A 57,671-nucleotide genomic window follows, 5' to 3' on the forward strand; every position below is an offset into this window, starting at 1 on the left:
CGATCTGGGTGCGCTCGCCGTACTGGCGGACGACCATGACACGCTCGACGGCCTCGCGGCGGGCCAGGAACTCCGCCTCGGTGATGATCGGCACGCGGCGGCGGCCCTGCTCGCGGCCCTCGCGGCGGCGCTGCTTCTTGGCCTCCATCCGGGTCGAGCCCTTGATGGACTGCACCTCGTCGAAGCCGGTGCCGGGCTCGCGCTCGGCGTCCTTCTTGCGGGGCTCGCGGACCTTGACGACCGTGCGCTCCGGGTCGTCGGAGCCGGACTCGGCCTCGGGCGCGGCGTCCCCGCTGCGACGGCGCCGGCGACGGCGGCGACGGCTGCTGCTGGAGCCCGAGGCACCGGACTCGTGGTCGTCCTGCTCCTCGTCGCCCTCGTCCTCGGACTCCTGGGCCCGCGCGGACTCGTCCTCGGCGTGGTCGGCGTCCTCCGGGTGCTGCTCGGCGGAGTCGTCCTCGGCGGACTCGCCACGACGGCGGCGGCGGCCCCCACGGCGGCGGCGGCGCGAGGGACGGTCGCCGTACTCGTCGGCGTCCTCCGCGTCCTGCTCGGTCTCGGCCTCGGCCTCGTGCTCCGGCTCCTGCTCGTCCTCGGCGTGCTCCTCGACGGGCGCGGCGGCCTGCTCCTCGGCGGGGGCGGCCTCGCCACGGCGGCGACGGCGACGGCGCGAGCCGCTCTGCGCGGCGGGCTCGGCCTCCACGGCCGGCTGCTCCTCCGCCGTGATCTCGTCCTCGGGCTCCTCGTCGTACGCGGCGGCCGCAGCGGCGGCGGCAGCGGTCTCCGGCGTCTGGAACATCGGCTCGGCGAAGACGGGCGCCTGGAACACGGCGACGGCGGGGCGCGTCGCCCGGCGGCCGCGGCGCGCGGGCTCCTCGGCCTTCGCGGTGAACTCGGGCCGGCCGGCGGGCGAGGTGGCCCGGCGGCGCTGACGGCCGCGCGGGGCGGCTTCCTCGATCTCGGCGCTCTCGGCGGCCAGCTCCTCGACGGCCTCCTCGGGCAGGCTCTCGCCCGGCTGCTCCGCGGCGGCCTCGACGACCTCGGCGGTCTGCGGCGCACCGGCGGGCGCGGTGGCCTTACGGGTGGCACGACGGCGGCGCGGCGCCTCGGCCGGAGCGGACTCGACCGGAGCGACGGCCTCGGCAGGCTCCGGCTCCTCCGCGACGACGGTCTCCTCGACGGCCTCGACCGCCTGCGGCGCACCGGCGGGCGCGGAGGCCCGGCGGCGGGTGCGGGTACGCGGCGCCTCGGCGGCGGGTGCCTCGACGGGCGCGGCCTGCTCGGCGACGACGGTCTCCTCGACCGCCTCGGCGGCCTGCGGCGCACCGGCGGGCGCGGTGGCCTTGCGCGTGGCGCGGCGGCGGCGCGGCGCCTCGGCCGGAGCGGACTCGACCGGAGCGACGGCCTCGGCGGGCTCCGCCTGTTCCGCGACGACGGTCTCCTCGACCGCCTCGGCGGCCTGCGGCGCACCGGCGGGCGCGGTGGCCTTGCGGGTGGCGCGGCGGCGGCGCGGGGCCTCGGCCGGGGCGGCGGGCTCCTCCTCGGTCGCCGGGGCGGACGCGGCCGGCGCGGCGGGCTCGACGACCTCGACGGTCTCGGCCGCCTGCGGCGGGCCGGCGGGGGACGTCGCCTTGCGGGTGGCGCGGCGGCGGGTGCGCGCGGGCGGCGCGGCCTCGGCCTCCGCGGTGTTCTCGGTGCTGTTCTCCGACACTCCGGCGTCAACGGCCGGTATGGCCGGAGCCTCGGCTGCCGGTGCGCCCGTGGTGGGCGGGCCCGCCGGGCGGGAGGCCGCGCGGCGCCTGCGGCGCGGCGGCAGCTTGTCGCCGGGGGTGTTGTTCTCTTCTGCGTTCCCGGTCGTGCCGGGTTCGGTCGGCTGGGGCATGCGGGCGTTTCTCCCGTCGCGCTCCCGGGCGCCGCGTCTGATTCCGGTCCGGCACGGTCCGCGTGTCCACGCGGCTCTGCCGTCCGGGGCGCGGGCGCCGCACGGGGGCTGAATGTCTGGCTCGCCGGTTCCGTACGCGTGGTGCGCACGGCCTGGCGAAAGTCTTATGGGTCAGCGCGCGGCCCGACTCAGGTGGCTCCCGAGTCCGAGGGCTGCGCTACAACGACCGCCTTACGCGGAACCTGCACCTTCCGGCGCCGTCGCGACGGCGGTCCCGGCGGCCGGGGCTGCCTCGCGGTCGGGCGCGAGCGGGTCGGTCACCGTGCCGGACTCCTCGTCGAAGAGCCCCTGCGCCAGCCTGGTCACCGCTGCGGGGACCGGCGGCGCCAGGTCGGCCACTACGCGGAGACCGGACAGGACGTCGTCAGGCCGAACGGCAGGTGTCACGTGCCGAACAACCAGCCGCAGTATCGCACAGGCCTTGTCCCCGGGCCTATCAGGCTGATGATCAAGGGCCCGCAGGTCGACGACGGCGGCGCGTGCGTCGAAGCTCCGCATGCCGTTCTTGGTACGGCGCTCGACCTCGACGCTCTCGGCGGCGTTGAACGCGGCCACGGCCTTCTCGGCCTCGGCCGGCTCGACGCCGTCCAGCCGCAGTTCCCAGACGGAGGCGGTCAGCCGGTCGGCGAGACCCGAGGTGCGGGCCTCGACGGCGTCGGTGATGTCCAGACCGTCCGGCAGCGAGTCGTTGAGCAGCTCGCGCAGGGTATCCGGATCGCGGGCCTCGGTGAGGGCGATCTCCAGGAACTCGGCCTCGCTGCCGGTGCCGGTGGGTGCGGCGTTGGCGTACGAGACCTTGGGGTGCGGGGTGAAGCCCGCCGAGTAGGCCATGGGCACCTCGGAGCGGCGCAGCGCCCGCTCGAAGGCACGCTGGAAGTCTCGATGACTGGTGAACCGGAGGCGGCCCCGCTTGGTGTAGCGCAGTCGGATGCGCTGCACCGCCGGTGCGGGCGGCGGGCCTTCGGGCTGTCGCTTGCCCAGTGGTTCTTCTCCTCGGTGCGGAGCGGACGCGGTGGCACGCCGCCCTCGAAATGCGGGTGGCCCGGGGTGTCCGGTCCGGCTCACCCCCGCGGGTCGGTTTTCGCTTTCCGCAGGGAGATCTCTGGTTCGGGCGCCGCGCTGGGCACAGTCGTTGTACTACCCAGAGTACGCGCAAGGACGCCCGCCGGTTCCCGGGGCTCGGGTTCGCGGGGCCCTCCGACCAGCGCCCGCCAGGCGTCCTGCCGGGCGCGGCGCACGGTCTCGCGGGCCGTGCGCAGGGTTTCCCGGGCGGTCCGGCCGATGGCGCGCGCCATCCGTCCGGCGGGGGCCAGCACCGCGTCGCGCAGGACGTGCCCGACCGGCGTGAGCACCGTGCGGTAGACCCAGCGCACGGGCGCGCCGACCAGGTGCCACGCGAGCCAGGCCAAAGCCCGCCCGACGGCCCGCGAGATCATCCCGGCGATCCGCCAGGCCACCGCGAACGCGGCGACGACCTCGCGCCCGACCGGGGCCAGGACCGCGCGCCACAGCCACCGCAGCGGAGTGACGAGGCCCACCACGACCAGCCACCGCAGAGCGGTCCACACCCCCCGGCAGCAGGCCGCGACGCCGCGGGCCAGCAGATCGAGGAGCGAGGCGATGCCCCGGCCCAGCGGGGTGAGCACGTTCCGGTACGTCCACACCAGCGGCAGCACGAGCAGGTGCTCGGCCAGCCAGGCGGCGGCCCGGCCGAGCGGCACCAGGACGTGGCGCCACAGGGCCACGGCGGGAACGACGAGCAGGGCGACGAGCAGCCACCGAGCCGCCGTGGCCGTCCACCGCCCGGCCGGGTCGAGCAGCGAGCGGTACACCCAGTGAAGCCCGTGGCCCAGTGGGGTGAGGACGTGCGCGTACAGCAGGCGCAGCGGGGCGACGATCCCGTACCACGCGCCGGGCACCAGCACGTACCGCCAGAGCGCGACCCACGGCCACACCAGCACGGCGGCGGCGAGCCACAGCAGTCCCCGGCCGAGCGGGATCAGGACCGCACGCCACAGCCATCGGGCCGGGGAGGCGACCAGGTTCTCCCAGAGCCGTGCCAGGGCGCGGCCGGCCGGGCGCAGCACCGCCCGGTCGGCGGCGCGGGCCGTCACGACCAGGGCGTCCCACACCATCCGCACCGGCAGGACGAGGACCAGGACGACGATCCGTACCGGGATCCTGACGAGCGTGGTCAGACAGCCGTCGCCGCCCTCGTAGTGCGCGGGTGCCTGGTGCGCGCCGTGACCGGTCCGTTCGGGGGCCCGGTGCTTTCCCTGTTCCATGCCCCTCATGACGCGAAGGCCCGGCCGGGGGTTTCCCCGGCCGGGCCTTCGTCACCGGGCTGTCACCCGGTCATGGTGTGCACACGGCTACTTCACGACCGTCAGCGGCAGGAGCTTCTTGCCGGTGGGGCCGATCTGGATGCTGGTGTCCATCTGCGGGCAGACCCCGCAGTCGAAGCACGGCGTCCAGCGGCAGTCCTCGACCTCGGTCTCGTCGAGCGAGTCCTGCCAGTCCTCCCAGAGCCAGTCCTTGTCGAGGCCGGAGTCGAGGTGGTCCCAGGGCAGGACCTCCTCGTAGGTGCGCTCGCGGGTGGTGTACCAGTCGACGTCCACGCCGTACTCCGGCAGCGTGGCCCCGGCGCTCTTCATCCACAGGTCGTAGCTGAAGTACTCGCGCCAGCCGTCGAAGCGGCCGCCGGCCTCGTAGACGGCGCGGATCACGGAGCCGACGCGGCGGTCGCCGCGGGAGAGCAGGCCCTCGACGATGCCGGGCTTGCCGTCGTGGTAGCGGAAGCCGATCGAGCGGCCGTACTTCTTGTCGCCGCGGATCTTGTCCCGGAGCTTGGCCAGACGGGCGTCGGTCTCCTCGGCGCTCAGCTGCGGCGCCCACTGGAACGGGGTGTGCGGCTTGGGCACGAACCCGCCGATGGAGACGGTGCAGCGGATGTCGTTCTGCCCGGAGACCTCGCGGCCCTTGGCGATGACGTTGACCGCCATGTCGCCGATCTGGAGGACGTCCTCGTCGGTCTCGGTGGGCAGGCCGCACATGAAGTACAGCTTCACCTGGCGCCAGCCGTTGCCGTAGGCGGTGGCGACGGTCCGGATCAGGTCCTCCTCCGAGACCATCTTGTTGATGACCTTGCGCATGCGCTCGGAGCCGCCCTCGGGGGCGAAGGTGAGACCGGAGCGGCGTCCGTTGCGGGTCAGCTCGTTGGCCAGGTCCACGTTGAACGCGTCGACGCGGGTGGAGGGCAGCGAGAGGCCGATCTTGTCCTCGGTGTAGCGGTCGGCCAGGCCCTTGGCGATCTCGCCGATCTCGGTGTGGTCGGCCGAGGAGAGGGAGAGCAGGCCGACCTCCTCGAAGCCGGTGGCCTTGAGGCCCTTGTCCACCATCTCGCCGATGCCGGTGATGCTTCGCTCCCGCACGGGGCGCGTGATCATGCCGGCCTGGCAGAAACGGCAGCCGCGGGTGCAGCCGCGGAAGATCTCGACGGACATCCGCTCGTGGACGGTCTCGGCGAGGGGGACGAGGGGCTGCTTGGGGTAAGGCCACTCGTCGAGGTCCATGACGGTGTGCTTGGACACCCGCCACGGGACGCCGGACCTGTTCGGTACGACACGGCCGATGCGGCCGTCCGGGAGGTACTCCACGTCGTAGAAGCCCGGGACGTACACCCCGCCGGTCCTCGCGAGGCGGAACAGCACCTCCTCGCGGCCGCCGGGGCGGCCCTCGGCCTTCCAGGCGCGGATGATCTCGGTGATCTCCAGGACGGCCTGCTCGCCGTCGCCGATGACCGCGCAGTCGATGAACTCCGCGATCGGCTCGGGGTTGAACGCGGCGTGGCCGCCGGCGAGCACGATCGGGTCGTCCGGGCCCCGGTCCTTCGCGGCCAGCGGGATGCCGGCCAGGTCCAGGGCGGTGAGCATGTTGGTGTAGCCCAGCTCGGTGGAGAAGCTGAGCCCGAAGACGTCGAACGCCTTGACGGGGCGGTGGCTGTCCACGGTGAACTGCGGCACCTCGTGCTCGCGCATCAGCGCTTCCAGGTCCGGCCAGACGCTGTAGGTGCGCTCGGCCAGGACACCCTGGCGCTCGTTCAGCACCTCGTAGAGGATCATGACGCCCTGGTTGGGCAGCCCGACCTCGTAGGCGTCCGGGTACATCAGCGCCCAGCGGACGTCGCATTCGTCCCACGGCTTGACGGTGGAGTTGAGCTCACCGCCGACGTACTGGATGGGCTTCTGCACATGCGGGAGCAGAGCTTCGAGCTGTGGGAAGACCGAATCGACAGACATCGCGAACTTTCGAGAGCCGGCAGGGGTGACCATCCAGCGTACCGCGACGCTCAGCGTCCGGACGCCGCGCGGAGATCGTCCCGGGCGGCCCGCGCCCACACCGCGGGCAGCTCCCGCTCGCGCGCCGCGGCCTCCGCCTGCTCCTGCCCGTAGAGCACTCCCCAGGTGAACGACGGCTCGCCGGCCGCGTGGGCCTGGATGGCGAGCGTGCGCAGTGCCTCGCGGGCGACGACGCCGTCCTGGTGGTCGCCGAGGAGCGTCTGTACGGCCTTGAGGCGCTCGGCGGCCTTCTTCGCGGGCTTCCCCAGGGCGGGGCGGGCGGTCTCGGCGGCGTACCGGGCACGTTTGGCGGCCTTGCGGGCGTCGTGCAGGGCGCGGTCGCGGCCGGGGCCCGGGGGGAGGTCCAGGGCCCGGTCGACGCGGTGGGCGAGGCGCCGGCGGTCGCGGCGCACGGCGCGGGCCAGCTCGGGTCCGGGCGGTCCGGCGGCGGCCGGGAGCAGGGGCGGATCGGTGACGAGCGCGTCCAGGGCGTCCAGCAGGGCGAGGTGGCGGGCGCTGTCGAGGACGGCGAGCGTGCGCCGGCGCGTACCGGCGCGGCGGGCGGTGGACCACAGGCGCAGCCGGGCGCGGACCGGGCCGAGGACGAGGGTGCGGGGCAGGGTGTCGAGCCGGGCGCGCAGCCGGGCGTCGAGGACCTCCTGGTCGCGGTCGACGCCCAGTTCCGCGGCGAGCCGGCGCAGTTCTCCGGCGACGGGGTCGGTGACGGTGCGGTCCAGCACGGTCCGGTGGCTGCGCAGGGCGCTGCGCAGCCGTCGGGTGGCCACGCGCATCCGGTGCACGGAGTCCGGCAGGTCCCGTCGCACGGCCGGATCGAGGGCGACGATCTCGGCGGCCTGTTCGCGTACGTAGGCGAGGACGTGGTCGCCCGCGGTGCGCGGCGGGTCCGGGCGGGGGCCGGGGGGCGTGTCCGGGGCGGTCTCGGCGAGGGCGCGGGCGACCTTGGACTCGGAGGCGGAGGGGCGGATCCCGGCCTCCGTCAGCCGCTCCTCGACGGCGTCGAGGAAGGCCGGATCGGCGTCGTCGGCGAGTTCGGCCTCGATCTCCGTCCAGGCGGTGGAGCGGCCGGGGCCGTGCAGCCGCTCGGCGCGGACCGCGTCCACGCTCAGCTCGGCGAGGGGCGCTCCGTCCGGTCCGCGCAGCAGATGGACGTCGCGGGCGGAGCGGAGGCGGACGACGGGGACGAGGTCGGCGCCCCGGACCCGGGAGCGGACGAGGCCGGCCAGGTCCGGGGGCAGGGCGTCGGAGAGGGGGGCGCGCAGTTCGTCCCGGATACCTGAGGAGACGGGGAACTTGAGGTGCCAGCCGGCGTCGGACCCGCCGGTGCGGCGGCGCAGGGTGAGGCGGTCGGCGGCGAGCCGGAAGTCCTCGGTGTCGTAGTAGACGGCGTCGAGGACGGTGATGCCGAGGTGGTCCACGGCCGCGACGCCGGCCACCCGGGTCAGATCGGGCAGCCGGGTGGCGTCGGTGGCTTCGTACTTCCGCTCGATCTCGCGCTTCGCGTCCGCCATGTCTCGAATCTAGACGGACCGCCCCCGCTTGGGCAGGGGCCCGGTGACGGCTCAGGCCGTTATCGGCCGCTGCACGCGGATGGACTGGAGCAGCCCGATGGCGACCCAGACGGCGAACATCGAGGAGCCTCCGTAGGAGACGAAGGGCAGCGGCAGTCCGGCGACCGGCATGATGCCGAGCGTCATGCCGATGTTCTCGAAGGACTGGAAGGCGAACCAGGCGATGATCCCGGCGGCGACGATCGTGCCGTACAGCTCGGTGGTCTCGCGGGCGATGCGGCAGGCGCGCCAGAGCACGATGCCGAGGAGGACCAGGATCAGTCCGGCGCCGAGGAAGCCGAGTTCCTCGCCGGCGACGGTGAAGACGAAGTCGGTCTGCTGCTCGGGGACGAACTGGCCGGTGGTCTGGGTGCCGTGGAAGAGGCCGGTGCCGGAGAGTCCGCCGGAGCCGATGGCGATGCGGGCCTGGTTGGTGTTGTAGCCGACGCCGGCCGGGTCGAGCGCCGGGTTGGCGAAGGCGGCGAAGCGGGCGATCTGGTAGTCGTCGAGCAGTCCGAGCTGCCAGATGGCGACACCGCCGGCGACGCCCGCGCCGAGGAGGCCGAAGACCCAGCGGTTGGAGGCGCCGGAGGCCAGCAGGACGCCGAGCACGATGACGACCATGACCATGACCGAGCCGAGGTCGGGCATCCCCATGACGATCACCATGGGGACGGCGGCCAGGCCGAGGGCCTTGGCGACGGTCCGGTGGTCGGGGTGGACCTGGTCGCCGGCGTCGACCCGGGCGGCGAGCAGCATCGCCATCCCGAGAATGATCGTGATCTTGGTGAACTCGGAGGGCTGGAGGGAGAAACCGCCCGGCAGCAGGATCCAGGCGTGCGCGCCGTTGACGGTGGCGCCCAGCGGGGTGAGCACCGTCATGACGAGCAGCACGGAGACCACGTAGAGGATCGGGACGGCCCCGCGCAGGGTGCGGTGGCCGAGCCAGATCGTGCCGACCATCAGCGCGATGCCGATGCCGGTGTTGAGGGCGTGGCGGAAGAGGAAGTAGTACGGATCGCCGTGGGTGAGCGAGTCGCGTCCCCGGGTCGCCGACCAGACGAGCAGCGAGCCGATGAAGGAGAGCGCGATCGCCGAGCCGAGGAGCGGCCAGTCCAGCCGGCGCACGACGGAGTCGCGTGCCATGAGCCGGCCCCAGCCGGAGCGCTCCGGGCCGTAGCGCGGGACGGAGAACCCGGCCATCAGTCACGCCTCCCCAGGACCGCGGCGAGCGTCTGCTCGCCCGCCGGCTTCTGCGAGTCGGGGTTGTACGGCTTGATCGTCGGGGCGTCGATGGTGCCGTCGGCCTGGATCTTCGGCAGCGACTTCTGGGGCGTCGGCAGGAGGGCCTTCTTGAGGTCCTGCTTGCCCGAGGCGTCGAGGCCGTAGAGCGCGTTGTAGATGTTGCGGACGGCGGGGCCGGACGCGCCGGAACCCGTACCACCCTGGGAGATCGTCATGACGATCGAGTAGTCCTTGGTGTACGTGGCGAACCACGAGGTCGTCTGCTTGCCGTAGACCTCGGCGGTACCCGTCTTGGCGTGCATCGGGATCTTGTCCTGCGGCCAGCCGCCGAACCGCCAGGCGGCCGAACCGCGGGTCGCGACACCCGCGAGGGCTTCGTCTATCTCGTCGCGCGTCTTCTTGGTGAAGGGCAGCTTGCCGTGCGCCTTGGGCTCGATCTCCTGGACGGTCTTGCCGTCGCCGCTGACGATCGCCTTGCCGACGGTGGGGTCGTAGAGGGTGCCGCCGTTGGAGATGGCCGCGTAGATGGTGGCCATCTGGATCGGGGTGACGAGGGTGTCGCCCTGGCCGATCGAGTAGTTGACCGAGTCACCGGCGCGCATCTTGTCGCCTTCGAGACAGTTCTCGTACGCGATCTTCTCGACGTACGTGCCGTCCTTCTTGCCCTGCTTGCACCAGGCGTCGTGGTTGGCGGCGGCGAACTTCTTCTTCCACTCGCGGTCCGGGACGCGACCGCTGACCTCGTTGGGGAGGTCGATGCCGGTCTCCTTGCCGAGGCCGAACTGGTGGGCGGTCTTGTAGAACCAGTCCTTCGGGTTCTTCTTCGGGCTGTTCCCGCCGTCCTTCTGCCATTCCTGGTGCGCGAGGCCGTAGTAGACGGTGTCGCAGGAGACCTCCAGGGCGCGGCCGATGGTGATGTCGCCGTAGCCCTGGGACTCGAAGTTCTTGAAGGTCTGGCCGCCGATGGAGTACGAGCTGGGGCAGGGGTAGTGCCCGTCGAAGGGGTATCCGGCGTTGACCGCGGCGGTCGAGGAGATGACCTTGAAGATGGAGCCGGGGGCGGCCTGGCCCTGGATGGCGCGGTTGAGCAGCGGGAAGTTGGAGTTCTTCCCGGTCAGCTTGGCGTAGTCCTTGGCGGAGATGCCGCCGACCCAGGCGTTGGGGTCGTAGTTGGGCAGCGAGGCCATGGAGACGACCCGGCCGGTCTTGGCCTCCATGACGACGACGGCACCGGAGTCGGCCTTGTAGTTCTCGCCGGTGTTGTTGTCGAACTCGGTACGGGCGATCTTCATCGCCTGGTTCAGCTCGTACTCGGCGACGGCCTGGACCCGGGCGTCGATCGAGGTGACGACGCTGGAGCCGGCCTCCGCCTCGTCGTTCTTGGCGTGGCCGATGACCCGGCCGAGGTTGTCGACCTCGTAGCGGGTGACGCCCGCCTTGCCGCGCAGTTCCTTGTCGTAGGTGCGCTCCAGGCCGGAGCGGCCGACCATGTCGGAGCGCAGATACGGCGAGTCGGTGTCCTGGGCCTTGGTGATCTCCTCGTCGGTGACGGGCGAGAGGTAGCCGAGGACCTGGGCGGTGTTGGCCTTGCCGGGCGCGGCGTAGCGCCGGACGGCGGTGGGTTCGGCGGTGATGCCGGGGAAGTCCTCGGCCCGTTCGCGGATCGTCAGGGCCTGCTGGGTGGTGGCCTCGTCCGTGACCGGGATCGGCTGGTAGGGCGAGCCGTTCCAGCAGGGCTGCGGGGTCTTCGCGTCGCAGAGGCGGACCTTGTCGAGGACCTCCTTGGGCTTCATGCCGAGGACGCCGGCCAGCCGGGTCAGGACGCTCTTGCCGTCGTCGTCCATCTTCAGCAGCTCGGTGCGGCTGGCGGAGACCACGAGCCGGGTCTCGTTGTCGGCGAGCGGTACCCCCCGCGCGTCGAGGATGGAGCCGCGGGCGGCGGGCTGGACGACCTGCTGGACGTGGTTGTTCTTGGCCTCGTCGGAGTACTCCTGGCCGTTGCGGATCTGGAGGTACCAGAGCCGGCCGCCCAGGGTGAGCAGCAGCGAGAAGACGAGGACCTGGATGACGACGAGGCGGATCTGGACGCGCTGGGTCCGGCCCGTCTCGGGGATGTTGGTCACGGGGCGCCCCCGGTGGTGGTCGGGCTGGTCGGGGCCGCGGTGCGGGCGGCCCCGGGCTGGTGCGGCCTCACAGTCGCTTGACTCCCTTGATGCGTCCGGCGCGGGCGGCCCGGTTGCGGGCGGCCTTCACGCGCAGTCCGCCGCGCTGGCTGCCGATCCGCAGACCGGAACCGGCGGCGAGCCAGCCCGCGGCGGCGTCCCCGCGGCCGGAGGAGGACTCGGTCAGCGGATCGTGCACCGTGCGTCTGGCCATCGCCATGATCAGCGGGACGGTGAACGGGGCGAGCAGCAGGTCGTACACGGCGGCGGTGAACAGCAGGCTGCCCAGGCCCACATGGCGGGCGGCCGTGTCGCCGACGAGGGCGCCGACGCCCGCGTACAGCAGCGTCGAGCCGATCGCCGAGGCGACGACCACGGCCATCGGCACGAAGGCCGACCTGAGCTGCCCGTTCTCGGGCCTGGCCAGTCCGGCGAGATAGCCGATCACACAGAGGACCAGGGCGTAGCGCCCGGCGGCGTGATCGGCCGGGGGTGCCAGGTCCGCGAGGAGCCCGGCACCGAAGCCGATCAGGGCGCCGCTGACGTGCCCGTAGACCAGGGCCAGTCCGACCACGACCATGAGCAGCAGGTCCGGAACGGCGCCGGGGAGCTGGAGCCTGGCGAGGACGGAGACCTGGACGACCAGGGCGATCACGACCAGGAGGACGGAGAGCAGAGTCCGGTGGAGGCGCATGGGGATCAGCTCTACCTCTGTTCGTTGACCGCGTTGCCGGCGTTCGGTGTGGCGTTCCCGCTGGGATCGGGGCTCGCGGGTGGGCTCTGGTGGATGTTGCCGACCACGTTGCCCTCGGTGTCGACGATGTCGCCGTTGGGCGAGATGGTGACGGTGACGGTCGGGGTGGGCTTCGGCTTGGCCGGGGCCTTCGGCTTCTTCGGCAGGACCATGTCGCGGGGGTCCTCGCGCGGGGCCTGGACGACGATGCCGACGATGTCGAGCTTGGTGAAGCCGACATACGGACGGACGTAGACGGTACGGGTCAGGTCGCCGCCGGACGGATCGACCCGGACGACCTCGCCGACCGGGACGCCCGGCACGAAGGGCTTGTCCTTGCTGGAGCCGAAGGTGACCAGCCGGTCGCCCTTTTTGACCTTGGCCTTGCCGTTCAGGAACTGGACGGACAGCGGGCGCGAGCCCTGGCCGGTGGCGAAGCCGAGTTCGTCGGTGGACTCCATGCGGGTGCCGACGGTGAAGTCGGGGTCGTTGGCCAGCAGCACCGTGGCGGTGTCGGGGCCGACGGTGGTGACGCGGCCGACGAGTCCGTCCCCGTTCAGCACGGTCATGTCGCGCTTGACGCCGTCCTTGGAGCCGGCGTCGATGGTGACCGTCCAGGAGAAGCCCTGGGCCGCTCCTATGGCGATGACCTCGGCGGCCTTGATGCCGTACTGGCCGGCCGCCGACTTCTTCAGCATCTTGTCGAGCTCGCGCACCCGGTTGCGGTTGCGGTCGTCGCTGCCCAGCTCCGCCTTGAGCGCGGCGTTCTGCTTCTCCAGCTCGGCGATCTTGTCGTGGCGGCTGCCGGAGGCGCGGACGGCCCCTATGGCGTTGCCCACCGGGTCCACCGCCGCCGCCACACCGTTCTCCACCGGTCCGAAGACCGTCGCGGCGGCCTGCCGGGCGCCGTCCACCGGTGATGCCTCGCCGCCGCGGATGTCCACCGTGATCAATGCGAATGCGATGGCGATCAGCAGCACCAGGAGCAGCCGGCTCTCTCGTGTGTCCCTCACGTGCGGCGGCCGTGCCTTCCTCGTAGGAATGTTCGTGCCTGTATATCAACGATCCTCCGCGCGGAGCGGCAGCGTCCGCGCGGAGGGCGTGGTGTTCTAGCGGCGGGGCTGGGCGTCCAGCACCTGCTGGAGCGCCTCGAACTCCTCGACGCACTTGCCGGATCCGAGGGCCACGGAGTCCAGCGGGTCCTCGGCGATGTGGATCGGCATGCCCGTCTCGTGGCGGAGCCGCTCGTCCAGTCCGCGCAGCAGCGCGCCGCCGCCGGTGAGGACGATGCCCCGGTCCATGACGTCGCCGGACAGCTCCGGCGGGCACTTGTCCAGCGTCGTCTTGACCGCGTCGACGATCGCGTTGACCGGCTCCTCGATGGCCTTGCGGACCTCGGTGGCGGAGATGACCACGGTCTTGGGCAGCCCCGAGACCAGGTCGCGGCCGCGGATCTCGGTGTGCTCGTCCTTCTCCAGGTCGTAGGCCGAACCGATGGTGATCTTGATCTGTTCGGCGGTCCGCTCACCGAGCAGGAGCGAGTACTCCTTCTTGATGTGCTGGATGATCGCGTTGTCCAGTTCGTCACCGGCCACGCGGATCGACTGGGCAGTGACGATTCCGCCGAGCGAGATGACCGCGACCTCGGTGGTGCCGCCGCCGATGTCCACCACCATGTTGCCGGTGGCCTCGTGGACCGGCAGACCCGAGCCGATCGCGGCCGCCATCGGCTCCTCGATGATGTGCACCTGGCGGGCGCCGGCCTGGGTCGACGCCTCGATGACGGCGCGCCGCTCGACCCCGGTGATACCGGAGGGCACACAGACCACGACGCGGGGACGGGCCAGGTAGCGCCGCTTGTGGATCTTCAGGATGAAGTAGCGGAGCATCCGCTCGGTGATCTCGAAGTCGGCGATCACGCCGTCCTTCAGGGGCCGTACGGCGACGATGTTGCCCGGCGTACGGCCGATCATCTTCTTGGCCTCGGACCCGACCGCGAGGATGCCGCCGGTGTTGGTGTTGATGGCCACGACGGACGGCTCGTTCAGGACGATGCCGCGCCCCCTGACGTACACCAGCGTGTTGGCAGTCCCGAGGTCGATAGCCATGTCACGGCCGATGAACGACATTGAGTTCCCCTTGTTCCCCATGAGGATGCGTCGGGCCTTCCCAAGCGAAAGCGATGATGGCTTGATTTGGTAGGCGAGATGAGCGCTGCGGGCGTGGAAGCTTCCATCGTAGTGCCGGAAACACCGACACAGCGCGAGGGTCCTTCGCCATGCTGGGCAGAACGGGTGGCCGTTCCACTCATGGTGACGTTACGTCGAGGGGATGCGTTCCCGCGATCCGGGACCCTATGCCGAAGGGCGACCGAATTAATTCGGTCGCCCCAGGTCATGAGCGCTGTTCGGCTGATCCGGATTCAGGAAAGACCGGGAAAGAACAGCTTCATCTCCCGCTCCGCGGACTCCTCGGAGTCCGAGGCGTGGATGAGGTTCTCCCGGGTGATCGTGCCGAAGTCGCCGCGGATCGATCCGGGCGCGGCGGCGATCGGGTCGGTCGGGCCGGCCAGGGCGCGGACGCCCTCGATGACCCGCTCGCCCTCGGCCACCAGCGCGACGATCGGGCCGGACAGCATGAACTCGACCAGCGGCTCGTAGAACGGGCGGCCGACGTGCTCGGCGTAGTGCTGCTCCAGTGTGGCGCGGTCCAGGGTACGCAGCTCCAGCGCGGTGATCTTCCAGCCGGCCTTGCGCTCGATGCGGCCGACGATCTCGCCGACCAGACCGCGACGGACGGCGTCGGGCTTGAGAAGAACGAGGGTGCGCTGGGTCATGTGCGGCTCCTTGCAGGCATACGGGTGCGGTGAGGCGAGATTACAGGGGGCGGCCGGCGGGCGGACCGCCGGGCTCAGGCGCCGGAGGCCGCCTGGGCCTCCTCCTGGGCGGCCCAGCGGGCCTTGGCCTCGTCGATTCTGCGACCGTAGTGCACCGAGGCCCACCACAGGCCGCCGAAGGCCAGACCGAGGATGAACATCATCGGAACCACGAATCCGCTGGCGACCAGCGCGGCCTGGAGCACCCAGCCCAGCTGTACGCCGCCGGGGCGGGTGATCATCCCGCACAGCAGCACGGAGAGCAGCATGCCGATGCCGCAGACCGTCCAGACCGTGGCGGACGTCAGGTCGTCGGACTTCATCGCGACGAGCCCGGCGAAACCGATGACGAAGAATTCACCGATCAGGGTCGATGCACAGAGCGTACGCACGGATCAGCGCCTTCCCAGAAGCAGCCGGGCCTCGCCGACCGTGATCACGGAACCGGTCACCAGCACCCCGGCGCCCGCGTACTCGTCCTCCTCCTCGGCGAGGGTGATCGCCGCTTCCAGCGCGTCGTCGAGCCTCGGCTCCACCTGGACCCGCTCGTCGCCGAAGACCTCGACGGCGACGGCCGCCAGGGCGTCCGCGTCCATCGCGCGCTCGGTGGAGTTCTGTGTGACGACGATCTCCGCGAAGATCGGCTCGAAGGCCTCCAGGAGCCCCCGGACGTCCTTGTCGCCGCTGGCGCCGACCACACCGATCAGCCGGGAGAAGCCGAAGGCCTCGGACAGGCCCTCCGCGGTGGCGAGGGCACCCGCCGGGTTGTGCGCGGCGTCCAGGATCACGGTCGGGCTGGAGCGGACGACCTCCAGGCGGCCCGGCGAGACCACCGAGGCGAAGGCGCGGCGGACGATGTCGGCGTCCAGCGCCCCGGGCCGCTCGGCACCGACGCCGAAGAACGCCTCGACGGCCGCCAGGGCCACCGCCGCGTTGTGCGCCTGGTGGGCGCCGTACAGCGGGAGGAAGACCGTGTCGTACTCCCCGCCGAGGCCGCGCAGCGTCAGCAGCTGGCCGCCGACCGCGACCTCCCGGGAGACGACGCCGAACTCCATGCCCTCGCGGGCCACGGTGGCGTCGACCTCGACGGCCTTCTTCAGCATCACCTGGGCGGCGTCGACGGGCTGCTGCGCCAGGATGACCGTGGCGCCCTGCTTGATGATCCCGGACTTCTCCACCGCGATCTCGCCGGGCGTGGAGCCCAGCCGGTCGGTGTGGTCCAGGGAGATCGGGGTGACGACGGCGACCCCGGCGTCGATGACATTGGTCGCGTCCCAGCTGCCGCCCATGCCGACCTCGACCACCGCGACGTCGACCGGGGAGTCGGCGAAGGCCGCGTACGCCATGCCCGTCAGCACCTCGAAGAAGGAGAGCCGGTAGGGCTGCTGCGCGTCGACCATCTCGACGTACGGCTTGATGTCCTCGTAGGTGGCGATGAACCGCTCCGGGTCCATCGGGGCGCCGTCCAGGCTGATCCGCTCGGTGATCGACTGGACGTGCGGGGAGGTGTACCGCCCGGTGCGCAGGTCGAAGGCGCCGAGCAGGGCCTCGATCATGCGGGCGGTGCTCGTCTTGCCGTTGGTTCCCGTGATGTGGATCGACGGGTAGGCGCGCTGCGGCTCGCCGAGCACGTCCATGAGCGCGGCGATCCGCGCCACGGACGGCTCCAGCTTGGTCTCGCCCCAGCGCCCGGCGAGCTCCTGCTCCACCGCGCGCAGTGCCTTGTCCACCTCCGGGTCGGCGGGGCGGGCGGGGACCTCGTCGGCCTGCGGCGGGCCGGAGGCGGCGCGCAGCGTACGGCTCCCGGCCTCGATCACCGCCAGGTCGGGGTCGCGCTGGGTCGCTTCGCCGACGATCTCCGCGAAGGCGTCGTCGGAATCGGAGGCGTCGTGCCGGTCGGAAGGGCGGGGCTCACTCACGGGCCCCAGTCTACGGACCGGCACCGACAACGCGCGCAGCCGCCCGGGGCGGCGGCACGGCCCGCGCCGGCCGGAACGGCGGAGCCCCCGCGCGCCCGGTCGGTCGGGTGCGCGGGGGCTCCGTGCTCAGCACATCAGCCCTGGGGCAGTCCGGCCAGCTGGCCGGTGATCCGCTCGATGTCGGCCTCGGCCTTGGCGAGCCGGCCGCGGATCTTGTCGACCACGTTGTCCGGGGCCTTGGCCAGGAACGCCTCGTTGCCGAGCTTCCCGGTGGCCTGCGCCTTCTCCTTCCGCGCCGCCTCCAGGTCCTTCGTCAGCCGCTTGCGCTCGGCGCCGACGTCGATCGTGCCGGACAGGTCCAGCGCGACGGTCGCCCCGGCGACGGGCAGCGAGGCGGTGGCGTGGAAGCCCTCGCCGGCCGGCTGGAGCCGCAGCACCTGGCGGATGGCCGCCTCGTGCGGGGCCAGCGGCGTCCCGGTCAGGGTCAGCTCGGCCGGGACCTTCTGGCCGGGCTGGAGGCCCTGGTCGGTGCGGAAGCGGCGGACCTCGGTGACGAGCTGCTGGACGAGCGCGATCTCCTGCTCGGCCGCGGGGTCGCGGAAGCCCGAGTCCTCCGGCCACTCGGCGACGACGACGGACTCGCGGCCGGTGAGCGCGGTCCACAGGGTCTCGGTGACGAAGGGGACGATCGGGTGGAGGATCCGCAGCAGCTTGTCCAGGACCTCACCGAGGACCCGGGCCGAGACCTTGGCCGGCTCGCCGCCGGCGAAGAACGTGGTCTTGGACAGCTCGACGTACCAGTCGAAGACCTCGTCCCACGCGAAGTGGTAGAGGGCGTCGGAGAGCTTGGCGAACTGGAAGTCCTCGTAGTACGCGTCCGCCTCGGCGACGACCGTGTTGAGCCGGGAGAGGATCCACCGGTCGTTCGCCGACATCTGTTCGGCGGGCGGCAGCTCGCCCTCGGTCGTCGCGCCGTTCATCAGCGCGAAGCGGGTCGCGTTCCAGATCTTGTTGGCGAAGTTGCGGGAGGCCTTGACCCAGTCCTCGCCGATCGGGACGTCGGCACCGGGGTTGGCGCCGTTGGCCAGCGTGAAGCGGACCGCGTCGGAGCCGTAGGCGTCCATCCAGTCGATCGGGTCGACGGCGTTGGGGTTCGACTTCGACATCTTCTTGCCGAACTCGTCGCGGACGAGCCCGGTCAGCGCGACCGTCCTGAACGGGACCTCGCCGTCCATCGCGTACAGGCCGAACATCATCATCCGGACGACCCAGAAGAAGATGATGTCGTGGCCCGTGAGCAGGACGTCGGTCGGATAGAACTTCTCCAGGTCCGGGGTCCGCTCGGGCCAGCCCAGCGTGGAGAAGGGCCACAGCCCGGAGGAGAACCACGTGTCGAGGACGTCCTCGTCCTGGGTCCAGCCCTCGCCGCTCGGCGGCTGCTCGTCGGGTCCGACGCAGACGACCTGGCCCTCGGGGCCGTACCAGACGGGGATGCGGTGGCCCCACCACAACTGGCGCGAGATGCACCAGTCGTTGAGGTTGTCGACCCAGTCGAAGTACCGCTTCTCCATGTCCTTGGGGTGCAGCGCGACCCGGTCCTCGCGGACCGCGTCGCCGGCGGTCTTGGCGAGCGTCTCGACCTTGACCCACCACTGGAGCGAGAGACGCGGCTCGACGGTCGTCTTGCAGCGCGAGCAGTGCCCGACGGAGTGCGTGTACGGGCGCTTCTCGGCGACGACGCGGCCCTGCTCGCGCATGGCGGCGACGATGGCGGCGCGGGCCTCGAAGCGGTCGAGCCCCTCGAACGGGCCGGGCACGGTGATGATGGCCCGCTCGTCCATGACGGTGAGCATCTCCAGGCCGTGGCGCTGGCCGATGGCGAAGTCGTTCGGGTCGTGGGCGGGGGTCACCTTGACGGCGCCGGTGCCGAACTCGGGGTCGACGTGGGTGTCGGCGACGACCGGGATGGTGCGGTCGGTCAGCGGCAGCTTGATCCGCTTGCCGACGAGGTGGGCGTAGCGGGGGTCGTCCGGGTGGACGGCGACCGCGGTGTCGCCCAGCATCGTCTCGACGCGGGTGGTCGCGACGACGAGCGTCTCGTCGCCCTCGCCGTACGTCAGCGAGACCAGCTCGCCGTCGTCGTCCTGGTAGTCGACCTCGATGTCGGAGATCGCGGTCAGACAGCGCGGGCACCAGTTGATGATGCGCTCGGCGCGGTAGATCAGACCGTCGTCGTACAGGTTCTTGAAGATCGTCTGGACGGCCTGGGAGAGGCCCTCGTCCATGGTGAAGCGCTCACGCGACCAGTCGAGACCGGCACCGAGGCGGCGCAGCTGGCCGAGGATCCGGCCGCCGTACTCCTCCTTCCACTGCCAGGTCTTCTCGACGAAGGCCTCCCGGCCGATGTCGTGCCGGGACTTGCCCTCCTCGGCGAGCTGCTGCTCGACCTTGTTCTGCGTGGCGATGCCCGCGTGGTCCATGCCGGGCAGCCAGAGGGTCTCGAAGCCCTGCATGCGCTTGCGGCGCGTGATCGCGTCCATCAGCGTGACCTGGAAGGCATGGCCCAGGTGGAGGGCGCCGGTGACGTTCGGCGGGGGGATGACGATCGTGAACGGAGGCTTCTCGCTCTTGGCGTCCGCCTCGAAGTAACCGCGTTCTACCCAGCGCTCGTACAGCGTCCCCTCTACCGCGGCCGGCGTGTACTGGGTCGGCAGTTCGGGGTTGCTGGCTGGCTGGTGCGCTGCGTTGTCGGTCACGCACCACAGTTTAGAGCCGTCACAGGAGTGCACTGAAACGGGATTGTTCGGTAACGGTGTACCTCCCGGTGCTCCACGCGCGCGAAGCTTCCGCCAGGATGTTCGGAACGCGTAAGCATCACGAACAGGGGACACCGCAATGAGCTACAACCAGCCGGGCCCGTACGGCGGCCAGCCGCCGCAGGGCCAGCCCGGACCGTACGGCGGCCCCCCGCAGGGCCAGCCCGGTCCCTACGGCCAGCAGCAGCCCGGCCCGTACGGCCAGCAGCCGCCGCAGGGCCAGCCCGGGTACGGCTACCCGCAGCAGGCGCCCCAGGGCGTCCCGCAGCAGCAGCCGGGCTACGGCTACCCCCAGCCCCAGCAGCCCGGCCCCTACGGCCAGCAGCCCCCCACTCCCCCGTACGGCGGCCAGCCGGTCTACGGCCAGCAGCCGGGCTTCCCCCCGGCCGAGCCCAAGAAGAAGACCGGCCTCATCGTCGCCGTCTCCGTGGTCGCCCTGGCGGTCATCGCGGGCGGCGTGTACTTCCTGACCTCGGACGGCGGCGCGAGCAACAGCGATGTCGCGGACTCCACGAAGGGGTACAAGCTGACGCCCGCGGCGACGCTGGACGGGTACAAGAAGGGGTCCAGCTCCGGGGAGTCCGGTGCGGCGACCGGCGAGGAGAAGACCAGGCTCGAGGGGCTCGGCATCAAGAACCCGCAGAAGGCGGGCGGCACGTACGAGTCGGGATCCGAGGCGAACCCGATGGGGGCGAAGTCGATCACGCTCTCCGGCTACTGGGGCGATGTCACCGACCCGGCGAAGGTCATCGACAACGCGTTCAACAACGCGGAGTCGGACTTCAAGAAGGGCGAGAACGGGATGGACGTCCAGCTCGTCGGCAGCCCCAGGGCCGTCACGCCGGACGGCTTCAAGGGCGCCCTCATGAAGTGCCAGGACCTCAAGATCACGAACACAAAGGGCGACGGGACCATCGCGAAGGGGCCGAAGGAATTCCAGATCCCCGTGTGCGTCTGGGCCGACTACAGCACCGTCGGCACCGTGCTCGGTGTGGACGTGGCGCTGTCGATGTCCGGCAAGGGCATGAGCCAGGACGATGTCGCCGGCATCACCGCCAAGCTCTACAACACCTCCCGCACCAAGATCTGACCCTGCGGCAACGCGAAGGGGCGCCCCGCCGGATCAACCGGTCGGGCGCCCCTTCGCGTACGTGACGGGGAGAAACGGCCGCTACGCGGACTTCTCGTGCCGGCCCTCGTCGCCCTTGCCGATCGTGCGCGGTTCGCGCGGGACCAGGGTGGGGTTGACGTTGTTGCGGACCACGTCGGCGGTGATGACGACGCGGGCGACGTCCTTGCGGGACGGGACCTCGTACATCACGGACTGGAGGACTTCCTCCATGATCGCGCGCAGGCCGCGGGCGCCGGTCTGGCGGAGGATGGCCTGGTCGGCGATGGCTTCGAGGGCCTCGCGCTCGAAGTCCAGCTCCACGCCGTCGAGTTCGAAGAGGCGCTGGTACTGCTTGACCAGCGCGTTGCGCGGCTCGATGAGGATCTGGAGGAGGGCCTCGCGGTCCAGGTTGTGGACCGAGGTCAGGACGGGGAGGCGGCCGATGAACTCGGGGATCATCCCGAACTTCACCAGGTCCTCCGGCATGACCTCCTGGAACTGGTCGCTCGCCTGGATCTCCCGCTTGGAGCGGATCGTGGCGCCGAAGCCGATGCCCTTGGCGCCGGCCCGGGACTCGATGATCTTCTCCAGGCCGGAGAAGGCGCCGCCCACGATGAACAGCACGTTCGTCGTGTCGATCTGGATGAACTCCTGGTGCGGGTGCTTCCGGCCGCCCTGCGGCGGTACGGAGGCGGTGGTGCCCTCAAGGATCTTGAGGAGGGCCTGCTGGACGCCCTCGCCGGAGACGTCGCGGGTGATCGACGGGTTCTCGCTCTTGCGGGCGACCTTGTCGATCTCGTCGATGTAGATGATCCCGGTCTCGGCCTTCTTGACGTCGTAGTCGGCGGCCTGGATCAGCTTCAGCAGGATGTTCTCGACGTCCTCGCCGACGTAGCCGGCCTCCGTCAGCGCCGTCGCGTCGGCGATGGCGAACGGGACGTTGAGCATGCGGGCCAGCGTCTGCGCGAGGAGGGTCTTGCCGGAGCCCGTGGGGCCCAGCAGCAGGATGTTCGACTTGGCGAGCTCGATCGCGTCGTCGCGGTTCCCGGCGCCGCCGTTCTCGCCGGCCTGGACCCGCTTGTAGTGGTTGTACACAGCGACGGAGAGGGCCTTCTTCGCGGGCTCCTGCCCGACGACGTACCCCTCCAGGAACTCGTAGATCTCGCGGGGCTTGGGAAGCTCCTCCCAGCGCACCTCGCTCGTCTCCGCGAGCTCCTCCTCGATGATCTCGTTGCAGAGATCGATGCACTCGTCGCAGATGTACACACCGGGTCCCGCGATGAGCTTCTTCACCTGCTTCTGGCTCTTTCCGCAGAACGAGCACTTGAGCAGGTCGCCGCCATCACCGATGCGTGCCACGAGGTGCTTCCCCTTCGCCTGGGAGACGCCTGGTTCAGCGGCTCCTGGTGCCTCTATCCGACGGTACCTTGCCTGGCCCCCCGTTCGGGCCCCCCTTGGCACGGTTCACACGGCCGGGGCCGGACGTGCCGGCCGCGCCAAGGGGTAAAGGCCGACGTCAGGCGGCCGCTCCGGCCGCGCTCTTGCGGGTCGACACGATCTGGTCGATCAGACCGTAGGCGAGGGAGTCCTCGGCCGTCAGGATCTTGTCGCGCTCGATGTCGTCGCGGATCTTCTCGATCGGCGTGGTGGAGTGCTTGGCCAGCAGCTCCTCCAGCTGGGTCCGCATGCGCAGGATCTCGTTGGCCGCGATCTCCAGGTCGGAGAGCTGCTCACGGCCGGTCTGCGAGGACGGCTGGTGGATCAGGACGCGGGCGTTGGGCAGCGCCATGCGCTTGCCCGGCGTGCCCGCGGCGAGCAGCACGGCGGCGGCGGAGGCGGCCTGGCCCATGCAGACCGTCTGGATGTCCGGCTTCACGAACTGCATCGTGTCGTAGATCGCGGTGAGCGCGGTGAACGAGCCGCCGGGGCTGTTGATGTAGATGGAGATGTCCCGGTCCGGGTCCATCGACTCCAGGCACAGCAGCTGCGCCATGACGTCGTTGGCGGACGCGTCGTCGATCTGCACGCCGAGGAAGATCACGCGCTCCTCGAAGAGCTTCGCGTACGGGTCGTACTCACGCACGCCCTGCGAGGTCCGCTCCACGAAGCGGGGCACGATGTAGCGGTTGTCCACCTGCGGGCCGGTGTAGAGGCCGCTCGCGGAGGCGCCGGGGAAGTTGTTCATGTGGGTGTTCACCATCCTGGTGGCGTTCTGTGGGCTGGGGTCTCGGCGTACGAGAGATGCGGTGCGGTGGGCGCTGTCCGGGGAACCGGATCAGGCGCCGGTGCCGCCGCCGCCCGGAACGCCCGATGCGATCGTGATGATCTCGTCGATGAGGCCGTACTCCTTGGCCTCCTCCGCGGTGTACCAGCGGTCGCGGTCGCCGTCGCGGATGATCGTCTCCACGGTCTGGCCGGAGTGGCGGGCGGTGATCTCCGCCATGCGCTGCTTGGTGCGCAGCAGGTACTGGGCCTGGATCTTGATGTCCGAGGCCGTACCGCCGATGCCGGCCGAACCCTGGTGCATGAGGATGTCGGTGTTCGGGAGCGCGAAGCGCTTGCCGGCGGTGCCGCCGGTGAGCAGGAACTGGCCCATGGAGGCGGCCATGCCCATCCCGATGGTGACCACGTCGTTCGGGATGTACTGCATGGTGTCGTAGACGGCCATGCCGGCCGTCACCGAGCCGCCGGGGCTGTTGATGTAGAGGTAGATGTCCTTGTCCGGCTCGGCGGCAAGGAGGAGAAGCTGTGCGGTGATCTTGTTGGCGATGTCATCGTCGACCTGCTGACCGAGGAAGATGATGCGCTCGCCGAGCAGTCGGCTGTAGACCTGGTCACCGAGGCCTCCACCGAGGGACGGCTCACCGGCGGCGTAGGGCATCAGATTCGTCACGTATCCACCTGCTCGTCTCTGACGGCTCCGGCCGTCTCAGCGTCTTCGTACCGGGGTGGGCCGGGACTCCCCGACCCTTCCTCTTCATGGACCCTAACGCGCAGGTGGGACAACGCCATCCCGCTTCCGCAACTGTTCGCTGGGAGCGCAAGCTCCGCAGTCCGCACAAGGGTTGTGGGGGCGTGCGGGGATACGACGACGGGCTCCGGACAACTGGTGTCCGGAGCCCGTCGGGCGGATGGTGAGCGAGGCTCAGGCCTCGGTCTTCTCCTCGGCGGGGAGGTCGGTGCCCTCGGCGGCCTCGACCGTCTCGACGGCCTCTTCCTCGTCGTCCTCCAGGTCGACGACCTCACCGTTGGTGTCGACGACCTTGGCGGCCTCGACGACCACGGCGAGCGCCTTGCCGCGGGCGACCTCACCGACGAGCATCGGCACCTGGCCGCCCTCGACGACGGCCTGGGCGAACTGGTCCGGGCTCATGCCGGAGGAGGCGGCACGCCGCATGAGGTGCTCGGTGAGCTCCTCCTGGTTGACGTTCAGCTTCTCCTTGTTGACCAGCTCGTCGAGGATGAACTGGGTCTTGATGCCCTTGACGGCCTGCTCGGACGTCTCGGTCTCGAACTCCTCGAGCGTCTTGCCCTGGATCTCCAGGTACTTGTCGAGGGTCAGGCCCATCTGGCCGAGCTGGTGGTGCTCCAGGTTGTGCTTGCGGGTCTGGATCTCGTCCGCGAGCAGCTTCTCCGGGATCGGGACCTCGGCGAGCTTCAGCAGCTCCTCCAGGACGCGCTCCTGGGCCTGGGTGGCCTGGTCGTACTGCTTGGTGTTCTCCAGGCGCTTGCGGCTGTCGGCCTTCAGCTCCTCCAGCGTGTCGAACTCGCTGGCCATCTGGGCGAAGTCGTCGTCGAGCTCGGGGAGCTCGCGGGCGGCGACGGCGGTGACCTTGACGGTGACCTCCGCTTCCTTGCCCTCGGCGGAGCCGCCCTTCAGCTCGGAGGTGAAGGTGGCCTCGCCACCGGCCTCCAGGCCGGTCACGGCGGCGTCGATGCCGTCGAGCAGCTCGCCGGAACCGATGGTGTACGAGACACCCTCGGCGACGCCGTCCTCCAGCACCTCTCCGTCGACCTTGGCCTCCAGGTCGATCGTCACGACGTCGCCCTCGGCGGCGGCGCGCTCGACCGGGTTGGTGGAGGCAAAGCGCTCGCGCAGCTGCTCCACGGCCTTCTCGACGTCCTCGTCGCTGACCTCGAGGGCGTCGACGGTGACCTCGATGCCGGAGTAGTCCGGGATCTCGATCTCGGGGCGCACGTCGACCTCGGCGGTGAAGGCCAGCAGCTCGCCGTCCTTCAACTCCGTGATGTCGACCTCGGGCTGGCCGAGGACGTTGAGCTCACCCTCGTTGACGGCCTCGGTGTAGAACTTCGGGAGCGCGTCGTTGACGGCCTCCTCCAGCACAGCACCCCGGCCGAACCGCTGGTCGATGACCCGGTTGGGGATCTTGCCCTTGCGGAACCCCTTCACCGTGACCTGCTGGTTGATCTTCTTGTACGCCGCGTCGAGGCTGTCCTTGAGCTCCTCGAAGGGCACCTCGATGCTGAGCCGAACCCGGGTCGGGTTCAGGGTCTCCACGGCGCTCTTCACGGTTCGGTCTCCTTGGTGGCTGACTTCTTGGGGTTCTGCTCCACCGCTTCACAGGCGGCTTCGCCGACCGAGCCCGGTACATCAGACACACGGGCACGCATTTTGCATAGTAACGGCAAGGGGGAGGACTCCCACAACGCGATCTTGCCGGTGGTCGGGGTGGCCGGATTCGAACCGACGACCTTCCGCTCCCAAAGCGGACGCGCTACCAAGCTGCGCCACACCCCGTCGGTGCGACACGTAGGGTACATGCAGTGAGGCAGTGCATCGGCCGGTTTCCGCGGGCCCGTCGGACCTCGCGCCGCGCGCCTCGAATGGGGTGTGCGGGAGGCGCCCACGACCCGCTACGATGCTTCTCGTGCCGCGGTCCAGGTGACCTGCGGTGCGCCGCTTGCGGGCGTAGCTCAATGGTAGAGCCCTAGTCTTCCAAACTAGCTACGCGGGTTCGATTCCCGTCGCCCGCTCCATGACGCAGGGGCCCGGTCCGTTCGGACCGGGCCCTTTCGCGTTGCCCGGTCCGCGCGGCCGGGCCGGCGGGTCAGAAGGTGATCTGGTTGATCGTCTCGGCTATCGAGTTCATGAACCTGTTGATCGACGGAGCCATGCCGGTCGACGCCAGGAAGAAGCCGAAGAGCACCGCGACGACCGCGGGTCCGCCCTTGATGGAGCCGCCTCGGATCATGACCACCAGGATGATCGCCAAAAGAAGCACCACGGACAGTGAAATGGCCACGACTGTTCACACCCTCGGTCGGTCCGCCTTGCCGGCCCGGAGAGGTGCGGCCCTGCACTCCTCCGTTCCGTCCATGGTGCCACCAACTGCCCTGTGGTTGCTGCCGGGTGACGAATCGACCTGTCGATATCGCGCCATCTTGCGCCCCCTGCGCCCCCTGCGCGCCGGCCGGTCCGCCGGTGGCCGCCCGGACCGCCCCGCACCGGCCCCGGCGCCGGTCGCCCGAGGGGCGGCCCGGTCGGCCACCGGCCGGGCGTGCATGCAATTGCAACGGTGATCGTTTCTGTATCCACACGGTTTATTCACATGCAATTCCGACAGGGCAGCGAGTGGGAATTCACCTCCATAACGGACGGGCGATATGCCCCATTTAAGGGGAGTAAGTAGGGGCATTTCGGGCGCAAGTTGACGGTTTGAGAGGCATCTGCGCGGGCAGCCGGGATATTCGAACGCGGTTTTACGCATTGCAATCGAGACGTCTAGGGTGCTTGAGATGTTCCACGCTCCGCACGCATTTCAGAGGGCCCCGCTCCCATCGGCGACCCGGGAGTCGGAGCCCAGACCGGACGCACCGGCGACCACCGCGGACCGGCCCGATCAGGCCGCCGCGGCGAAACGGCGGGATGCCTACTTCGACAACGCCAAGTACCTGGCCATCGTGCTCGTCGCGGTGGCGCACTCCTGGGTGCCCGTCATGGACGGGAGCCGGGCCGCCCGCGCGCTGTACATGGTGACGTACACCTTCCACATGCCCGCGTTCATCATCATCTCGGGTTATTTCTCACGGTCGTTCGACCTGAGCCCGGCCAAGGTGAAGCGGCTGGTCACCGGGGTGGCCGTGCCGTACGTGGTGTTCGAGACCGGGTACTCGCTCTTCCGGCGGTACGTCGACGACCCCGATGCCCCCGTCAGCCTCACCGAGCCCTGGTACCTGACGTGGTTCCTGGCGGCGCTGTTCATCTGGCGTCTCACCACGCCGATCTGGCAAAACCTGCGCCACCCCCTGGCCGTCTCCCTGGTCATCGCCTGCCTGGCGTCGTTCGCGCCCAGCATCGGCGACGACCTCGACCTGCCGCGCGTCCTGCAGTTCCTGCCCTTCTTCGTGCTGGGGCTCCGGCTCACTCCCGAGCACTTCCGGCTGGTGCGCCGCCGCGAGGTGCGGATCCTGGCCGTGCCCCTGGTCCTGGGAGCGGTGGTGTTCGCGTACTGGGCGGCGCACCGGATGCAACTGGGCTGGTTCCTGCGGAACTCCAGCGCCCAGGACATGGGCAACCCGTGGTGGTACGGCGCGGTGATGACGCTCGCGCTGTTCGGCTGCGCGGTCCTGCTCACCGCCGCGTTCCTGTCCTGGGTGCCGCGCCGCCGCATGTGGTTCACGGTGCTCGGCGCCGGGACGATCTGCGGCTATCTGCTGCACGGCTTCATGGTCAAGGGCGTCGAGTACTCCGGCCTCGTCGACCGGAACGAGTGGCTGGTCTCGCCGACCGGTCTGGTGCTGTTCTCGGTAGTCGCCTCGGCCGGGGTGACGCTGATGTGCACGCCTCCGGTACGGCGCGCGCTGCGGTGCGTGACCGAGCCGGACATGGACTGGGCGTTCCGGAGGGACGCCGCCAGGATCTGAGCACGACCCCGTCCACGGCACCCGGACACGGCGGCGCCCGGCCCCCTCGGAGGGCCGGGCGCCCGCCCAGATCGGACTCGCCCCCCGCACCGGCACCCGCTCCCCGGCCCCCCGGCCCCCCGCCCCCGGGGGGGGGCGGGCCGCCGCCGTGTTGGCTCAATAGCGACGCTCGGGGCCCGTCACCGTACGGAGAGCCCCAGAAGCTCGCGTACCAGCGCATACTTCGCGGTCAGCCGGGTACGGGTGGCCGCGTCCAAAACCGCGAGCCGGTCCGGGTCCGCGTTGTGGGCCAGATCGGCCTCCTTGACCAGCAGGGCCCCGGGTGTGGCCAGAATCCGCCCGGCGTACGCGGGCAGTTCCTCGCCCTCCCGTTTGGTGACGGCGAGCACCATCTCCTTGACCCGTGCCGGCAGCGCGGCACCGGCCAGCCACTCCTCACTGAGCGCCCGGTCCTCCACCGCGTCGTGCAGCCAGGCCGCCGCGATCTGCTCCTCACTGCCGCCCCGGGCGCGCACCCCCTCCGCGACGGCGGCGAGGTGCTCCGTGTAGGGCCGGCCCGCCTTGTCGCGCTGACCGGCGTGGGCCGCGCGGGCGAGGGCCTCGATCTCGGCCAGGGTCAGGGGCGGGCGGGCGGCTGCCTCGGAGGTGGCGGTCATGGGGTGAGCGTACGGCCCGGCCACCGGGCCTCCCCAGGGGGACCGGGAGCGGCGTGGATCGTTCGGTAAACTAATTACTGACGATTTCTTGACGTTCTCTTGACCTAAAGAAGGATCAGGCTCATCGGACACGCAGACACGCTCATCGCCATGGGCGGCGCCTTCCTCGCCGCCGCCGTCCTCGCCCGCGTCGGCAGCCGTATCGGACTGCCCACCATCCCCCTGTTCATCCTGGCCGGGATCCTGCTCGGCCCGCACACACCCGGCATCGTCCTGGTCGCCGACCCGCACGAGCTGGAGATGCTCTCCGCGCTCGGCCTGGTGCTGCTGCTCTTCTACCTCGGCCTGGAGTTCCACCTCGACGACCTCAAGGCGGGCGGCCGCAAGATGGCGCTCGCCGGGGGCACCTATCTCGCGCTGAACGTCGGGGCCGGGCTCGGCTTCGGCTTCGCACTCGGCTGGGGCACCTCCGAGGCGCTGGTCCTCGCCGGAGTGCTCGGCATATCGTCGTCCGCGATCGTCACCAAGGTCCTGGTCGACCTCGGCCGCATCGGCAATCCGGAGACCAAGCCGATCCTCGGCATCATCGTCGTCGAGGACGTGTTCCTCGCCCTCTACCTCGCGGCCCTCCAGCCCATCCTCTCCGGCGCCGACAGCCTCGCCTCGGCCGCCGTCGACGGGGGCAAGGCCTTCGGCTTCCTGCTGATCCTCGCGCTGGCCGCCCGCTTCGGCACCCGGATCGTCGGCAAGCTCATCCACACCCGCGACGACGAACTGCTCGTCATCTCCTTCCTCGGAGCGGCCGTCCTGGTGGCGGGCATCTCCGAGTGGTTCGGTGTCGCGGACGCCATCGGCGCGTTCATGGTGGGTCTGATGCTCGGCAGCACGACCTCGGGGGAACGCATCCTCAAACTGGTCCATCCGCTGCGCGACGCCTTCGGCGCCATCTTCTTCTTCGCGTTCGGTCTCTCCATCAACCCCGGCGATCTGCCCACCGTGGTCTGGCCGGTCCTGGCCGCCGTGGCCGTCACCCTCGCCATGAACGTCCTCGCCGGACTCGCCGCCGCCAAGGTGTACGGTTTCGGCCCCCAGGCCACCGCGAACATCTCGACCACCCTGGTGGCGCGCGGCGAGTTCGCGCTGATCCTCGCCACGATGGCGGCGGGCGCGGGACTGGACGAGCGGCTCTCGCCGTTCATCGCCTGCTACGTCCTGCTGCTCGCGGTGCTGGCCCCCCTGGCGGCCGGACGCTCGCACTGGCTGGCCCGGCTGCTCCCCCGCGGCCGCGAGGCGGTCCCCCTCACCACCGGCTGAGGGCGCGGGCCGTACGCGTACGGTCCGTCAGGCCTTGCGCGAGAGCAGCAGCAGTGCCCGGTCGTCGTTGACGTCCTTGGCGCACGCCTCGATGAGGTGCCACGCCGCACCCTCGAATCCCGTCGTGACATAGCGGTCGGCCTCGCCGGTCAGCCGGTCGATGCCCTCCGCGATGTCACGGTCGGCGGCCTCCACCAGGCCGTCGGTGAACAGCATCAGCACGTCGCCCGGGGCGAGATGGCCCTTCACGGCGTCGAACTCCGCCCCGTCGTACACCCCGAGCAGCGGCCCCTCCGCCGCCTTCTCCTCCCACTGGCCGCTGCCGGCGTGGAGCTGGAGGGCGGGGGGATGGCCGGCCGAGAGCAGTTCGTAGTCCCCCGAGTGCAGGTCGAGCACCAGATGGATCGAGGTGGCGAAGCCCTCGTCCCAGTCCTGGCGCAGCAGATAGCCGTTGGCCGCGGGAAGGAAACCGTGCGGCGGCAGCGAGCCGAGGAGGCCGCCGAAGGCGCCGGAGAGCAGCAGGGCCCGGGAGCCGGCGTCCATGCCCTTGCCGGAGACGTCGGTGAGCACGGCCTCCAGGGTGCGCCCGCCGTTGGTGCGGGCCGCCACGACGAAGTCCCCGGAGAACGACTGCCCGCCCGCCGGGCGCAGCGCCATCTCGCGGTGCCAGCCCTGCGGCAGCCGGGGCAGGGCGCTCTGCACCCGGATGCGTTCGCGCAGGTCGAAGAGCATGGTGCCGCCGCGCCGCCAGGGCACCCCGACCCGGGCGCGGAACTGGGCGAGGATCAGCCCGAGGAATCCGCAGGCGGCCACGGTGAGCACGGTGCCCGGGGTGATGCGACCCGGACCGTCCTCGTACGGGCCGAGCCGGAGCGCCTCCACGATCAGGGCGGCCGCGGCCGTCGCGTACAGCCCGAGCAGGCTGGCCGGGCGCAGCAGCAGACCGCCGGCGACGATCGGCAGGACGAGCACGGTCGGCGCGAACCAGAGCGGATCGAGCAGGGTGGCGCAGGTGAGGGCCGGGACGGTCAGCATCAGCGCGGCCAGCGCGACCCAGTCGGAGCCGTCGCCCCGGAAGTAGTCGACCCCGGAGCGGCGCAGCGCCGTGCGTACCCGGTGCGCCGATTTCCGCAACCGGGCCGGGTACGTCTCTGCTCCTGCGCGTCGGGCCATTGCGGGGACCTTATCGATCCGGGGGCCTCCGGTGCAGGGGGACCCCGTGACAATGCGTTCGAAAACGGGTCGCCGGGCCTCGGACGCCCTGGTAGGCATGGCCCATGACTACAGAGCTCCGTGTGCTGCGCCCGTCCGAGTGGAACCAGTGGTTCGAGTGTCTGGAGCTCGCCTTCGGCGGGGTGGCGGAGCCGCCCGAGCAGCGTGAGCTGGACGAGGCGGTGACCGAGCACGAGCGGTCGATCGGGATCTGGGACGGCGACGACGTGGTGGGGACCGCGGGCGCGTTCAGCTTCCGGGTGGCGGTGCCGGGCGGGGCGATGGTGCCGGCGGCCGGGGTGACGATGGTGAGCGTGGCGGCGACGCACCGCAGGCGCGGGCTGCTCACCTCGATGATGCGCCGACAGCTCGACGACGTCCGGGCGCTGGGCGAGCCGATCGCGGTGCTGACGGCCTCCGAGCCGGCGATCTACGGCCGGTTCGGTTACGGGGTGGCGAGCCGGCAGATGTCCCTGGTCATCGACACGGACCGGGTGCGGCTGAGCGTGCCGGAGGGGACGGACGGGGTGCGGCTGCGGTACGCGCGCGCGGACGAGGCGGTCGCGGCGTGCGAGGGCGTGTACGCGCGCCTGGTGGCGGGCCGGCCGGGCGTTCCGGCGCACGGTCCCGGCTGGGAGCGCAAGCCGCTGATCGATCCGGTCAGCACGCGGGAGGGCGGTTCGGCCCTGCAGTGCCTGCTGGCGGAGCGCGACGGCGAGATCGTCGGCTACACCAACTTCCATCTCCGGCCGGCGTGGGACAAGGCGGGCCCCAAGGGCCGGGTGCTGGTCGGTGATCTCGCGGCGCTGGACCCGGCGGCGTACGCGGCGCTGTGGCGCCATCTGTTCGGGATCGACCTGATGACGGAGGTCGAGGCGCGGAACCGGCCGGTGGACGACCCGCTGCTGCACATGGTGTCGGACGTGCGGCGGTGCGACGTTCGGCTGCGGGACTCGCTGTACGTACGGCTGGTGGAGCTGGGCGCGGCGCTGGAGGCGCGGAGCTACCGGGGGCCGCTGGACGTGGTGTTCGAGGTGGAGGACGCCTTCTGCCCGTGGAACGCGGGGCGCTGGCGGCTGACGGCGGACGCGAAGGGGGCCGCCACCTGCCGGCGCACCGAGGACCCGGCCGATCTGGCGCTCTCGGTGCGGGAGCTGGCGTCGGCCTATCTGGGCGGGGAGGCGCTCTCCGCGATGGCCGGGGCCGGCCGGGTGCGCGAGGTGCGGGCGGGTGCGCTGGCGGAGGCGTCGGCGGCGTTCCTGTCCGATGTCGCGCCGTGGCTGCCCCGGGGGTTCTGAGGCGCCGGTCCGTGCGGAGGGCGCGGGCCGGGGCCCTTTCGGGGGCGGGCCCGGGGCGTCCTCAGCGGGTCTGGCAGCCGGGGCACCAGAAGAGGTTGCGGGCGGCGAGGTCCGCGGTGCGGATCTCGCCGCCGCAGATGTGGCAGGCCTGCCGGGCCCGCCGGTAGACGTACACCTCGCCGCCGTGGTCGTCCACGCGCGGCGGGCGGCCCATCGCCTCGGGCAGGTGCTCGGGGCGGACGGTGTCGATGCGGTTGTTCCGTACGCCCTCGCGCATCAGGGCGCCCAGGTCGGTCCAGATCGCGTCCCATTCGCGGCGGGTGAGGTCCTTGCCGGCGCGGTACGGGTCGATGCCGTGGCGGAAGAGGACCTCGGCGCGGTAGACGTTGCCGACGCCGGCGACGACTTTCTGGTCCATGAGCAGGGCTGCGACGGTGACGCGGCTGCGGGAGATCCGACGCCAGGCGCGCTCGCCGTCCTCGTCGGGGCGCAGCGGGTCCGGTCCCAGCCGTTCCCGTATCGCGGCCTTCTCGGTGTCGGTGATCAGGGCGCAGGCGGTGGGGCCGCGCAGATCGGCGTGGTGGGCGTCGTTGAGCAGGCGCAGCCGCACCGTGTCGGTGGGCGGCGGGGCCGGGACCGTACCGAATCCGAGCTTGCCGAACAGGCCGAGGTGGATGTGGACCCAGCCGCGGTCCCCGAAGCCGAGGAAGAGGTGCTTGCCGTGGGCGTCGGCCTCGTCGAGGACCAGGCCGTCGAGCAGGGCGGCGCTGTCGGCGAACCGGCCCTGCGGGCTGCTGACCCGTACCGGCCGCCCGGCGAAGCGTGCGCGGTGGTCGTCCGCGAGGCGGTGGATGGTGTGTCCCTCGGGCACGGCTGCGGTTCTCCTCGTGACATGGCTGTGCCGCCGGGGGTACCGGCGGCACGGTCAAGGGTAGGGGCGGTCAGCCCTGCTGCGGGTGGTGGGCCGGGATCGGGGGCAGTTCGCCGGTGTTCTCGTACGCGGTGAGCATGTCGATGCGGCGGGTGTGCCGCGCGTCGCCCGAGTACGGGGTGGCCAGGAAGATCTCGACGAACTTGGTGGCCTCCTCGGTGGTGTGCATGCGGCCACCGATGGAGATCACGTTGGCGTTGTTGTGCTCACGGCCGAGGGCGGCGGTCTGCTCGCTCCAGGCGAGTGCGGCGCGGACGCCCTTGACCTTGTTGGCGGCCATCTGCTCGCCGTTGCCGGAGCCGCCGATCACGATGCCGAGGCTGTCCGGGTCGGCGGCCGTCTTCTCGGCGGCGCGCAGGCAGAACGGGGGGTAGTCGTCCTGGGCGTCGTAGATGTGGGGACCGCAGTCGACGACTTCGTGGTCCTGCCCCTTGAGCCACTCGACGAGGTGGTTCTTGAGTTCGTAGCCGGCATGGTCGGATCCGAGGTACACGCGCATGGGGGCAGTGTGGCACGTGCGGCGCCGGGCCGCGGACGACGGGGGTGGGGTGTGCCCGGTGTCGGGCAGGGCGGACGCGCGAAGGCCCGCCGGCGCTTCGCAGCGGTGCCGGCGGGCCTCTTCGTCCGTACGGTGCGTCAGCCGCGGTGGCCCAGCAGCTTCCAGGAGGCGGGCAGGGCGCCCATGGCCAGGGCGGCCTTCAGGGCGTCGCCGAGGAGGAAGGGGGTGAGGCCTGCCGCGATCGCGGCGCTCGCGGACATGCCCGTGGACAGGGCGAGGTAGGGGACGCCGACGGCGTAGATGATCGCCGAGCCGAGAACCATCGTGCCGGCGGTGCGCAGCACGGAACGGTCGCCGCCGCGGCGGGCGAGACCGCCGACGACGGTGGCGGCGAGCAGCATGCCGAGGACGTAACCGAAGGAGGCGCCGCCCGCGCCGGAGCTGCCGGCCGAGAACCACGGCATGCCGGCCATGCCGACGAGCGCGTAGACGGCCAGGGAGAGGAAGCCGCGGCGGGCGCCGAGCGCGGTGCCGACGAGGAGCGCGGCGAAGGTCTGGCCGGTGACGGGGACCGGGGAGCCGGGCACCGGGACGGCGATCTGGGCCGCTATGCCGGTGAGCGCGGCGCCGCCGAGCACCAGGGCGGTGTCCACGGCATAGCGGTTCCGGGCGGCGGGCAGCAGGTCGGCGAGGACCGCTCCGGTACGGACGGGGGCGGCTGCAGTGCTCATCGGATCTCCGCGGGGGTGAGGGCAGGTGGGACGGACCGAGGGTGACGTTAGCCGACGGAGTATGACCGGAACACCGGCAGCGGCCCACAAAGGGGTGAATGAGGGGTTGGTGGGGTTCACACAATCCGGTGCACGCAATCGCGTCGGGGGGTGATGCTCGTCACGGAGGTGAGAGGTGATGATGCCCCTTGCGGGTGAACCGGCCACCAGGGGCGCGACTGTGAATTCCCTCTAAAGCGGCGGCGGATGGCGGGGACGGGGTCCAGGCGGTCCGGTGTGCGTCGTGTGAGGCCCTGGTGCCCGTATAGCGAACGACGGTTCCCGTTGAGCGGGGCGCGTGCTCAGACTGGTTCCCATCCCCCCGTCTCGACCAGTGAACAGAGTTCGTCCATGCCCCGGACTTCCGCGTCTCCCCCCACCGGCTCCCCCACCGAACCGGCCGATCCGTCCGGGCCGGCCGCCGGAACGGAGGCCGCGCTCGGGAACGGCCTCAAGCAGCGCCATCTGTCCATGATCGCGCTCGGCGGGGTGATCGGCGCCGGGCTCTTCGTCGGCTCCGGCGCCGGCATCGCCGCCGCGGGCCCCTCGATCGTGATCGCGTACGCGGTCTCCGGTCTGCTGGTGATGCTCGTGATGCGCATGCTGGGCGAGATGTCGGCGGCCCATCCGGCCTCCGGTTCCTTCTCCGTGCACGCAGAGCGGGCGATCGGCCCGTGGGCCGGGTTCACTGCGGGCTGGGCGTTCTGGGTGCTGCTCTGCGTCGCCGTCGGCCTGGAGGGCATCGCGGCGGCGAAGATCGTCACCGGCTGGCTGCCGGGGACGCCGGAGTGGGCCTGGGTGGCGCTGTTCATGGTGGTGTTCCTGGGGACGAACCTGGCCTCGGTGACACGGTTCGGCGAGTTCGAGTTCTGGTTCGCGGCGCTGAAGGTCACCGCGATCACACTGTTCCTGGTGCTGGGGGTGCTGGCGGTGCTCGGGGTCCTCCCCGGCACGGACGCCCCCGGCACGGCGAACCTCACCGGCGAGGGAGGCTTCCTGCCCAACGGTCCGGAGGGCCTCGTCATCGGCCTGCTCGCCTCCGTCTTCGCGTACGGGGGCCTGGAGACCGTCACCATCGCCGCGGCGGAGTCCGAGGATCCGGTGCGGGGCGTCGCGAAGGCCGTGCGGACGGCGATGTGGCGGATCGCGCTGTTCTACGTGGGCTCGATGGCCGTCGTCGTGACCCTGGTGCCGTGGGACGACCCGAAGGTCGTGGAGGTGGGCCCCTTCTACGCGGCACTGGACCACCTGGGCATCGCCGGGGCGGCGGAGATCATGAACGTGGTCATCCTGGTGGCGCTGCTGTCGGCGATGAACGCGAATGTCTACGGCGCCTCCCGCATGGCCTGCTCACTGGTGGCCCGCGGCCAGGGCCCGAAGCGGCTGGGCCGGGTCGGCTCGGGGGTGCCCCGCACGGCGGTCCTGGTCTCGTCGGCGTTCGGCTTCGGATGCGTGCTGCTGAGCTACTGGCGGCCCGACGACGTCTTCCCGTGGCTGCTCAACATGATCGGCGCGGTGATCCTGGTCGTCTGGATCTTCATCGCCGTCTCCCAGCTGATCCTGCGCTCCCGGCTGGAGCGCGAGGCCCCGCAGCGGCTGGTCGTCCGGATGTGGCTGTTCCCGGGGCTGACCCTGGTCGCCCTGCTGGCCATGGCCGGCATCTTCGTCCTGATGCTCCGCCAGCCGGACACCCGCGACCAGCTGCTGGCGACGGGGGCGCTGACGGTGGTCCTGATCGCGGTGGGCGCGGTGCGCCAGAGGCGCGCGGCGGGTCAGGAGCCCGTGGAGCGTCAGGAGCCGGCGGAGCGTCGGGAGTCCGCGGAGCGCGGATAGGCGCGGACAGTCAGAGCCCCGGACGGAACGCCGGGCGGGCCGGAGGGATCCGGGCCGCCCGGCGTTGTCGCGTCTGTACGGGAGCGTCGCGACGCTACCGGACCGTCCTGCTGGTGCGGGGCCGTCGCGACGCCACCGGATCGTCACGACGCTACGGGTTCGTCCCGTCGGTACCGGAGCGTGGCGACGCTACCGGACCGTCCCGACACCGGACCGTTGCGTCGCTACGAGACCGTCCCGTCGACGCCGGACCGTCGCGACGCTACGGGTTCGTCCCGCTGGTACCGGAGCGTCGCGACGCTCCGGTCCTACGCCGAAGGACTGATCACCCCTCAGCCCTTGCTGCTGTTAGCCTGCTCTTGCATATAGGTTGCAATAACAACAGCACAGCAGTTGGAGGCTTCGAACCATGGCCACGTACACGCTTCCGGAACTCCCGTACGACTACGCGGCGCTCGAACCGGTCATCAACCCGCAGATCATCGAGCTGCACCACGACAAGCACCACGCCGCGTACGTGAAGGGGGCGAACGACACCCTGGAGCAGCTGGCGGAGGCGCGCGACAAGGAGGCGTGGGGAGCCGTCAACGGGCTGCAGAAGAACCTCGCGTTCCACCTCTCCGGCCACATCCTGCACTCCATCTACTGGCACAACATGACCGGTGACGGCGGCGGCGAACCGCTCGCGGCGGACGGCGTCGGCGACCTCGCGGACGCGATCACCGAGTCGTTCGGCTCCTTCGCCGGCTTCAAGTCCCAGCTGACCAAGGCCGCGGCCACCACGCAGGGTTCGGGCTGGGGCGTCCTCGCCTACGAGCCGGTGAGCGGCCGGCTGATCGTCGAGCAGGTCTACGACCACCAGGGCAACGTGGGCCAGGGCTCGGTGCCCGTCCTGGTCTTCGACGCCTGGGAGCACGCCTTCTACCTCCAGTACAAGAACCAGAAGGTCGACTTCATCGAGGCCATGTGGCAGGTCGTCAACTGGCAGGACGTGGCCAAGCGCTACGCCGCCGCCAAGGAGCGCGCGGACGTGCTCCTGCTCGCGCCCTGACCGGCGCCCCGGACGTCCTGCCTCGTGATCGTCTTCTCACCTTTCACCGGGCAGGCGGATGAAGGAGGGCCCCCGCGAGGACGTGACTCGCGGGGGCCCTCTTCTGCGCTCTCTCGGGTTCAGTCGAAGACGGGGCCCTGGGTGCGGGTGCGCTTGATCTCGTAGAAGCCGGGGATCGAGGCGACCAGGAGCGTGCCGTCCCACAGCTTCGCCGCCTCCTCGCCCTTGGGGGCAGGGGTGACGACCGGGCCGAAGAAGGCGATCTGCTCGCCGTCCGGGCCGGGGACGGCGATGACCGGGGTGCCGACGTCCTGGCCGACCTTCTCGATGCCCTCGCGGTGGGAGGCGCGCAGTTCGGTGTCGTAGGCGTCGGAGTCGGCGTACTCGGCGAGTTCGGCGGGCAGGCCGACGTCCTCGAGGGCGCCGAGGACCGCCTCGCGGGTGGGCCCCTCGCCCCGGTTGTGGAAACGGGTGCCGAGGGCCGTGTAGAGCGGACCCACGATGTCGTCGCCGTGCTTCTGCTGGGCGGCGATCACGACGCGGACCGGGCCCCACGCCTTGTTCTCCAGCATGTCGCGGTACTCCTCGGGCAGCTCGTCGAGCCGGTCCTCGTTGAGCACGGCCAGGCTCATCACGTGCCAGCGGACCTCGACGTCGCGGACCTTCTCCACCTCCAGCATCCAGCGGGAGGTCATCCAGGCCCACGGACAGAGCGGGTCGAACCAGAAATCGACGGGGGTCCTGCCGGTCACCGTGCTGTTGTCAGACATCTCTCTCCTCAAGAGGACCGATCGCATCCTGTGGCCCAGAACACCGACGGGCGCGTCGGCCATTCCCGCCTGCCGGGCTCCGGACGGGCATGGGAGGATCAAAGTATTCGAACGTGACACAAAGGAGTGTGCTCGTGCCCGGTGAGAACCTGTCCCGCGACGAGGCCCGTGAACGGGCCGAGCTGCTGGCCGTCGACGGATACGACGTCGAGCTCGATGTCCGTTCCGCGGTCGGCGGGCCCGACGGGGAGGACGGACAGGGTGCCGCACCGCGGACCTTCCGCTCGGTGACGACGATCCGGTTCCGTTCCGCCCGGCCCGGTGCGACGACCTTCGCGGACCTGATCGCCCCGTCCGTGAACGCGGTGACGCTGAACGGCACGGCGCTGGACCCCGCGGCCGTCTTCGACGGGACGCGCGTGACGCTGGCGGACCTGCCCGAGGGCGAGAACGTCCTGGTGGTCGACGCGCAGTGCGCGTACAGCAGGACCGGCGAGGGGATGCACCGCTTCGTCGACCCCGAGGACGGCGAGGTCTACCTCTACACCCAGTACGAGCCCGCGGACGCGCGCCGCGTCTTCGCCAACTTCGAGCAGCCCGATCTCAAGGCCCCCTACCGCTTCCGGGTGACGGCGCCCGAGGAGTGGACGGTGTGGAGCAACGGGGCCGAGGAGTCCCGTGAGGGCGGGGTGTGGCAGTTCGCCGAGACGAAGCCGATCTCGACGTACATCACGGCGGTCGTCGCCGGTCCGTACCACTACGTGACCGACTCCTACAGCCGTACGTTCGAGGACGGCACCACCCTGGAGATCCCGCTCGGCGCGATGTGCCGCAAGGGGCTCGCCCGGCACTTCGACGCGGACGACGTCTTCCTGATCACCAAGCAGGGCCTGGACTTCTTCCACGACAACTTCGACTACCCGTACCCGTTCGGCAAGTACGACCAGGCGTTCGTCCCCGAGTACAACCTCGGCGCGATGGAGAACCCGGGCTGTGTGACCTTCCGCGAGGAGTACATCTACCGCGGCAAGGTGACGCAGGCGGCGTACGAGAGCCGGGCCAACGTCATCCTGCACGAGATGGCGCACATGTGGTTCGGCGACCTCGTCACCATGCAGTGGTGGGACGACCTGTGGCTGAAGGAGTCGTTCGCCGACTTCATGGGCGTCTTCGCCATGGTGGAGGCCACCCGTTTCAAGGACGGCTGGATCACGTTCGCCAACAACCGCAAGTCCTGGGCGTACCGCGCCGACCAGCTGCCCTCCACCCACCCGATCACGGCCGACATCCGTGACCTGGAGGACGCGAAGCTCAACTTCGACGGCATCACGTACGCCAAGGGCGCCTCGGTCCTGAAGCAGCTGGTGGCGTACGCGGGCCGGGAGGCGTTCCTGGAGGGCGCGCGGCGTTACTTCAAGAAGCACGCCTACGGCAACACCCGCCTGGGCGACCTGCTCTCGGTGCTGGCCGAGACCTCCGGCCGGGACATGACGGCGTGGTCGCGTTCCTGGCTGCAGACCGCGGGCGTCAACGCGCTCACCCCGGTGGCGACCTACGACTCCGCCGACCGGATCACCGAGCTGGCCGTGCTCCAGGAGGCGGCGGACACCCATCCGGAGCTGCGCCCGCACCGGGTCGCGGTCGGTCTGTACCGCCGTACGCCCGACGGCGACCTGGTGCGCTACGCGCGTGCCGAGGCGGACGTGTCGGGCCCCCGTACCGTGATCGCGGAGCTGGCCGGTGCGCTGCGGCCCGAGCTGATCCTGGTCAACGACGACGACCTGACGTACTGCAAGGTCCGGTTCGACGAGGCGTCGCTGGACACGCTCCGCGCGCACCTGGGCGATCTGACCGACCCGCTGGCCCGCGCGCTGTGCTGGTCCGCGCTGTGGAACCTCACCCGCGACGGACTGATGCCGGCCCGCGACTTCGTCGCGCTGGTGCTGTCCTTCTCCGGCCGGGAGACGGACATCGGGGTGCTGCAGATGCTGCACACCTGGACGCGTACGGCGCTGGTGCACTACGCGGCCCCGGCCTGGCGCGAGGAGGGCGCACGGAGCCTGGCCGAGGGCGCGCTGCGCGAGCTGCGGCTCGCGGAGCCGGGCAGCGAGCACCAGCTGGCCTGGGCCCGTTTCTTCGCCGCCGTGGCCTCCTCGGACAGCGACTTCCAGCTGCTGTCCGGGCTGCTCGACGGCACCGCCCGGATCGACGGCCTGGACGTCGACCAGGAGCTGCGCTGGGCCCTGCTGTCCCCGCTGGCCTCGCACGGCGCGGCCGACGAGGCCGCGGTCGCCGCCGAACTGGCCCGGGACGACACGGCGTCCGGCAAGCGCCACCAGGTGCGGTGCCTGGCCTCGCGCCCCTCGGCAGCGGTCAAGGCGCAGGCGTGGGCGGCCGTCGTGGAGTCGGACGCGCTCTCCAACGCCCTGGTGGAGGCCACGATCCTGGGCTTCTCGCAGTCCTCGCAGCGCGAGCTGCTGGCGCCGTACGCGGAGAAGTACTTCGCCGCGATCGAACGGGTCTGGGCCGAACGCTCGATCCAGATCGGGATGTCCGTCGTGCGGGGGCTGTTCCCCGCGCTCCAGGACGACCCGGCCACGCTCGCGGCGGCGGACGCCTGGCTCGCCGGGCACGCGGACGCGGCCCCGGCGCTGCGGCGTCTGGTCCTGGAGTCCCGGGACGATCTGGCGCGGGCCCTGCGCGCCCAGGAGTGCGACGCCGCCGAGGACTGATCCCCGGCCCGTTCCCGCAGTGCGATTCCTCGCGGCCCGTCCTCCCCGTCCGGGGTGGGCGGGCCGCGGTGTTCCGTCCCCGGTGTGGTCACCGGGTGCTCCCGCCGGGTGCGCGGGGCGTGTGCGCCCGGCGCCCGGTGGTGGTGGCGCGCCCCCGGTGACCAGCGGGTAAACCACGGCGGGTCGGGCCTTTTCGGCAGTCGAACGTCCGTACTTTAGGACGGCGTTGTCCGGGTATGTCGACGGGCCTGTAACAGGGGTTCAGGCCCCGGCCGCCGACGGGATAGACCGAAGCATGACCCAGGACACCCCACTCTCCCCCTGTCACTCCCGTATCGCGCCGGACGCCCGTGAGCGGGTCCTGTCGGCCGCCCAGTTGAAGGCCCGGGGCATCTCCCCCGCGCAGAGCGCCGGACGGTGTCTGCCCGGCGGTCCGTGGCAGCAGCCGCTGCCCGGTGTCTTCGTCCTGCACCCCGGTCCGCTCAGTGACCGGGAGAGGCTGCGTTCGGCGCTGCTGTACGCGGGACGGCCTCCCGCCGCCGGACGGCGCTCCGCCCCGGCGCGCGCCGGGGGCACCGATCCCGGGTACGGCGAGGCGGTGCTCACCGGTCTGGCCGCGCTCTCGCTGCACGGCTTCACCACCGCCCCGCCCGCCCTCGCCACGGACCGGGTCGACGTGCTGGTGCCGCGCGCCCGGCGGCTGCGCTCGGCCGGCCACGTACGGCTGACGCGCACCTCCGACCTGCCGGAGGCGGAGCGGGTGGACGGGCTGCCGGTGGCTCCGGCGGGCCGGGCCCTGGCGGACGCCGTGGCCGGGCTGGGGGACGCGCTCGTGGTGCGCCGACTGCTGACCGAGGCGGTGCGCGGCGGGCACTGCGAACCGGCGGTCGTGGTGGGCGAACTGAACCGGGCGAAGGTGCTCGGCCGCCCCCAGGTGGTGCACGCGGTGGACTCGCTGCTCGCCGAGGGGCGGGCGCTCGCCGAGGAGCGGCTGTACGACCTGGTGCGGGCGCACGGGCTGCCCGAGCCGCTGTGGAACGTGGACCTGCGGCTGCCCGGCGGTCCGCATCTGGGCGCGGTCGACGCGTACTGGCCCGAGGAGGCGGTGGCCGTGGAACTGGAGGCGCGGGCGCCGCGCCACAGCCGGCTGCCCGACGGGCGGCTGCGGCAGGAGCACGAGAGCGTGTGGTCCGCGTACACGGAGCGGCGCGAGCACCTGGAGCGGCTCGGTGTCACCGTCGTCCATCTCTCGCCGGGGAAGCTGCGGGACGCTCCCCGGCAGCAGGCGGCCGTGGTCCGGACGGCGTTGATGGCGGCGGCCGACCGGGAGCCGGCCGCGTATGTCATGATCCTTCCGCGCTGACCCCGTACGCCCCGCCGGTCCTGTCGGCCTCCTGGGTCTCATGAACCCCGATGACCTCGGTTCCCGCAGGTGTCGCACCCGCCGCCACGCGCACCACGTATCAGCGCATTCGTCCCGTGTGACGCTTCGTCACCACTGGCGGGATTACGCCATGACCGCATCTCACCCCCCACAAACTCTCCACAAACACCGGTCATCTACGAAAGGGTGAGCGATCATCCGGTACCGATTTCCGGACTCTCTCTTTCACATTCAGGGATGCAGATGACCTCCGAATCCCCCGGCTCCATACCTGGGGCCAGACGCGCGGCCCGCGTCGCGGCCGCCGCCGGACTGGTGGCCGCGCTCGCCGCCTCCGGCGCCGGCCCCGTGTTCGCGGCCGACGACCCGGCAGCCTCCCCCGTCAAGGCCGCCGCCACGGGCTCCGCCCCGGCGGACAAGCTCGGCAAGGCCGACGCCGATGTCCTCGCCAAGGCCAAGGCCAAGGGCGAGAAGAGCATCACGATGATGGTCGCCACCGCTCCCGGTGCGACCGAGCAGGTCGCCGAGCAGCTGGACTCCGTCAAGGGCTCCGTGCTGGGCCGGGCGTACGACAAGCTCGGTTACGTACGGGCGACCGTGCCGACCTCGGCGGCCGACGCCGCCATCAAGGCGGCCTCGAAGCTGTCCTCCGTCCACGGCATCGATCTCAAGCAGGAGATCATGCTGGACGACCCGACCCCGGCGGCCGACCGCGCGGCCGGTGCCAAGGCCTCGGTGAAGTCGACGGGCACCTACCCGGCGCCCGGGAAGAAGACGCCGGCGAAGAACCCGTACAACCCGTCCTTCGAGACGGGCGCGGTCGACTTCGTCCAGCAGCACCCCAAGGCCGACGGCCGCGGAGTGACGATCGGCATCCTGGACTCCGGTGTCGACCTCGGCCACCCGGCGCTGCAGAAGACCACGACGGGCGAGACCAAGATCACCGACTGGGTGACGGCCACCGACCCGGTCGCCGACGGCGACGGCACCTGGCTGCGGATGACGGACTCCGTGTCCGGCCCGACGTTCACCTACGGCGGCCGCACCTACTCCGCCCCGGCCGGTTCGTACAAGGTCAGTGTCTTCCAGGAAGCCGCCACCAAGGGCGGCGACATGGCGGGCGACCTCAACCGCGACGGGGACACCACCGACAGCTGGGCCGTCCTGTACGACCCGGTCACCGGTTCCGTCCGGGTGGACCTGAACAACAACGGGAACTTCTCCGACGACGCGGTCCTCAAGCCGTACAAGGAGAAGCACCAGGTCTCCTACTTCGGTACGGACGACCCGCGCACCGATGTCGTCGAGCGCGTCCCGTTCGTCGTCGAGACCCGCAAGAACGTCGTGTACAACGCGGCCGGGGCCACCTCCGACTACGTCAGCATCGGCGTCATCGAGTCCGAGCACGGCACGCACGTCGCGGGCATCACCGCCGCGAACGGCCTGTTCGGCGGCAAGATGAACGGTGCCGCGCCCGGCGCGAAGATCGTCTCCTCGCGCGCCTGCACCTGGTCCGGCGGCTGCACCAACATCGCGCTCACCGAGGGCATGATCGACCTCGTCGTGAACCGCGGCGTCGATGTCGTCAACATGTCGATCGGCGGACTGCCGCCGCTCAACGACGGCAACAACGCCCGCGCCGAGCTGTACAAGCGGCTCGTCGACATCTACGGCGTCCAGCTCGTCATCGCGGCCGGCAACGACGGCCCGGGGCTGAACACCATCAGCGACCCCGGCCTCGCCGACCACGTCATCTCCGTCGGCGCGTCCATCTCCAAGGAGACCTGGGCCGCCAACTACGGCTCCGGCGTCACCAAGAAGTACGACATGCTGCCCTTCTCCTCGCGCGGTCCGCGTGAGGACGGCGGCTTCACCCCGACGCTGACCGCCCCCGGCGCGGCGATCAACACCACCCAGACCTGGCTGCCCGGCGGCCCGGTCAAGGAGGCGGGCTACGACCTGCCGGCCGGTTACTCCATGCTCCAGGGCACGTCGATGGCCTCCCCGCAGGCCGCCGGCGCCACCGCGCTGCTGCTGTCCGCCGCGAAGCAGAAGCACATCGAGCTGCCCCCGGCCGACCTGCGCACCGCGCTGACCTCCACCGCCACCGAGATCAAGGGCGTCCCCGCGCACGCGCAGGGCTCCGGTCTGATCGACATCGTCGGCGCCTGGAAGCAGATCCAGAAGCAGGGCGCCCCGGCGCACGAGTACAGCGTCAAGGCCCCGGTCGACACCGCGATCGACTTCGCGCTGAAGACCCCGGGCTTCGGCACCGGTCTGTACGACCGCGAGGGCGGCCTCAAGGCCGGCCAGACCAAGACGTACGACGTGACGGTCACCCGCACCACGGGCCCGGACAAGGACGTCAAGCACAAGCTGTCCTGGAAGTACAACGACGGCACCTTCAAGCTGCTCGGCGCGAAGAACGTCGAGCTGCCGCTGGGCGAGCCGGTCACGGTCAAGGTCCAGGCGAAGCCGCGCAGCGCGGGCGTGCACAGCGCCATCCTCACGGTGGACGACGCGAAGACCTCCGGGGTGGACCAGCAGATCATGGCCACGGTCGTCGTCGCCAAGGACCTGGTGAAGCCGTCCTACGCGTACACGGTGTCCGGTTCGGTGCAGCGCAACAGCACCACGTCGTACTTCGTGAACGTTCCGGAGGGCGCCAAGACCCTTGAGGTCGCCCTCGGCGCGCTGCGCTCGGGCAGCCAGACCCGCTTCATCTCCATCCACCCGTACGGGGTCCAGATGGAGGACAGCGGGACGCCGTTCTGCTACCCGAACTACGAGAACCCGGCCAACACCTGCCGCCCGGACGTGCGCTCGTACGCCGACCCGCAGGCCGGTGTCTGGGAGATCGAGATCGAGGCCCGGCGCACCTCGCCGCTGCTCGACAACCCGTACAAGCTGGACGTCTCGCTGCTCGGCGCGACCTTCGACCCGGCGGTGCAGAAGCTCGCCGAGGCGAAGATCGGCACCCCGGCCACGGTGAACTGGACCGTCACCAACAACGGTGGCGACCTGGCGGGCAAGCTCAAGGGCGGTTCGCTGGGCTCGGCCGACGTCGAGCGTCCGTCGATCTCCACCGGGGACCAGATCCTCAAGGAGGTCACCATCGGTGAGGGCGTCGAGCGGCTGGACGTCGCCATCGGCTCCACCGAGGACACCAACGCCGACCTGGACCTGTACGTCTTCCGGGGCGCCACCCAGGTGGCCGCGTCCACCACGGCCGGCTCCGAGGAGTCCGTCAGCCTGGTGAAGCCCGCCGCGGGCACGTACACGGTCCTCGTCCACGGCTACGACGTCCCGGCCGGGACCACGGCCTACGACTACCGCGACGTGTACTACTCGTCGACGCTCGGCACGATCAGCGTCGACGAGACGAAGGCGGTCGACCTGGCCTCCGGTGCCTCCGCGCAGGTCTCCGCCGAGGTGAAGGTCGCCGGTGAGGCCCCCGCGGGCCGGCAGTTCTTCGGCGAGGTCCAGCTGGTGAACGGGCGCGGCACCGCGGCCGGCACCGGCAGCGTCGTGATCGAGAAGGTCACGCAGTAACGGCGGCGCCGTGATCGTTCGATCACTTCGTGATCGATTGATCGATTGATCGCTCCCGTGATCGCTTGATCGGTTCGGTGATCGCATGATCGCTTTCCCGGTCGTGTGATCCGTACGACAGTGGGGCGGACGCTCACCGGCGTCCGCCCCACACCGCTGTGCGGGCTGTCCGCTCCCCGGACAATGGATTGGACAAGGAAGCCGTGGACATACGCATCATGGAGCGGCAACCGTGCCCGTTCGTACGTCTGAGGGAGTTCCTGTGAAGGTCGGAATCGTCGGCGCCACCGGTCAGGTCGGCACAGTCATGCGCAGGATCCTGGCCGAGCGGAAGTTCCCGGCCGACGAACTGCGGCTCTTCGCCTCCGCCCGTTCGGCGGGCACCACGATCGAGTGGGAGGGCCGGGAGATCACCGTGGAGGACGCCGCCACGGCCGACTACACGGGCCTGGACATCGTGCTGTTCTCCGCCGGCGGTGCCACCTCGAAGGCGCTCGCCGAGAAGGTCGCCTCGCAGGGCGCCGTCGTGATCGACAACTCCTCCGCCTGGCGCAAGGACGCCGAGGTCCCGCTGGTCGTCTCCGAGGTCAACCCGCACGCGGTCGCGGACCGCCCCAAGGGCATCATCGCCAACCCGAACTGCACCACGATGGCCGCCATGCCCGTGCTGCGCCCGCTGCACGACGAGGCCGGTCTGGAGACCCTGACCGTCGCCACGTACCAGGCCGTCTCCGGCTCCGGGGTGGCCGGTGTGGCCGAGCTGCACGGCCAGGCGTCCAAGGTCGTCGCCGACGCCGACAAGCTCACCCACGACGGCGAGGCCGTCGACTTCCCCGAGCCGGGTGTCTACAAGCGTCCGATCGCCTTCAACGTGCTGCCGCTGGCCGGCTCGATCGTCGACGACGGCTCCTTCGAGACCGACGAGGAGCAGAAGCTCCGCAACGAGTCCCGCAAGATCCTGGAGATCCCCGGGCTGAAGGTCTCCGGCACCTGTGTCCGCGTCCCGGTCTTCTCCGGGCACTCGCTCCAGGTCAACGCCCGCTTCGCCCGTCCGATCAGCGTGGAGCGCGCCTACGAGCTGCTGAAGGACGCCCCGGGCGTCGAGCTCTCCGAGATCCCCACCCCGCTCCAGGCAGCGGGCAAGGACGCCTCCTTCGTGGGGCGCATCCGGGTCGACGAGACCGTGGACCACGGCCTCGCGCTCTTCGTCTCCAACGACAACCTTCGCAAGGGCGCCGCGCTCAACGCGGTGCAGATCGCGGAGCTGGTCGCCGCCGAACTGGCCCGCTGACCCCTCCGGCCCCCGTCCCGGCCCCCTCCGGCGGCCGGGGACCGGGGGCCCGCGTGCGAGGCCGGGCGGGGGGCCCGGTCACGCCCGGCGCACCTCGAAGTGCCAGCAGCCGTACTCGACGGCCCTGACGTGCACCAGCGCCACCGCCGGATCGGCGAACGCCTCCGCGAACGCCTCGTCGAAGCCCCGCTCCTCGTCGGCCGGGATCTCCAGCAGCCGGCCGCCCACGATCCGCCCCTCCGCGTCGTAGCGGCGCACGGTGCGCAGGGCGCCCGCCCGGGAGAACGGATAGCCGCTCCGGTCCTGTGCCGGTCCCTCGCACTCGCCGGCGTGGATGAAGACCGGCCCCGTCTCGTCGTACGCCCCGGGCCGGGCCCAGGCGGCCGCCGCCCAGCGGCGCAGCGGCGCGTAGCCGACCAGGGCGATCTCCTCCCCCACCTCGTTCCCCCGCAGGCAGCAGCGCAGGGGCGCGCCCGCCTCCGTCGCGGTGTACGGGACGCAGGGGCGGTCGGCGTCGTCAATGGTGCGGAGTTCCTTGAGCGCGGCCGTTTCGATCGCGCGTGCGTGGTATCGGGTCATGGTCCGAGCATCGCGTCCGAACGCCTCCGGGTCCGGCGGAAAACGGACATCGCTCTGGGGACGAGCGCGTGGAAGGATGACCGGAAACATCACAGAGCAAGGAGATGACCGCGTGCCTGGCACGAATCTGACCCGCGAAGAGGCACAGGAGCGGGCGCGCCTGCTGACCGTGGACGCGTACGAGATCGATCTCGACCTCTCGGGGGCGCAGGCGGGCGGGACCTACCGGTCCGTCACCGTCGTGCGCTTCGACTCCGCCGAAGCCGGTGCGGAGACCTTCATCGACCTGGTCGCCCCCGCGGTGCACGAGGTCGAGCTGAACGGCACGGCGCTGGACGTCGCCGCCGTGTTCCGTGACTCGCGCATCACCCTGCCGCGGCTGCTGGCGGGCTCCAACGAGCTGCGGGTCGTTGCTGACTGCGCGTACACCAACACGGGCGAGGGGCTGCACCGCTTCGTCGACCCGGTCGACGAGCAGGCCTACCTCTACACGCAGTTCGAGGTCCCGGACGCGCGCCGGGTCTTCGCGAGCTTCGAGCAGCCGGACCTCAAGGCGACCTTCCAGTTCACCGTGAAGGCCCCGGCGGGCTGGACCGTGATCTCCAACTCGCCGACGCCCGAGCCGAAGGACGACGTCTGGACGTTCGCGCCGACGCCGCGCATCTCCTCGTACATCACGGCGCTGATCGTCGGTCCGTACCACGCGGTGCACAGCAGTTACGAGAAGGACGGCCGGACCGTTCCGCTCGGCATCTACTGCCGTCCCTCGCTCGCCGAGTTCCTGGACGCGGACGCGATCTTCGACGTGACGCGGATGGGCTTCGACTGGTTCCAGGAGAAGTTCGACTACGCGTACCCGTTCGAGAAGTACGACCAGCTCTTCGTCCCGGAGTTCAACGCGGGCGCGATGGAGAACGCGGGCGCGGTGACCATCCGCGACCAGTACGTCTTCCGTTCCAAGGTGACGGACGCGGCGTACGAGACGCGGGCCGAGACGATCCTCCACGAGCTGGCCCACATGTGGTTCGGCGACCTGGTCACCATGGAGTGGTGGAACGACCTCTGGCTGAACGAGTCGTTCGCCACGTACACCTCGATCGCGTGCCTGGCGGACGCAGAGGGCTCGCGGTGGCCGCACTCCTGGACCACCTTCGCCAACTCCATGAAGACGTGGGCCTACCGGCAGGACCAGCTGCCGTCGACGCACCCGATCATGGCCGACATCCGTGATCTGGACGACGTCCTCGTCAACTTCGACGGCATCACGTACGCCAAGGGCGCCTCGGTCCTCAAGCAGTTGGTGGCGTACGTCGGCATGGACGCGTTCTTCCAGGGCGTGCAGGCGTACTTCAAGGCGCACGCGTTCGGGAACACCCGTCTCGCCGATCTGCTGGGCGCGCTGGAGAAGACGTCGGGCCGCGATCTGCGGACCTGGTCGAAGGCGTGGCTGGAGACCGCCGGCATCAACATCCTGCGCCCGGAGATCGAGGCGGACGCCGAGGGGCGTCTCACCTCCTTCCACGTGCTCCAGGAGGCGCCCGCGCTGCCCGCGGGCGCGAAGGGCGAGCCGACGCTGCGTCCGCACCGGATCGCGATCGGCTTCTACGACCTCGACGGGGCCGGGAAGCTGGTGCGCACCGAGCGGATCGAGCTGGACGTGGACGGCGCGCGCACCGAGGTGCCGTTCCCGGCCGGTACGAAGCGTCCGGCCGTGGTCCTGCTGAACGACGACGACCTCTCGTACGCGAAGGTCCGGCTGGACGAGGAGTCCCTGCGGGTCGTCACCGAGCACCTGGGCGACTTCACCGCGTCGCTGCCGCGCGCGCTGTGCTGGGCGTCGGCCTGGGACATGGTCCGTGACGGGGAGCTGGCCACCCGCGACTACCTGGAGCTGGTGCTGTCCGGTGTCGGCAAGGAGACGGACATCGGTGTCGTCCAGTCGCTGCACCGCCAGGTGAAGATGGCGCTGGACCAGTACGCGGCGCCGGAGTGGCGCGAGGCGGGGCTGGGCCGCTGGACCGAGGCGACGCTGGCGCATCTGCGCGCGGCGGAGCCGGGCAGCGACCACCAGCTGGCCTGGGCCCGTGCCTTCGCGGCCACGGCCCGCACCCCGCAGCAGCTGGACCTGCTGCGGGCGCTGCTGGACGGCACGGAGACCGTCGAGGGTCTGGCCGTCGACACGGAGCTGCGCTGGGCGCTGGTCGAGCGGCTGGCGGCGACCGGGCAGTTCGACGAGCCGGCGATCGACGCGGAGTACGCGCGCGACCGTACGGCGGCGGGCGAGCGGCACGCCGCCGCGGCCCGTGCGGCGCGTCCGCTGGAGGACGCGAAGGCCGAGGCGTGGGCGTCGGTCGTGGAGTCCGACAAGCTGCCGAACTCCCTCCAGGAGGCGGTCATCGCGGGCTTCGTCCAGACCGACCAGCGTGAGCTCCTGGCCCCGTACGCGGAGAAGTTCTTCGCCTCGGTGAAGGATGTCTGGGACGCGCGCAGCCACGAGATGGCCCAGCAGGTCGCGATCGGCCTCTACCCGTCGCTCCAGGTCTCGCAGGAGACCCTGGACGCCACGGACGCCTGGCTGGCCTCGGCGGAGCCGGGAGCGGGTCTGCGCCGGCTGATGTCGGAGTCCCGCTCCGGCATCGAGCGGGCGCTGAAGGCGCGCGCGGCGGACGCGGCGGCGGCGACCGCGTAGGCAGGACGCCCCCCAGGTACGCGTAAGGGGCACCCCTCCAGAAGGGTGCCCCTTACTCATGCACAGCGTCAGACGCTCGACTCCTCGTAGCGGGCGGTCAGTTCCGCCGTGCCGGATTCGGTGAGGGAGCCGTGCAGGCGCATCCGGGCGACCCCTCCGTCGGGGAAGGCGTCGAGACGGACGTGGGTGACGACGGCCTGGGCGTGCAGCGGGAAGCGGTGGAGGGTGTCGGGCTGGAGCCGGGTGCGCGGGATGATCTCGAACCACTCCCCCGTCTCGCCGTTGCGGCCCTGGAGGGCGATCCAGCCGGCGGCGTTGCCCTTGAGGTAGGCGGTGTCGATCTCGACCGCGCGGACGGCGCCCTGGGCGGGCAGCCGGAAGCGGACCCAGTCGTTCGTGTCGCGGACCCGGCGGCGGCGGTTCTCCCAGCCGTCGTCCATCTTGCGGGAGGTGCCGGGCAGGATGATCTGGGTCGGCGAGGAGTAGAAGCGGTCCGAGGCGTCCTCGCAGCTGCCGCCGTTGAGGACCGAGATCAGGTCGAAGGTGCCGAGGGCGGCGAGCCAGGCCGGGTCGGGGACGACCTCGCCGTGCACGCGCAGCCGGGCGATGCCGCCGTCGGGGTGCTGGCACAGGCGCAGATGGGTGTAGCGGCGTCCGCCGGTGATCTCGAAGCCGTTGGCGGCGTGGCCGCGTACCGGGGTCGGCGGGACGATCTCCTCCCACTTCACGTCGTCGGCGAGGAGGGCGTCGGGGCCGGGCGTGCCGGGGACGGACGTGGCCTGGACGGAGACGCGCTGCGGGTAGTTGCCCCGGAAGTGCGCGGTGTCGACGACGAGACCGCGGACGATGCCGGGGGCGCCGAGGCGAATCAGGGCCCAGTCGTGCTCGTCCGGGGCGGGGAACGGGTGGGCGGCGTCCGCGCCGCGCCGGCGGCGGGTCTCCCAGCCGTCCATGATCTTGCCCTTGTGACCGAAGCGCTCGGGGTCGAAGACCGCGCGTTCGCGGACCAGCAGGTTCTCTCGTTCGGCGAAGAACTCGTCGTTGGCGGCGATGACGCCCGCGCCGAGCCGGCGGTCGGCGAGGTCGACGAGATGGGTGAAGGGGAGCTCGGCGGTGCGGTAGTCGGCGTAGGGGTCACCTCCGCCGTACGGGGCCGCGTCGTTGGCGTGGGGGTCCTCGGGGTGGGTGGCGTCCTGCTGCAGGGTCATGCGGTCACTGTTCTACGGCCCGGGGCCCCGGGTCCATCGAAAGTTTCCGCACAGACCGTTCAGTCCTCCTGAACGGTCGGCGGCGGGGTGTGGGGTGCGGCGACCGTGCGCAGGGCGTCGAGCACCCGCGCCACCGCGGGCCCCGACTCGGCTCCCCGGCGGACCGCGGCGACCACATGGCGGCGGGGCCGGTCGGCGTCCAGGGCCCGCATGACCACCCCGTCGCGTGCCTGTCGTTCGGCCGAGGCCATGCGCGGTACCAGCGCGACCCCCATCCCCGCCTCGACCAGGGCGAGGATCGCGGTCCAGCCGGAGGCGCTGTGGGCCTGCTCCGGGACGAAGCCGGCGGCCTCGCAGGCGGCCGTGGTGATCTCCGACCAGGGGCCGGAGCCGCCGAAGATCCAGGGTTCGGCCGCGAGGTCGGCGAGCCGGAGCCCGGGGGCGGCGGCGAGCGGGTGTCCGGTCGGCAGCGCCACGTCCAGCGGGTCCGCGAGCAGCGGCAGCACCGTGAAGCGGGGGTCGCGGGCGGTCGGTGCGTGCGCGGCCAACGAGAGCGCCACGTCCACGTCCCCGGCGGCGAGGAGTTCGTACGCCTGGGCGGCCTCCGCCTCCCGCACCCGGATGTCCGGCCCCGGGCGTTCCGCCGCGCGCAGTCGCTGCACGGCGGGCACCACCAGGGCGGGGACGGCGGTGGCGAAGGCGGCGACCCGCACCTCGCCGGCCTCACCGCTGCGGTAGCCGGCCAGTTCGGCGTCGGCGCGCTCCAGTTCGGCGAAGACGGCGTCGGCGTGGCGCAGCACGAGATGGGCGGCGTCGGTGAGGCGGACGCGCCGGCCCCGTGCCTCCAGGAGTGGGACGCCGAGCTGCCGGGAGAGGCCGGAGAGCTGCTGGGAGACGGCCGACGGGGTCATCCGCAGCGCCTCGGCGGCGGCGGTGACGGTGCCCCGCTCGTGCAGGGTGCGCAGGACGCGGAGCTTCCTGACGTCCCACTCGGTCATGGGCCCGGCCCTTCCGGACGGACCCGCGCCCCGGGTCCGGACAGCCGCGTGCGCCGCGCGGTACGGGTGTACCGGCGGCGCACGCGTGGAGTCCCGGGGCCTGTCGCTCTAGGCCTTCTTGGACTTGTCGAGGACCATGACCAGGCCCGCGATGACCGCGAACAGGACGATGGGCGCCACGACGAACAGACCGATCGTGTCGATCACGCTCAGGCCGGAACCGGGGTCGTCACCGTCGTCGCGGGTGAGCGCGAGCGCGGGGGACGACATCAGCAGCATCATCAGCGTCGTTCCGGCGGCGACGGCGCCGGCGCGCATAGCGTTCTTCTTGTCCACGGTGCAAACGTAGCGAACGCCTACGCGGGCCGCGCGCCCGGGGGTGCCGTACGGGGTGCGAGGGCGTCCATCAGCCGGTGCAGACGGGGTGAGGCGGCCAGTTCCTCCAGGGTGACGGGGCGGCCCTCGGCGTCGGCGACCGGCAGCCGCCAGTTGGGGTACTGGTCCCAGGTGCCGGGGAGGTTCTGCGGGCGGCGGTCCCCGACCGTGTCGGGCAGCCACACCCCGGTCATCCGGGCGGGGGTGCGGAGCAGGAATCGGTGGACGGCCCGGACGGCGGCCTCCTCGTCGTCGGTGCCCTCGGGGAGCAGACCGAGGCGGGTGAGCAGCGCGAGCCATTCCGCGGTGTCGGCGCCGTCCTCGGTGCGCTCCTGCTCCAGGGGGCGGGTGAGCAGGCCGAGGCGGTGGCGGAGCGTCACATGGTCGCCGGTGAGCCGGGCCGCGGTGGACGGCAGGTCGTGGGTGGTGGCGGTGGCCAGGCAGTCCTCGCGCCAGTCCTCGGGGGCGAGCGGGCGGCCGGTGCCCGACCAGTCCCGCTCGAACCAGAGCACGGAGGTGCCGAGGACGCCGCGGCGGGCGAGCGCCTCGCGGACGCCGGGCTCCACGGTGCCGAGGTCCTCCCCCAGGACGACGGTGCCGGCCCGGTGGGCCTCCAGGACGAGGACGGCGAGCATGGCCTCGCCGTCCTGGGAGACGTAGGTGCCCTCGGTCGGCGGGCGGCCCTCGGGCACCCACCAGAGCCGGAACAGTCCCATGACGTGGTCGATGCGCAGGGCTCCGGCGTGGGTGAGGAGCCCGCGCAGCAGTCCCCGGAACGGGGCGTAGCCACGGGCGGCGAGGGCGCTCGGGTTCCACGGAGGCAGGCCCCAGTCCTGGCCGTGCGCGTTGAAGGCGTCCGGCGGCGCGCCGACGGACATGCCGAGGGCGAAGACGTCCTGCTGGGCCCAGGTGTCGGCGCCGCCGGGGTGGACGCCGACGGCGAGGTCGTGGACGATCCCGACGGCCATTCCGGCGTCCTCGGCGGCGCGCTGGGCGTCGGCGAGCTGGCAGTCGGTCAGCCAGGCGAGCCGGCAGTGGTGGTCGACCCGGTCCATCAGTCCGGCGCGGGCGCGGGCGGTCTCCTTGGAGCGCGGGTCGCGCAGTCCGGCCGGCCAGGTGTGCCAGTCGGAGCCGTGCGTCTCGGCGAGGGCGCACCACAGGGCGTGGTCGTCGAGGGCCTGTCCCTGGGTGGCCAGGAAGTCGCAGTAGGCAGCCCGGCGGCCGGGGGTGAGGGGAACCTCCAGGATGTGGTCGAGGGCCTGCCGCTTGAGGGCCCAGACGGCGTCCCGGTCGATCAGCGCGCCCTTGTCGAGGACGGCCCGGCCGAGTTCGTCGGCGCGTCTGCGCAGGGTGGCGAGGGCGGCCGGGTCGGCCACGTGCCCGTACTCCGGCACGGCCTCGACGCGCAGGTGCACGGGGTCGGGGAAGCGCCGCGAGGAGGGGCGGTAGGGCGAGGGGTCGGTGGGGGTGCCGTGCACCGCCGCGTGCAGGGGGTTGACCTGGACGAAGCCTGCGCCGAAGGCGCGGCCGGACCAGGCGGCGAGGTCGGCCAGGTCGCCGAGGTCGCCCATGCCCCAGGAGCGGGCGGAGAGCAGGGAGTAGAGCTGGACGAGGAAGCCGTGGCTGCGGCGGGGCGGCTGCGGGACGCGGGCGGGGGCGACGATGAGCGTGCGGCTCTCGACGCGGGCCCCGGAGGAGCGCAGGGTCAGCCGGTGGATGCCGAGGGGCGGCGGGGTCCACCAGCGGGGCGGTGGGGCGGTCCGGCCGGAATCCTGGCCGGAAACCGTCGGCGCCGCGCCCGTGGCGGGGACGCGCATCGGGGGCGGCGGGGGCGCGACGGGGTCTTCGAGGCGCACGGTCAGCTCGGTGCCGGGCGGCAGCGCGGTGAGGGCGGCCGGCAGGGGTTCGCCGTCCCACACCACCACGGTGTCCGGGAGCAGCCGGGACGCGGCGGCGGCCTCGGCGGCGGCCAGGGCGTCCCGTACCGCGTCGGGGGTGGTGGCGTCGACGCCGAGGGCGGCGAGCACGGCGACGACGGTTCCCTCGGGGACCGGCACGGTGACATCGGCGGACGGGGAGAAGGAGGTGGCGACGCCGTGCAGGGCGGCGAGCCGGGACAAGCCCATTCAGACTCCTGGGGGTTGCGTGCCCTCCGCGCGCGGGCCGGGCACGGCCGCGAAGGCGGCGCCGCCGGAGGAGGCCGGCTCGCTGGTCAGCGGGGCGAGGACGGCGAGCGGGGGTTCGCTGGTGAGCGGGGTGGCGTCGGCGAGCGGGGGCTCGCTGGTCAGGGGTATGGCGTCGGCGAGCGGTGCCTCGCTGGTGAGCGGGGAGGGGACGACCGTGGCCGGGGACGCGCTGATCAGCGGCGGGGAATCCGGCACCTGCGGGGACAGGGCGGAGAGCAGAAGCTGCGCTGCGGCGGGCATGGGGGCCTCCTGGCCGTGGAGAACAGGACACAGCAGGCCTACCCCGCGGACACGTCCGCAGACGTAGGCGTTATGACAACGAGTTCAACGTGCTCCGGGTCACATTCCGTTCCCCGGACGCCGATTGCCCGTAAGACGTCCTCCGATTTCGGCCATTCGGCGCCGTCTTTCGCGTGTACGGGTGCCCTTCCCGCCTCGTTCACCCCGCGTGCCACATCGGGCATTTGCACCACAACGACCACGCGCATTGACACCCTCGCGCGCGGGTGGTGGGCTCGGAGCCCACCGGCGGGAAGCGAGGGAGACAGGCATGCGGCTCAGGCGCAGGAAGCACGCGACGGCGGTCGCCGTGGCCGTGCTCGGCGGGCTGCTCTCCGCCGGCACCCCGGCCGCCGTCGCCGCCCCCTCGCCGCCCGGTACGCCCGCCGTCACCACGCCCGACCGCGAGGACGGCACCGCCCCGCCCGCCGTCTGGCCGCGGCCGCAGAGCATCACGGCGGCCGGTTCGGCGGTCCGGCTCTCCGACGAGGTGACGCTGCTGGCCGCCGACGGGGCCGATCCGTACGCGGTCACCGCGCTGCGCCGGGTGCTGGGCGACGCCGGGGTCCGCACCGTCTCCACGGAGCCGTCCGGGAAGGGCCCGGTGATCCGGTTCGGCGGAACCGGCGCCGAGGAGGCGCTGCGCGCCCTGCACGCGCCGGAGCGCGCCGATCTCCCCTCCGGCGGCTACCGGATCGCGGTCGGCAGGGTCGCCGGCCGGGACACCGTCGCCGTGGACGGGGTGGGCGAGGACGGGCTGTTCCACGCCGTGCAGACACTGCGTCAGCTGATCACGGACGGGCGCGTCGCCGGGGTCACGGTCCGCGACTGGCCGGCCGGCGGGGTCCGCGGGATGACCGAGGGCTTCTACGGGCAGCCCTGGTCGCAGCAGGACCGGCTGGCCCAGCTGGACTTCATGGGGCGCACCAAGCAGAACCGGTACCTCTACGCGGCGGGCGACGATCCGTACCGCCAGGACCGCTGGCGCGACCCGTACCCCGCCGACCGGCGCACCGACTTCCGGGCGCTGGCCGAGCGGGCCGCCGCCGAGCATGTGACGCTCGGCTGGGCGGTGGCACCGGGCCAGTCGATGTGTCTGTCGTCGGACCACGATCTGAAGGCGCTGACGAAGAAGATCGACGCCATGTGGGCGCTCGGGTTCCGGGTGTTCCAGGTGCAGTTCCAGGACGTCAGCTACAGCGAGTGGCACTGCTCGGCCGACGCGGACACCTTCGGCCGCGGCCCCGAGGCGGCGGCCCGCGCGCAGGCCCGGGTGGTGAGCGCGGTGGCCCGGCATCTGGCGGAGCGTCATCCGGGGGCGGAACCGCTGTCGATGATGCCGACGGAGTTCTACCAGGACGGGGCGACGGACTACCGCACGGCGCTCGCCCGCGAGCTGGACCCGGGTGTGCAGGTGGCCTGGACCGGGGTCGGGGTGGTGCCGCGGACCATCACCGGCGGCGAACTGGCCGGGGCGCGCACCGCGTTCCGCCATCCGCTGGTGACCATGGACAACTACCCGGTCAACGACTACGCGCAGGACCGGATCTTCCTCGGCCCGTACACCGGCCGCGATCCGGCCGTCGCCATCGGCTCGGCGGCGCTGCTGGCCAACGCGATGGAGCAGCCGTCCGCCTCGCGGATACCGCTGTTCACCGCGGCGGACTTCGCCTGGAACCCGAAGGGGTACCGGCCGCAGGAGTCCTGGCAGGCGGCCCTGGACGACCTCGCGGGCGGCGACGCCCGCAGCCGGGACGCGCTGCGCGCGCTGGCGGGCAACAGCACGGGATCGGTGCTGGGCGGCGACGAGTCGGCCTACCTGCGTCCGCTGCTGGACGCGTTCTGGTCCTCCCGCAGGCCCGAGGGCGCGGCCGGCCGTGCGGAGGCGGCCCGCCGGCTGCGCGCGGCGTTCACGGTGATGCGCGAGACCCCGCAGCGGCTGGCCGGGCTGGCCGGTGGGCGGCTCGACGACGAAGTGCGGCCGTGGAGCGAGCAGTTGTCCCGCTACGGCCGGGCCGGGGAACTGGCCGTGGATCTCCTCACGGCGCAGGCGCGCGGGGACGGGGCGGCGGCCTGGCAGGCCTCGCTGGCCCTGGAGCCGGCGGTCCGGGCGGTGAAGGCGGGCGGTGCGACCGTCGGCAAGGGGGTGCTCGGCCCGTTCCTGGACCGGGTGCGCAAGGAGGCCGACGCCTGGACCGGTTCGGACCGGGACCGGGGCGAGGTGACCCGGGCACCGGGCAGTTACACGGTGCGGCTGGACCGGGTCCGCCCGCTGGAGGCGGTCACCGCGATGACGGAGCCCGGCGGCGAGGTGCCGGCGGCCGGGACGACCGTCCAGGCCCATGTGCCGGGCGAGGGCTGGCGCGCGCTGGGCACCCTGTCGGCGAGCGGCTGGACCCAGGCGTCCGGCGAGGGCCTGCGGGTCGACGCGGTCCGGATCAGCTGGCCGTCCGCCACCCCCGTGATCGTCA

General features: G+C 71.6%; 43 protein-coding genes and 2 tRNA genes (2 of these 45 only partly in view). 13 read left to right on the forward strand and 32 right to left on the reverse strand.

The window, feature by feature from the left end; translation table 11 throughout:
- The 14 genes from ACFVDM_RS05015 to ACFVDM_RS05080 all read right to left on the reverse strand — a co-directional run.
- Positions 1 to 1,882: the start of an Rne/Rng family ribonuclease gene (locus tag ACFVDM_RS05015; protein WP_383633329.1), read on the reverse strand. The gene continues 2,123 nt to the left of window position 1, outside the view; the window shows 1,882 of its 4,005 coding nt (coding positions 1-1,882); its start codon is at positions 1,880 to 1,882; the stop codon falls past the left edge of the window.
- 231 nt (positions 1,883 to 2,113) lie between these two features.
- Positions 2,114 to 2,881 (reverse strand): TIGR03936 family radical SAM-associated protein, encoded by a 768-nt coding sequence (locus ACFVDM_RS05020; RefSeq protein ID WP_383633331.1) that lies wholly within the window; start codon positions 2,879 to 2,881, stop codon positions 2,114 to 2,116.
- A gap of 122 nt (positions 2,882 to 3,003) precedes the next feature.
- Positions 3,004 to 4,227, reverse strand: a complete 1,224-nt coding sequence (locus ACFVDM_RS05025; RefSeq protein WP_383633334.1) for a hypothetical protein — start codon at positions 4,225 to 4,227, stop codon at positions 3,004 to 3,006.
- 87 nt (positions 4,228 to 4,314) lie between these two features.
- A complete protein-coding gene (locus ACFVDM_RS05030; protein ID WP_383633337.1) occupies positions 4,315 to 6,240 on the reverse strand; it encodes a TIGR03960 family B12-binding radical SAM protein in 1,926 nt (641 codons plus the stop codon).
- Positions 6,241 to 6,290: 50 nt separating this feature from the next.
- Complete coding sequence (locus tag ACFVDM_RS05035; protein ID WP_383633340.1) at positions 6,291 to 7,808, reverse strand: CHAD domain-containing protein; 1,518 nt, start codon at positions 7,806 to 7,808, stop codon at positions 6,291 to 6,293.
- A 51-nt stretch (positions 7,809 to 7,859) separates the two neighbouring features.
- Positions 7,860 to 9,050 carry a rod shape-determining protein RodA gene (gene rodA / locus ACFVDM_RS05040; RefSeq protein ID WP_383633343.1) on the reverse strand — a complete coding sequence of 397 codons (1,191 nt, stop codon included), beginning with the start codon at positions 9,048 to 9,050 and terminating at the stop codon, positions 7,860 to 7,862.
- A complete protein-coding gene (gene mrdA / locus ACFVDM_RS05045; RefSeq protein WP_383633346.1) occupies positions 9,050 to 11,215 on the reverse strand; it encodes a penicillin-binding protein 2 in 2,166 nt (721 codons plus the stop codon). Before mrdA ends, rodA begins: the two co-directional genes overlap by 1 nt.
- Before the next feature lie 67 nt (positions 11,216 to 11,282).
- A complete protein-coding gene (gene mreD / locus ACFVDM_RS05050) occupies positions 11,283 to 11,948 on the reverse strand; it encodes a rod shape-determining protein MreD (protein WP_383633349.1) in 666 nt (221 codons plus the stop codon).
- A gap of 11 nt (positions 11,949 to 11,959) precedes the next feature.
- Positions 11,960 to 13,000 carry a rod shape-determining protein MreC gene (gene mreC, locus ACFVDM_RS05055; protein WP_383633352.1) on the reverse strand — a complete coding sequence of 347 codons (1,041 nt, stop codon included), beginning with the start codon at positions 12,998 to 13,000 and terminating at the stop codon, positions 11,960 to 11,962.
- A gap of 96 nt (positions 13,001 to 13,096) precedes the next feature.
- Complete coding sequence (locus tag ACFVDM_RS05060; RefSeq protein WP_383633355.1) at positions 13,097 to 14,116, reverse strand: rod shape-determining protein; 1,020 nt, start codon at positions 14,114 to 14,116, stop codon at positions 13,097 to 13,099.
- A gap of 293 nt (positions 14,117 to 14,409) precedes the next feature.
- Positions 14,410 to 14,823, reverse strand: coding sequence for a nucleoside-diphosphate kinase (ndk, locus tag ACFVDM_RS05065; protein ID WP_383633357.1), 414 nt, complete (start codon positions 14,821 to 14,823; stop codon positions 14,410 to 14,412).
- Between the two features lie 74 nt (positions 14,824 to 14,897).
- On the reverse strand, positions 14,898 to 15,254 hold the full coding sequence (locus tag ACFVDM_RS05070; RefSeq protein ID WP_383633360.1) for a DUF4233 domain-containing protein: 357 nt from the start codon (positions 15,252 to 15,254) through the stop codon (positions 14,898 to 14,900).
- A gap of 3 nt (positions 15,255 to 15,257) precedes the next feature.
- Positions 15,258 to 16,781, reverse strand: coding sequence for a bifunctional folylpolyglutamate synthase/dihydrofolate synthase (locus tag ACFVDM_RS05075; protein WP_383633363.1), 1,524 nt, complete (start codon positions 16,779 to 16,781; stop codon positions 15,258 to 15,260).
- Positions 16,782 to 16,915: 134 nt separating this feature from the next.
- A complete protein-coding gene (locus ACFVDM_RS05080) occupies positions 16,916 to 19,537 on the reverse strand; it encodes a valine--tRNA ligase (RefSeq protein ID WP_383633366.1) in 2,622 nt (873 codons plus the stop codon).
- 139 nt (positions 19,538 to 19,676) lie between these two features.
- On the opposite strand from ACFVDM_RS05080, the gene ACFVDM_RS05085 reads away from it, so the two are divergent.
- On the forward strand, positions 19,677 to 20,687 hold the full coding sequence (locus ACFVDM_RS05085) for a hypothetical protein (RefSeq protein ID WP_383633369.1): 1,011 nt from the start codon (positions 19,677 to 19,679) through the stop codon (positions 20,685 to 20,687).
- Between the two features lie 81 nt (positions 20,688 to 20,768).
- Here the strand turns inward: ACFVDM_RS05085 and clpX are convergent, their stop codons facing one another.
- The 5 genes from clpX to ACFVDM_RS05110 all read right to left on the reverse strand — a co-directional run bounded on the left by clpX (position 20,769) and on the right by ACFVDM_RS05110 (position 25,467).
- Positions 20,769 to 22,067: an ATP-dependent Clp protease ATP-binding subunit ClpX gene (gene clpX / locus ACFVDM_RS05090; protein WP_383633371.1), complete on the reverse strand. Its 1,299-nt coding sequence runs from the start codon at positions 22,065 to 22,067 to the stop codon at positions 20,769 to 20,771.
- 157 nt (positions 22,068 to 22,224) lie between these two features.
- On the reverse strand, positions 22,225 to 22,908 hold the full coding sequence (locus tag ACFVDM_RS05095) for an ATP-dependent Clp protease proteolytic subunit (protein ID WP_383633374.1): 684 nt from the start codon (positions 22,906 to 22,908) through the stop codon (positions 22,225 to 22,227).
- A gap of 75 nt (positions 22,909 to 22,983) precedes the next feature.
- Entirely contained in the window at positions 22,984 to 23,589 is a 606-nt protein-coding gene (locus ACFVDM_RS05100; RefSeq protein WP_267008104.1) for an ATP-dependent Clp protease proteolytic subunit, read from the reverse strand.
- 264 nt (positions 23,590 to 23,853) lie between these two features.
- Positions 23,854 to 25,239, reverse strand: coding sequence for a trigger factor (tig, locus tag ACFVDM_RS05105; RefSeq protein ID WP_383633377.1), 1,386 nt, complete (start codon positions 25,237 to 25,239; stop codon positions 23,854 to 23,856).
- Between the two features lie 151 nt (positions 25,240 to 25,390).
- Positions 25,391 to 25,467: transfer RNA gene (locus ACFVDM_RS05110), tRNA-Pro, on the reverse strand.
- Between the two features lie 165 nt (positions 25,468 to 25,632).
- Between ACFVDM_RS05110 and ACFVDM_RS05115 the strand changes: the two genes are divergently transcribed.
- A tRNA-Gly gene (locus tag ACFVDM_RS05115) sits at positions 25,633 to 25,706 on the forward strand.
- Positions 25,707 to 25,777: 71 nt separating this feature from the next.
- Here the strand turns inward: ACFVDM_RS05115 and ACFVDM_RS05120 are convergent.
- The gene (locus tag ACFVDM_RS05120; RefSeq protein ID WP_383633380.1) at positions 25,778 to 25,972 is read right to left on the reverse strand and encodes a hypothetical protein; all 195 of its coding nucleotides are present in this window, start codon (positions 25,970 to 25,972) and stop codon (positions 25,778 to 25,780) included.
- Between the two features lie 493 nt (positions 25,973 to 26,465).
- Between ACFVDM_RS05120 and ACFVDM_RS05125 the strand changes: the two genes are divergently transcribed.
- On the forward strand, positions 26,466 to 27,593 hold the full coding sequence (locus ACFVDM_RS05125; RefSeq protein ID WP_383633383.1) for an acyltransferase family protein: 1,128 nt from the start codon (positions 26,466 to 26,468) through the stop codon (positions 27,591 to 27,593).
- A 179-nt stretch (positions 27,594 to 27,772) separates the two neighbouring features.
- Here the strand turns inward: ACFVDM_RS05125 and ACFVDM_RS05130 are convergent, their stop codons facing one another.
- Entirely contained in the window at positions 27,773 to 28,249 is a 477-nt protein-coding gene (locus tag ACFVDM_RS05130; RefSeq protein ID WP_383633386.1) for an HD domain-containing protein, read from the reverse strand.
- 150 nt (positions 28,250 to 28,399) lie between these two features.
- On the opposite strand from ACFVDM_RS05130, the gene ACFVDM_RS05135 reads away from it, so the two are divergent.
- Positions 28,400 to 29,563 (forward strand): cation:proton antiporter, encoded by a 1,164-nt coding sequence (locus ACFVDM_RS05135; protein WP_383633389.1) that lies wholly within the window; start codon positions 28,400 to 28,402, stop codon positions 29,561 to 29,563.
- Between the two features lie 27 nt (positions 29,564 to 29,590).
- Here the strand turns inward: ACFVDM_RS05135 and ACFVDM_RS05140 are convergent, their stop codons facing one another.
- On the reverse strand, positions 29,591 to 30,736 hold the full coding sequence (locus tag ACFVDM_RS05140; protein WP_383633392.1) for a PP2C family protein-serine/threonine phosphatase: 1,146 nt from the start codon (positions 30,734 to 30,736) through the stop codon (positions 29,591 to 29,593).
- Positions 30,737 to 30,840: 104 nt separating this feature from the next.
- On the opposite strand from ACFVDM_RS05140, the gene ACFVDM_RS05145 reads away from it, so the two are divergent.
- On the forward strand, positions 30,841 to 32,073 hold the full coding sequence (locus ACFVDM_RS05145; RefSeq protein ID WP_383633395.1) for a GNAT family N-acetyltransferase: 1,233 nt from the start codon (positions 30,841 to 30,843) through the stop codon (positions 32,071 to 32,073).
- Positions 32,074 to 32,134: 61 nt separating this feature from the next.
- On the opposite strand, the gene ACFVDM_RS05150 is transcribed toward ACFVDM_RS05145, so the two are convergent.
- The 3 genes from ACFVDM_RS05150 to ACFVDM_RS05160 form a co-directional block, all read right to left on the reverse strand.
- Positions 32,135 to 32,944 (reverse strand): Fpg/Nei family DNA glycosylase, encoded by an 810-nt coding sequence (locus tag ACFVDM_RS05150; protein WP_383633398.1) that lies wholly within the window; start codon positions 32,942 to 32,944, stop codon positions 32,135 to 32,137.
- A 70-nt stretch (positions 32,945 to 33,014) separates the two neighbouring features.
- A complete protein-coding gene (locus tag ACFVDM_RS05155; RefSeq protein WP_383633401.1) occupies positions 33,015 to 33,503 on the reverse strand; it encodes a ribose-5-phosphate isomerase in 489 nt (162 codons plus the stop codon).
- A gap of 137 nt (positions 33,504 to 33,640) precedes the next feature.
- Positions 33,641 to 34,234 carry a biotin transporter BioY gene (locus ACFVDM_RS05160; RefSeq protein ID WP_383633404.1) on the reverse strand — a complete coding sequence of 198 codons (594 nt, stop codon included), beginning with the start codon at positions 34,232 to 34,234 and terminating at the stop codon, positions 33,641 to 33,643.
- Positions 34,235 to 34,624: 390 nt separating this feature from the next.
- On the opposite strand from ACFVDM_RS05160, the gene ACFVDM_RS05165 reads away from it, so the two are divergent.
- Together ACFVDM_RS05165 and ACFVDM_RS05170 are read left to right on the forward strand one after the other, a co-directional pair.
- Positions 34,625 to 36,106, forward strand: coding sequence for an amino acid permease (locus ACFVDM_RS05165; RefSeq protein ID WP_383633407.1), 1,482 nt, complete (start codon positions 34,625 to 34,627; stop codon positions 36,104 to 36,106).
- Positions 36,107 to 36,515: 409 nt separating this feature from the next.
- Positions 36,516 to 37,157 (forward strand): superoxide dismutase, encoded by a 642-nt coding sequence (locus ACFVDM_RS05170; RefSeq protein ID WP_383633409.1) that lies wholly within the window; start codon positions 36,516 to 36,518, stop codon positions 37,155 to 37,157.
- 119 nt (positions 37,158 to 37,276) lie between these two features.
- Here the strand turns inward: ACFVDM_RS05170 and ACFVDM_RS05175 are convergent, their stop codons facing one another.
- Positions 37,277 to 37,927, reverse strand: coding sequence for a DsbA family protein (locus tag ACFVDM_RS05175; protein ID WP_383633412.1), 651 nt, complete (start codon positions 37,925 to 37,927; stop codon positions 37,277 to 37,279).
- A 134-nt stretch (positions 37,928 to 38,061) separates the two neighbouring features.
- On the opposite strand from ACFVDM_RS05175, the gene pepN (ACFVDM_RS05180) reads away from it, so the two are divergent.
- From pepN (ACFVDM_RS05180) to ACFVDM_RS05195, 4 genes are all read left to right on the forward strand, one after another.
- Complete coding sequence (gene pepN, locus ACFVDM_RS05180; protein WP_383633415.1) at positions 38,062 to 40,659, forward strand: aminopeptidase N; 2,598 nt, start codon at positions 38,062 to 38,064, stop codon at positions 40,657 to 40,659.
- Between the two features lie 295 nt (positions 40,660 to 40,954).
- Entirely contained in the window at positions 40,955 to 42,022 is a 1,068-nt protein-coding gene (locus ACFVDM_RS05185) for a hypothetical protein (protein ID WP_383633417.1), read from the forward strand.
- A 258-nt stretch (positions 42,023 to 42,280) separates the two neighbouring features.
- On the forward strand, positions 42,281 to 45,595 hold the full coding sequence (locus tag ACFVDM_RS05190) for a S8 family serine peptidase (protein ID WP_383633420.1): 3,315 nt from the start codon (positions 42,281 to 42,283) through the stop codon (positions 45,593 to 45,595).
- A gap of 262 nt (positions 45,596 to 45,857) precedes the next feature.
- Positions 45,858 to 46,886: an aspartate-semialdehyde dehydrogenase gene (locus ACFVDM_RS05195; protein ID WP_383633423.1), complete on the forward strand. Its 1,029-nt coding sequence runs from the start codon at positions 45,858 to 45,860 to the stop codon at positions 46,884 to 46,886.
- 78 nt (positions 46,887 to 46,964) lie between these two features.
- Here ACFVDM_RS05195 and ACFVDM_RS05200 read toward each other — a convergent pair whose 3' ends face one another.
- Positions 46,965 to 47,465: a DUF1203 domain-containing protein gene (locus tag ACFVDM_RS05200; RefSeq protein ID WP_383633426.1), complete on the reverse strand. Its 501-nt coding sequence runs from the start codon at positions 47,463 to 47,465 to the stop codon at positions 46,965 to 46,967.
- Between the two features lie 112 nt (positions 47,466 to 47,577).
- Here ACFVDM_RS05200 and pepN (ACFVDM_RS05205) point away from each other — a divergent pair, with 112 nt between their 5' ends.
- Entirely contained in the window at positions 47,578 to 50,154 is a 2,577-nt protein-coding gene (pepN, locus tag ACFVDM_RS05205; RefSeq protein ID WP_383633429.1) for an aminopeptidase N, read from the forward strand.
- A gap of 68 nt (positions 50,155 to 50,222) precedes the next feature.
- Here the strand turns inward: pepN (ACFVDM_RS05205) and alc are convergent, their stop codons facing one another.
- The 5 genes from alc to ACFVDM_RS05230 all read right to left on the reverse strand — a co-directional run bounded on the left by alc (position 50,223) and on the right by ACFVDM_RS05230 (position 55,161).
- Positions 50,223 to 51,362: an allantoicase gene (gene alc, locus ACFVDM_RS05210; RefSeq protein ID WP_383633432.1), complete on the reverse strand. Its 1,140-nt coding sequence runs from the start codon at positions 51,360 to 51,362 to the stop codon at positions 50,223 to 50,225.
- 59 nt (positions 51,363 to 51,421) lie between these two features.
- Positions 51,422 to 52,360, reverse strand: a complete 939-nt coding sequence (locus ACFVDM_RS05215; RefSeq protein ID WP_383633435.1) for a LysR family transcriptional regulator — start codon at positions 52,358 to 52,360, stop codon at positions 51,422 to 51,424.
- 108 nt (positions 52,361 to 52,468) lie between these two features.
- Positions 52,469 to 52,696: a hypothetical protein gene (locus tag ACFVDM_RS05220; RefSeq protein WP_383633438.1), complete on the reverse strand. Its 228-nt coding sequence runs from the start codon at positions 52,694 to 52,696 to the stop codon at positions 52,469 to 52,471.
- 20 nt (positions 52,697 to 52,716) lie between these two features.
- Positions 52,717 to 54,861 carry a 4-alpha-glucanotransferase gene (gene malQ, locus ACFVDM_RS05225; RefSeq protein ID WP_383633441.1) on the reverse strand — a complete coding sequence of 715 codons (2,145 nt, stop codon included), beginning with the start codon at positions 54,859 to 54,861 and terminating at the stop codon, positions 52,717 to 52,719.
- Complete coding sequence (locus ACFVDM_RS05230; RefSeq protein ID WP_383633444.1) at positions 54,862 to 55,161, reverse strand: hypothetical protein; 300 nt, start codon at positions 55,159 to 55,161, stop codon at positions 54,862 to 54,864. It lies immediately after the preceding gene.
- A 310-nt stretch (positions 55,162 to 55,471) separates the two neighbouring features.
- On the opposite strand from ACFVDM_RS05230, the gene ACFVDM_RS05235 reads away from it, so the two are divergent.
- Positions 55,472 to 57,671: the 5' portion of a beta-N-acetylglucosaminidase domain-containing protein gene (locus ACFVDM_RS05235; RefSeq protein WP_383633447.1), read on the forward strand. Its footprint extends 809 nt past the window's final position; the window shows 2,200 of its 3,009 coding nt (coding positions 1-2,200); the start codon lies at positions 55,472 to 55,474; its stop codon lies beyond the right edge, outside the window.

The sequence above is a fragment of the Streptomyces sp. NPDC057682 genome (assembly GCF_042799575.1).
GTDB lineage: Bacteria > Actinomycetota > Actinomycetes > Streptomycetales > Streptomycetaceae > Streptomyces.

Coding starts and splice junctions, on each gene's coding strand:
- ACFVDM_RS05025 (WP_383633334.1), bottom strand. CDS start 4,227: ATGGAACAGGGAAAGCACCGGGCCCCCGAACGGACCGGTCACGGCGCG.
- ACFVDM_RS05030 (WP_383633337.1), bottom strand. CDS start 6,240: ATGTCTGTCGATTCGGTCTTCCCACAGCTCGAAGCTCTGCTCCCGCAT.
- ACFVDM_RS05035 (WP_383633340.1), bottom strand. CDS start 7,808: ATGGCGGACGCGAAGCGCGAGATCGAGCGGAAGTACGAAGCCACCGAC.
- rodA (WP_383633343.1), bottom strand. CDS start 9,050: ATGGCCGGGTTCTCCGTCCCGCGCTACGGCCCGGAGCGCTCCGGCTGG.
- mreD (WP_383633349.1), bottom strand. CDS start 11,948: ATGCGCCTCCACCGGACTCTGCTCTCCGTCCTCCTGGTCGTGATCGCC.
- ACFVDM_RS05060 (WP_383633355.1), bottom strand. CDS start 14,116: ATGTCGTTCATCGGCCGTGACATGGCTATCGACCTCGGGACTGCCAAC.
- ndk (WP_383633357.1), bottom strand. CDS start 14,823: ATGACCCAGCGCACCCTCGTTCTTCTCAAGCCCGACGCCGTCCGTCGC.
- ACFVDM_RS05085 (WP_383633369.1), top strand. CDS start 19,677: ATGAGCTACAACCAGCCGGGCCCGTACGGCGGCCAGCCGCCGCAGGGC.
- ACFVDM_RS05095 (WP_383633374.1), bottom strand. CDS start 22,908: ATGGTGAACACCCACATGAACAACTTCCCCGGCGCCTCCGCGAGCGGC.
- ACFVDM_RS05100 (WP_267008104.1), bottom strand. CDS start 23,589: ATGCCCTACGCCGCCGGTGAGCCGTCCCTCGGTGGAGGCCTCGGTGAC.
- ACFVDM_RS05125 (WP_383633383.1), top strand. CDS start 26,466: ATGTTCCACGCTCCGCACGCATTTCAGAGGGCCCCGCTCCCATCGGCG.
- ACFVDM_RS05130 (WP_383633386.1), bottom strand. CDS start 28,249: ATGACCGCCACCTCCGAGGCAGCCGCCCGCCCGCCCCTGACCCTGGCC.
- ACFVDM_RS05135 (WP_383633389.1), top strand. CDS start 28,400: ATGGGCGGCGCCTTCCTCGCCGCCGCCGTCCTCGCCCGCGTCGGCAGC.
- ACFVDM_RS05140 (WP_383633392.1), bottom strand. CDS start 30,736: ATGGCCCGACGCGCAGGAGCAGAGACGTACCCGGCCCGGTTGCGGAAA.
- ACFVDM_RS05145 (WP_383633395.1), top strand. CDS start 30,841: ATGACTACAGAGCTCCGTGTGCTGCGCCCGTCCGAGTGGAACCAGTGG.
- ACFVDM_RS05155 (WP_383633401.1), bottom strand. CDS start 33,503: ATGCGCGTGTACCTCGGATCCGACCATGCCGGCTACGAACTCAAGAAC.
- ACFVDM_RS05160 (WP_383633404.1), bottom strand. CDS start 34,234: ATGAGCACTGCAGCCGCCCCCGTCCGTACCGGAGCGGTCCTCGCCGAC.
- ACFVDM_RS05165 (WP_383633407.1), top strand. CDS start 34,625: ATGCCCCGGACTTCCGCGTCTCCCCCCACCGGCTCCCCCACCGAACCG.
- ACFVDM_RS05170 (WP_383633409.1), top strand. CDS start 36,516: ATGGCCACGTACACGCTTCCGGAACTCCCGTACGACTACGCGGCGCTC.
- ACFVDM_RS05175 (WP_383633412.1), bottom strand. CDS start 37,927: ATGTCTGACAACAGCACGGTGACCGGCAGGACCCCCGTCGATTTCTGG.
- ACFVDM_RS05185 (WP_383633417.1), top strand. CDS start 40,955: ATGACCCAGGACACCCCACTCTCCCCCTGTCACTCCCGTATCGCGCCG.
- ACFVDM_RS05190 (WP_383633420.1), top strand. CDS start 42,281: ATGCAGATGACCTCCGAATCCCCCGGCTCCATACCTGGGGCCAGACGC.
- ACFVDM_RS05200 (WP_383633426.1), bottom strand. CDS start 47,465: ATGACCCGATACCACGCACGCGCGATCGAAACGGCCGCGCTCAAGGAA.
- alc (WP_383633432.1), bottom strand. CDS start 51,362: ATGACCCTGCAGCAGGACGCCACCCACCCCGAGGACCCCCACGCCAAC.
- ACFVDM_RS05215 (WP_383633435.1), bottom strand. CDS start 52,360: ATGACCGAGTGGGACGTCAGGAAGCTCCGCGTCCTGCGCACCCTGCAC.
- malQ (WP_383633441.1), bottom strand. CDS start 54,861: ATGGGCTTGTCCCGGCTCGCCGCCCTGCACGGCGTCGCCACCTCCTTC.
- ACFVDM_RS05230 (WP_383633444.1), bottom strand. CDS start 55,161: ATGCCCGCCGCAGCGCAGCTTCTGCTCTCCGCCCTGTCCCCGCAGGTG.